We start from the raw sequence: 54,099 nt of genomic DNA on the forward strand, positions 1-54,099 counted from the left end.
CACGCCCGCGCGCCAGCCGCGACATCACCGTGCCGATCGGGAGATCAGCCACCGCCGCGATCTCGCGGTACCCCATCTCCTCGAGTTCGCGCAGGATCAGCACCTCGCGGTACTCGACCGGCAACTGCGCGAGCGCTTCATGGACCCGCTTCGTATCCTCGTCGCGGATCAGCAGCGCCTGCGGATCGGCGCCGCCCGCGCTCCAGCCGTCGAAAGTGGCATCGTCCATGGTGTCGTCGAACTCAAGCATGTCGTGCGACGGCCCGCGCCGCCGCCATTCGGTGTACCAGGTACGGCGCACGATCGCCAGCAGCCACGCTCGCGCCGAGTCGCCGCGAAATGTGTCGAAGAACCGGAACGCGCGCATGAAAGCTTCCTGAACCACGTCCTCGGCGTCGCTGGTATTGCCGCACAGCCAGCGCGCGAGGTTGTACGCGGCATCGAGATGCGGCAGCGCGAGCTGCTGGAATCGGCGGCTCCTCGCTGCATCGGTTTCGGCTCGGTCGCGCTCGGCGTCTGAATCGGTCTGGACCACCTCGGCCCTCCAGGGCATTGCGGCTCATTGCGGCTATACAGTGCGGCGCGTCGTGACGTGCCTGTCGTAACGTGCCTGTTACCGCATAACCGCCCACATGCCGAGTTTATTCCCGCTGCCGCTGTGAATCCGAAAAAAGAATCCGAAAAAAGAATCCGCGAACAAGACCGGCGCAAGCTCGGCACACAGATGTCCGCTAGTAAGCCGGACGGTTCCAGTAATCCTCGCTGGCGTAGACCTCTTTCAGATAATCGATGAAATAGCGCACCCTGGCCGGCACGTAGCGCTGCTGCGGGTAGACCGCGAGGATGTCGTAGTCGGGCAGCGCATAGTCGTCGAGCACCGTTTCAAGCTCGCCGCGCGCCAGTTGCTGCTGGATCTCCCAGGTGGAGCGCCAGCCGAGCCCTAATCCTTCGGACACCCAACGATGCAGCAGCTCGCCGTCGTTGCAGTCGAGCGAGCCGCCTACCCGCACGGTCACCAGCTTGCCGTTGCGGCGGAAGTACCAGCCGCGGTTCTGGCCGCCCTGCAGATTGAACGCGAGACAGTTGTGGCGCGGCAGGTCTTCAAGCGTTTTCGGCTTGCCGTGCCGGCGAAAGTAGTCGGGTGTGCCGCACACCACGCGCCGGTTCGACGCCAGCTTCACCGCGACGAAGTTCGGATCGACCGCGCCGCCGATGCGGATCGACAGGTCGTAGCCTTCGCGCACGAGGTCCACGACCCGGTCGGTCAGATTGAACGATAGCTGCAGCTCCGGCTTGTCGGCGAGAAAGGCCGGTGCGAGCGGCGCGACGTGCTTGCGGCCGAAGGCGGCCGGTGCCGACACGATCAGATGGCCGTTCACCGCGCGCCGTCCGGCGCTCAGTTCGTTTTCCGCCTGATCCCACTCGGTGAGCAGGCCGCGGCAGCGTTCCAGAAACGCCGCGCCGTCTTCACTGACCACCAGCCGCCGCGTCGAGCGGTATATCAGCTTCACGCCGAGGCGTTTTTCCAGCGCATCGATGCGGCGGCCGAGAATCACCGGCGACACGCCCTCTTCCAGCGCCGCCGCCGCGAGACTGCCCGCATCCGCGACGCGCACGAAGGTTTCGATCTGTTTGAAACGATCCATGGCTGTCTCCCATGCACACGCCGCCTGACGGGCCGCATGCCATTCCATACTTTTTGTTTCGAAATAAGCGACGCTGACTGATCTTATCAAACCTTTCGCTCAAGCCTAAAGTGCCCTCAACAGCCTGTGATTCGCCCATTTCCAGACATTGAGGAGACATTCATGGCCAGGATGAGAGCCGTCGACGCAGCCGTCCAGGTGCTCGAAAAAGAAGGCATCGATACCGCGTTCGGCGTACCGGGCGCAGCGATCAACCCGTTCTACTCGGCCATGCGCCGCGCGGGCAACATCAGCCACGTGCTGGCGCGTCACGTCGAAGGCGCGTCGCACATGGCCGAGGGCTATACGCGTGCACGGGCGGGCAACATCGGCGTGTGCATCGGCACGTCGGGGCCGGCCGGCACCGACATGATCACCGGTCTGTATTCCGCTCAGGCCGACTCGATCCCGATTCTCGCGATCACCGGTCAGGCGCCGCGCGCTCGTTTGTACAAGGAAGACTTCCAGGCCGTCGACATCGAATCGATCGCCAAGCCCGTCACCAAGTGGGCCGTGACCGTGCGCGAACCGGCGCAGGTGCCACGTGTGTTCCAGCAGGCGTTCCATCTGATGCGCTCGGGCCGTCCCGGTCCGGTGCTGATCGACCTGCCGATCGACGTGCAACTCGCCGAGATCGAATTCGACATCGACACGTATGAGCCGCTGCCGGTCTACAAGCCGAAGGCAACCAGGAAGCAGATCGAAGCCGCGCTGGCGATGCTCAACGATGCCCACCGGCCATTGATCGTCTCGGGCGGCGGCGTGTTGAACGCCGCCGCCGAAGACCTGCTGGTGATGTTCGCCGAAACCGTCGGCGTGCCGGTGATCCCGACGCTGATGTCGTGGGGCGCGATTGCCGACGACCATCCGCTGATGGCCGGCATGGTCGGCCTGCAGACGTCGCACCGCTATGGCAATGCGACGATGCTCGCATCGGACTTCGTGCTCGGCATCGGCAACCGCTGGGCGAACCGCCACACCGGCAGCATCGACGTCTATACGAAGGGCCGCAAGTTCGTCCACGTGGATATCGAGCCCACCCAGATCGGCCGCGTGTTCGGCCCGGATCTCGGCATCGTGTCGGATGCGAAGGCGGCGCTCGAACTGTTCGTCGAAGTGGCGCGCGAATGGCAAGCCGCCGGCAAGCTGAAGGATCGCGGTGCATGGGTCGCCGAGTGCCAGCAACGCAAGCGGACCATGCTGCGCAAGACGCACTTCGACAACGTCCCAATGAAGCCGCAACGCGTGTACGAGGAGATGAACCAGGTGTTCGGCCGCGATACGTGCTATGTGAGCACGATCGGTCTGTCGCAGATCGCCGGCGCGCAATTCCTGCACGTGTACAAGGCGCGCAACTGGATCAACTGCGGCCAGGCCGGCCCGCTCGGCTGGACCATTCCCGCGGCGCTCGGCGTGCGCGCCGCCGATCCGCAACGGCCGATCGTCGCGCTGTCGGGCGACTACGACTTCCAGTTCATGATCGAAGAACTCGCGGCGGGCGCGCAATTCAAGCTGCCGTATGTGCACGTGGTCGTGAACAACTCGTACCTCGGCCTGATCCGCCAGGCGCAGCGCGCCTTCGAGATGGACTATTGCGTGCAGCTCGGCTTCGAGAACATCAACTCGCCCGAGACCGACGGCTATGGCGTGGACCATGTCGCGGTCGCCGAGGGTTTGGGATGCAAGGCGATCCGCGTGTTCAAGCCGGAAGAACTGAAGCCCGCATTGCAGAAAGCGCAGTCGATGCTCGCCGAGTTCAACGTGCCGGTGATCGTCGAAGTGATTCTGGAGCGCGTGACCAACATCTCGATGGGCACCGAGATCGACGCGATCAACGAGTTCGAGGAACTGGCCGCGACGCGCCAGGACGCGCCGACCGCGATCAGCATGCTCGACTGATCCGCTGAGCTTGCAACACGTGTGAGCGATCGGGCCGCGCTGCAAGCGCTACAGGCGGCGCGGCCCGATCTTGGCGACAGCGCACCTCACGCCACGACGCAATTTCCCTGACCGACCAGAGAGACCCACGCACCATGCCGAAATTCGCAGCGAATCTCACGATGCTGTTCAACGAAGTCCCGTTCCTCGAACGCTTTGCGGCGGCGGCGGACGCAGGCTTTCACGCCGTCGAATTCCTGTTTCCGTATCCCTACGCGATCACGGAACTCAAGGAGCGTCTGCAGCAGAACCGCCTGAAGCTGGTGCTGCACAACCTGCCCGCGGGCAACTGGGAAGCCGGCGAGCGCGGCATCGCGTGTCTGCCGGATCGCGTCGGCGAGTTCCAGCAAGGCGTTGGCCGTGCGATCGACTATGCGAGCGCGCTGCAGGTGCCGCAACTGAATTGCCTCGTCGGCATTGCGCCGGCGGGCGTCGATGCCGACAAGGTGCGCGCGACGATCGTCGACAACCTGCGCTTTGCCGCGGCCGAATTGAAGAAGGCCGGCATCAAGTTGCTGGTCGAGCCGTGCAACGCATACGACCTTCCCGGTTTCGCGCTGAACCGTTCGAGCGAGGGCCTCGACGTGATTCGCGCGGTCGGCTCGGACAACCTGTTCCTGCAATACGACATTTATCACATGCAACGGATGGAGGGCGAACTCGCGGCGACCATCACCAGGCATCTGCCGCAGATCGCACACATCCAGCTCGCCGACAATCCCGGCCGCAACGAACCGGGCACCGGCGAAATCAACTACCCGTTCCTGTTCGCGCTGCTCGACGCGCTCGGCTACGACGGCTACGTCGGCTGCGAATACAAGCCGCGCACCACCACCACCGCCGGACTCGGCTGGGTGCAGAGCGTGGCCGGGCAGATCCGCGGCGCGGCGCACGCTGCCGCCTGAGCGCGGCATCGCGCACATCCGGCGCTGCGCGCGAATCACGCGCAAGAATCACGCGCAAGACCGCACGCAAGACCGCACGCAAGATCGAACGCAAGAGTCGCACGCAAAAATTGCACGCAAAATCGCGCACAGCGCCGCCAACCACTCTGGAGATTCAGACACATGGCAAAGATCGGCTTCATTGGCCTCGGCATCATGGGCGCGCACATGGCGCGCAACCTCGTCAAGGGCGGTCACTCGCTGTTCGTGAACGGCGCCCACCCGGTGCCCGAAGACCTCGCCAGAACCACCAGCGTGGTGGCCAGTTCGACCGCGGTCGCGCAGGCCGCCGACATCGTCATCATCATGGTGCCGGACACGCCTGACGTCGCCAACGTGCTGTTCGCGGACGACGGCGTCGCCGCCGGCCTGACGAAGGGCAAGCTGGTGATCGACATGAGTTCGATCTCGCCGCTCGACACCCAGGCCTTCGCGAAGAAGATCAACGCGCTGGGCGTCGACTACCTCGATGCGCCAGTGTCCGGCGGCGAAGTCGGCGCGCGTGAAGCGTCGTTGACGATCATGGTGGGTGGGCCGGAACAGGCCTTCGCAACGGCCAGGCCGCTGTTCGAGCTGATGGGCAAGAACATCTCGTTGATCGGCGAGAACGGCGCGGGGCAGACCTGCAAGGTGGCGAACCAGATCATCGTCGCGCTGAACATCGAGGCGGTGGCCGAAGCGTTGCTGTTCGCGTCGCGCTCGGGCGCCGATCCGGAGCGCGTGCGCCGCGCATTGATGGGCGGCTTCGCGTCGTCGCGGATTCTCGAGGTGCATGGCGAACGCATGACCAAACGCACGTTCGACCCGGGCTTCCGGATCGAACTGCATCAGAAGGACCTGAACCTCGCCCTCGACGGCGCGCGCAAGCTGGGCATCGCGTTGCCGCATACGGCCAGCGCGCAGCAACTGTTCAGCGTATGCGCGGCGAACGGCGGCAAGAAGTGGGATCACTCGGCAATGGTGCGCGCGCTGGAAATCATGGCGAACTACGAGGTCGCGCAAGCGCCGGAAAGCGAAACCAAGGCGGCTTGATGCGGTTCGTTGCGAGGAGGTGTCGCGGCGGGTGTCGCAGCGCCGCGCGACAGCGCGGGTTGCCTGTGCGAGTCCCATGCGTGCGCGGCGGCGATGCGCCATCAGTCAACGTCATGCAGCGACAGGTCAATCTGTGAGCGTGCTGCGAGCGTCATCGGCTGCACATGAGGAATGCGTCAGGCAGTCATCAAGCTTGCCGTGAGCGTCGCGTCGTCGACGTCATCGCAGGCGCAGGTGGGGCGCCCGTTGGTCGCGCGGTACGCGCGGCCAACAGGCAAATCGTGCCGCTCTGGGCTGAGAGCGGCAAGTGGGGTCCGCAGCGGCACCCGGCGACGCCGGGGAAGCCTTGGTCGGTCAGACGTCGTCGTCGGGTGTCCGGCTGTCGGATTCATCGTTGTGCCGGCTTCGCCACGCGATGGCGTGCGAACCACCCGGTGCCGCGTCAGTATGTATCGAAGACCTTCTGCAACGCGACCGGCCCGGTGCCGCCCGCGGCCAGCGCGAGCATCAACAGCACCCGCGACTTGTACGGATTCAGCGAGCCTGCGCTGATGAAACCGAGCGCATCGTCGGGGGCCGCGCCGTTGCGCATCACATGGCCCGAACCCACGCGCGACGAGCGCACCACCGCGACGCCCTGCGAAGCGGCATCGGCGAGCGCCTGCTGCATCGATGCGTGAATCGAACCGTTGCCAGTGCCCGCCACGACGATACCGCGCACGCCGCCGGCCACCAACGCATCCACGGTGCTACGCGAAACGCCCGCATAGCTCACGACGATTTCGACCAGCGGCCAGTTCGGGCCGATCACGAATTCGGTCGCGAGCGTGTGCGCACGCACCACGCCGCGCTGGAATTCGACACGGCCGTCCTGCACCCAGCCGAGCGCGCCGATCTCGGGCGACTGGAACGCATCGACCGCATAGGTGCTCGTCTTGACCACGTCGCGTGCGCTGTGAATCCGGTTGTTGAAGGCCACCAGCACGCCCTGCCCGTGCGAGCGCGAATGCGCCGCGACCGTCACCGCGTTCAGCAGGTTCAGCGGACCGTCGGCGGACAGCGCCGACGCCGGGCGCATCGCGGCGGTCAGCACGACCGGCTTGTCGGACTTGATCGTCAGATGCAGCAGGTAGGCGGTTTCTTCCAGCGTGTCGGTGCCGTGCGTGACGACCACGCCGTCGATGTCGTCGCTCGCGAGCAGCGTATTGATGCGCTGCGCGAGCGTGGTCCACAGCGCCATCGCCATGTCCTTGCTGTCGACGCTCGCAATCTGCTCGGGCGCGATCCGCGCCACCGTGGACAACGCCGGCACCGCGTCCAGCAATTGATCGACGCCGACCACGCCCGCCTGATAGCCGGACGTGTTGGTCGCGTCCGCAGCCGCACCGGCGATCGTGCCGCCGGTCGCGAGCACGGCGATGCGCGGCAGCACCGACGTGGAGCCCTGGCCCGAAGGCAGCGCGGAAGAAGAGGAAGTCTGAGTATTCATGGCGGCGATTGTAAGCGATGCGCCGCGCGGCCACACGACTCACGCGCCGGACCTCGACGGCCCGGCGCAGCCGTCAGGCCGCCTCGCGCAATTGCGCGGCGATGTCCGCCTCGCTCAACTGCGGTGCGAACATCTCGATCAGCCGGTAAGCATAGGCGCGCAGGAACGCGCCCTTGCGCAGGCCAACGCGCGTCGTGCTCGCTTCGAACAGATGCTGCGTGTCGAGCGCGACCAGCTCCGTATCGCGTTTGGGGTCGTAGGCCATCGCCGCGACCACGCCGATGCCCATGCCGAGTTCGACATAGGTCTTGATCACGTCGGCATCGATTGCGGTCAGCACCACGTCGGGCAACGCGCCCGCTTTCGCGAACGCCTGGTCGATGTGCGAGCGGCCCGTGAAGTCCTGGTCGTAGGTGACGATCGGGAATTCGGCGATCTCGTCGAGCGTCAGATTCGGCCGGCCCACCAGCGGGTGATCCTTCGGCACGACCACGACGTGATGCCAGGAGTAGCACGGGAACGTGACGATATCCGGAAAGCGGTCGAGCGCCTCGGTCGAAATGCCGATATCCGCTTCGCCGTTGATGATCATCTGCGCAATCTGCTGCGGACTGCCCTGGCGCAGTGCCAGATGGACTTTCGGAAACACCTTGGTGAATTGACGGACCACCTTCGGCAGCGCGTAACGTGCCTGCGTATGAGTGGTCGCCACCACGAGGTGGCCGCTGTCCTGATCGGCGTACTGGCGCGCGACGCGGCGCAGATTCTCCGCATCGAGCAGCATCCGCTCGATCAGCTGATGCACCGCCTTGCCTGGCTCGGTCAGGCCCGTCAGGCGCTTGCCGCGCCGAACGAAAATGTCGACGCCGAGTTCGTCCTCCAGATCCTTGATCTGCTTCGACACGCCCGACTGCGACGTGTACAGCGCGTTCGCCACATCGGTCAGGTTCATGTTCTGGCGCACGGCCTCGCGCACGAAGCGCAATTGCTGGAAATTCATCGGTATGTCTCCGGTTCAGCCAGAGTTGAGTTGTTTGAGTTCGATCGAAACGCCGAAACGCCTAAACGCTGTGTGCGGCTGCGCTACCGATGCACGGCTCGCGCGCTGCTCTCATGGGCCTCATTGCGCCGGAAAAACGCGCAACGCACGCGGCACGGCCGTCACGCCATCGCCAACCGCGAGTTGCAGATCGCGCCACGCTTCACGGTCGAGTTCGGCTTCCAGCAGATTGCCCTCACGGCCCGCGAGCTCGACACGCACCGAGCCGCCGAGTGTCACCACGCGCCGCACGTCGACGACGATGCCTTCGCGATGCCCCGACGCCTGCGGGTACAACTGCAGATCGTGCGGCCGCACGTACGCGAACGCCGGACCGCGAAAGCCGGCGCTGATCGCGACCGGCAGCGCCGCGCCGTCGACCACGAAACCGCTCGCGTCCACGTTGCCGTGCAGACGGTTCGCCGCGCCGAGAAACTCATAGACGAACGAAGTCTGCGGATGGTCATACACGTCCTGCGGGCTGCCCACCTGCTCCACGTGGCCGCGATTGAGCACGACGATGCGGTCGGCCACTTCGAGCGCTTCTTCCTGATCGTGCGTGACGAAGATCGTCGAGATATGCAGATCGTCATGCAGGCGCCGCAGCCAGCTGCGCAACTCCTTGCGCACCTTTGCATCGAGCGCGCCGAACGGTTCGTCGAGCAGCAGCACCTTCGGCTCGACCGCCAGCGCCCGCGCCAACGCGATCCGTTGCCGCTGACCACCCGACAGTTCCGACGGATAGCGTTGCGCGAGCCAGTCGAGCTGCACGAGCTTCAGAAGCTCATGCACCTTCGCGCGGATCACCGCTTCCGCAGGCCGCTCCTTGCGCGGCTTCACGCGCAGTCCGAACGCCACGTTCTCGAACACCGTCATGTGACGGAACAGCGCGTAATGCTGGAACACGAAGCCCACTTCGCGCTCACGCGCACCGACCGCCGCGACGTCCTGGCCTTGCAGCTCGACCTGGCCGCCGTCCGCGTATTCGAGTCCCGCGATCACGCGCAACAACGTGGTCTTGCCACACCCCGACGGTCCGAGCAGCGCAACCAGTTCACCCGGCGGGAAGTCGAGCGAGACGTTGTCGAGCGCGACGAAATCGCCGAAGCGCTTGTGCAGGTTACGAACGGTGATACCCATTACAGCTCTCCTTGCTTGAGCGGGTGTTGCTGCCGTTGCTGCGATGCATGCGCTGCATGCGCTGCATGCGCTGCATTGACGGACTGCGGAAATAAAGGCGAAGCGGAATGTGAAGCCGTGTTTGAAGCCGTGTGCGAAGCCGCATGCGAAGCCGCGTGTGAAGCCACATGTGAAGCCGCGGATTGCATCGGCGGGCCGGCATAGGCCGGCACCTCGCTCGCGGCCGACAGTTCCGCCGACATATGGCGCTCGGCCAGCAGCTTCAGCGCGAGCGTCACGAGCGCGAGCAGCGCCAGCACCGACGCAACGGCGAATGCCGCCGAGAAGTTGTACTCGTTGTAGAGAATCTCGACATGCAACGGCATCGTGTCGGTCTGTCCGCGAATATGGCCCGACACCACCGACACCGCGCCGAACTCGCCCATCGCCCGCGCATTGCACAGAATCACGCCATACAGCAGGCCCCACTTGACGTTGGGCAGCGTGACGCGCCGGAAGATCTGCCAGCCCGATGCGCCGAGCACGTGCGCGGCCTCTTCTTCGTCGTTGCCTTGCGCCTGCATCAGCGGAATCAGCTCGCGTGCGACGAACGGGAACGTGACGAAGATTGTCGCCAGCACAATGCCTGGCACTGCGAAGATGATTTGCACGTTGTGGTCCTGCAACCACGGGCCGAACCAGCCCTGCGCGCCGAACATCAGCACATAGATCAAGCCCGAGATCACCGGTGAGACCGAGAACGGCAGGTCGATCAGCGTGGTCAGCAGCGCCTTGCCGCGAAACTCGAACTTGGCGATACACCACGAGGCGGCGAGGCCGAACACCAGGTTCAGCGGCACGGCGATCGCGGCGGTGATCACGGTCAGCCTGATCGCCGCCAGCGCATCCGGATCGGCGAGCGACTCCAGATAGAAACCGAGGCCCTTGTTCAACGCCTGATAGAACACCGCGATCAGCGGCACCACCAGAAACAGCGCGAGAAACAGCAGCGCGATGCCGGTCAGCAGCCAGCGCACCAGGCGCGGTTCGCTCACCGGGTCGGGCCGGCGCGCGAGCTTCTGTGACGCTTGCGGTGCGACCGCCACCGCGGCCACGGCAGCGGCGTTGTCCGCGCGATTCACGTCATTCACGTCATTCACGTCATCCACAGGCCGGCGGCTCATTGCACACCTGCGCCGATTGCCGCGACACTGGCGGCGGCCGCGGGCGCCGGTCCCGCGCCGCCACGACTCGTGCGGCGCTGCAGATACCACTGCAAGCTATTGATGAACAGCAGCATCAGGAACGACACCACCAGCATCACGACCGCCAGCGCCGTCGCGCCGGCATAGTCGTATTGCTCGAGCTTGGTGATGATCAGCAGCGATGTAATTTCCGACTTCATCGGCACGTTGCCGGCGATGAAGATCACCGAGCCGTATTCGCCGAGCGCGCGTGCGAACGCCAGCGCAAAGCCCGTCAGCAGCGCGGGGAATACCGCCGGCAACACCACGCGGCGAAACGTCAGCCAGCGCGATGCGCCGAGGCACGCGGCCGCCTCTTCCTGTTCGCGCTCGAACTCTTCGAGCACCGGCTGCACCGTGCGCACGACGAATGGCAATCCGATGAAGGTCAGCGCAACCAGCACGCCCGCCGGCGTGAACGCGATCTTGATGCCGAGCGGTTCGAGAAACTGCCCGATCCAGCCGTTGCCCGAATACACCGCCGCGAGCGAAATGCCGGCCACCGACGTAGGCAGCGCGAACGGCAGATCCACCACCGCATCGACGATACGCTTGAACGGAAACGTATAGCGCACCAGCACCCATGCGACGAGGAAGCCGAACACCGCGTTGATCAGCGCGCCACCGAGCGCCGAGAAGAACGTCAGGCGATACGACGCGAGCACCCGCGGCGAGCTCACCGCGCGCACGAACTGGTCCCAGTCGAGCGTCGCGGTCTTGAGAAAGGTCGCCGCAAGCGGAATCAGCACCACGAGGCTCAGATACGCCACCGTGATGCCGAGTGTCAGGCCGAAACCGGGCAATGCGCTCGGTTTCCGGAAGGTCAACGTCGTCATGCTGGATACTCGTTCAGTTGTTGTTGCTTGTGTGTCAATCGCCGGGTTGATCACCGATTGCCAGCTGCCGGACTCCAGCTAGCCGAAAGCGCGCCCACTGGGCGCGCCCGGAAGTGGCGCGTCACCGCGCCACGTTGCCATTGCCGTTGCCGTTGCCGGCAACGGGACTTACTGTGGCTGGTAGATCGAATCGAACACGCCGCCGTCGGCAAAGTGCGTCTTCTGCGCATTGGCCCAGCCGCCGAACGAGTCGTCCACCGTGTACAGCTTCAGCTTCGGAAACTTCGCGGTCAGCTCGGCCGGTACCTTGTTCGAACGCGGACGGTAGAAGTTCTTCGCCGCGATCTCCTGGCCTTCTTCGCTATACAGGAAGTTCAGATACGCGTCGGCGAGCTTGCGCGTGCCGTGCCTGTCGGCCACCTTGTCCACCACGGCGACCGGCGGCTCGGCCAGAATGCTGACCGACGGCGCGACGATTTCGAACTTCTGCGGGCCGAACTCCTTCAGCGACAGGAACGCCTCGTTTTCCCATGCGATCAGCACATCGCCGATACCGCGCTGGACGAAGCTGGTGGTCGCGCCACGCGCGCCCGAATCCAGCACGCCTGCATTCCTGTACAGCTTGCTGACGAATTCCTTCGCCTTCTGGTCGTTGCCGCCCGGCTGATGCGCGGCATACGACCATGCCGCGAGGTAGTTCCAGCGCGCGCCGCCCGAGGTCTTCGGATTCGGCGTGACGATCGACACACCCGGCTTGACCAGATCGTCCCAGTCCTTGATGTGCTTCGGGTTACCCTTGCGCACCAGGAACACGATCGTCGACGTGTACGGCGACGCGTTGTCGGGCAAACGCTTTTGCCACCCCTTGTCCAGCAATCCCTTGTTCGCCAGCGCGTCGATGTCGTAAGCGAGCGCGAGGGTGACGACGTCCGCCTGCAAGCCGTCGAGCACCGAGCGCGCCTGTGCGCCGGAGCCGCCGTGCGACTGCTTGAAGGTGACCGTCTCGCCGGTCTGCGCCTTCCATTCTTTGCCGAACGCCTGGTTGACGTCCTGATACAGCTCGCGCGTCGGGTCGTAGGAGACGTTCAGCAGCGTCGTGTCCGCGTGCGCCTGGGTGACCCCGCCGAGCGCGCTCGCCGCGCCGAATGCCAGCGCCGCGATGAGTTGCCTGGTCCTGCCTGCCAGCCCCGTATGCCGATGGTTCATGTCAACTTTCTCCGCGTTGTGGTCCGCTGCAAAGAGCGTCCTGGTGTCGTTTTGGGTCGCGGTCACGTGCACATGAGCGGCAACTGGAGGGCAGTCTATCGAACGGCTTTCATCATTAAAAATAATGTTTATTCATTTTTTAATATGCAAAAGTGGTAATGACAGCCGGATAAGGCGTTGCGGCACGAAAACCGTTGCTTCGACGTCGTTCGGCGATGCTTGAGCGGCCCCTGTCCGGACGAACTTAAAGTAAAGCTTGAATTGCGCCGAATACTGTATAAAAATACAGGCACCTGTTCATACATACAGTGGCCATGACAAAACTCACCGCACGACAGCAGCAGGTTTTCGATCTGATCCGCCGGGCGATCGAACGCACCGGTTTTCCGCCCACCCGCGCGGAAATCGCCGCCGAACTGGGCTTCAGCTCGGCCAATTCGGCGGAAGAACACCTGCGCGCGCTCGCTCGCAAAGGGGTGATCGAACTCGCGGCCGGTGCGTCGCGCGGCATCCGTCTGCTGCCGGGTCAGGACGACGCGCCGCACCAGTTCACGCTGCCGCACGCCAGCATCATGCAGCTGTCGCTGCCGCTGATCGGCCGGGTGGCCGCCGGTAGCCCGATCCTCGCGCAGGAACATATCTCGCAGCACTACACCTGCGACCCGGCGCTGTTCTCGAGCAAGCCCGACTACCTGTTGAAAGTGCGCGGACTGTCCATGCGCGACGCGGGCATCTTCGACGGCGACCTGCTCGCGGTGCAGAAAAGAAGCGAAGCCAAAGACGGCCAGATCATCATCGCCCGGCTCGGCGACGACGTCACGGTCAAGCGCCTGAAGCGCCGGCCGAACGGCATCGAGCTGATCGCGGAGAACCCGGATTACGAGAACATCTTCGTTGAAACCGGCAGCGCGGATTTCGCGCTGGAAGGGATCGCCGTGGGGCTGATCCGGCCCGGCGAGTTCTAGCCAAGCCCGTTGGCGCCGGTTCGCCGCATCCAGGCCGCACCCAGGCCGCATCGACGCCGCATCCACGTTGCTTTCACGTTGCATCGCCCGGAGAGATTCATGGAACGCCTTGCCCGCCTGTTGCCTTTTCGCCAGTTCGGTCGTCTGCGTCATCTGCGCAAACTGGTGCCCTGCTCATTGATCGAGGCGTCCACGGCGACCACGCTATCGCTGTTCGACACACCCGCCGAAGCATCGCGCTCGCCGTCCTCGTTGCCGGCGTTTGCGCGCGTATCGCTGAATTCGGGGTTGAACACGGCCGCACCGGCACGGCGCGCGCCGGTGCGGGTTTATCATGGACCGTCGCGGTTGATCATGGTCGGCACGGTCGATGCGGTGTGCCGCATGATCGATCGTTGTATCGCCGACGAAGCCAACCTGCACGGTGCGGTATTTGAATCGTGAGCCGGTCCTGAGCGAGTCCGGAGCGAGTCCGGAGATTCAGCGCGGGAGTGCCATCCACCGTGCCACCCACCGCGCCTGGCCGTTCGAGTATTGCGCGGTCAGACCTGCGGTTCAGATATTCGCATCCGTGTGGGATCGTTTTTGCGTGACCATGGTCCACGTTAGATCGCACCTGATGGGAGTCCGATCAATGACAGCCTCGACACGCACAAAGCGCAGCACCGCCCGGCCGCTGGTCATCACGCTGGTCGTGATCATCGTGGTCGCCGCACTCGGATTTGCCTACGCCTCGCCGTATATCGCGCTGAACAATCTCAAACGCGCAGCCGATGCTCGCGACGCGCAAACCGTCAATCAGTATGTGGACTTTCCCGCGTTACGCGACAGCCTGAAGCAGCAGATCGCCGGCCTGCTGTCACGTCGGCTGGATTTGGACAGCAACAGCAAGCTGGCCACCATCGGCGCGGTGATCGGGGTGACCTTGCTCGGTCCGCTGGTGGACGCTTATGCGACACCGGACGGCGTCGCCGCACTGCTGAACGGCATGCCGCCGCATGGCGACCCAGGCGAGCGGCCGCCCGAACAGTCCGCCGCGAACAATCCGCCTGCCGCTGCCGCTGCCGCTGAAGCGCCCGCATCGCCTGCCGCGGCAGACGCCGCCAACCATGCCGACACCAACGCTGCTCCGCCACAACGGCAAAGCACGGCCGGCTATCGCGGCCTCAACGAGTTCGTCGTCACGTATCGGCGCGGCACCGGCGACGCCCATTACTCGGCGATCTTTCGGCGTGAAGGTCTGTTCACGTGGAAGCTTGCCGCGATCGACCTGAACGAATGACCGGCTGGCCGCCACGGCTAGCTACCGGACCCGCGCGGCCTTCCCACGCGACGGGTCGCCTGGAGGCAACCTGTCAAGCCGCGGCTTGCTGTTGTTCCTGCGGGGAAGAACAGGCCACCAGAATGCTGCACGAAACCCGGTCGAGCAAGGGCGTGTTGCCCGCGCCCATCCACCACCGCGACAATCCGGTGCGGCAGCGGTGGCCGACCACCACGAGGTCGACATGCAACTCATTGGCGAGGTTCGCGATCTCGTCGATCGGATGACCGAATGCGAAATGCCCTTGCGCATTGACGCCGCGCTCGGTCAGCCAGTTCACCCCTTCCTGCAGGATGTCGCGAGCCGTCTTTTCGAAACTGCCGCACGCCACATCGGTCAGCAGGCCCGCACTCTGCGCAATGCTGGAGCGCATGTCGACCACCGACAGCAAATGTGTCTCGGCCTTCAGTTCCAACGCGAGGTCGGCGCCGCAACGTAGCGCTTTGCGGCCTTCGCGCGAGCCGTCGTAGCACAGCAGGATTTTCTGGTAGCTCGCCATGGTTTTCTCCCTTCGCGCGGGACGCGCGTTCCAAGTGAATCATGGTGCGCCGCAATTCAGCTTGCAAGGGATGGAAAACGCTAAGTGAACATTCCATGCGCGCCGAACCGGTGCACGCGGGGTTCGAGCCGCGTCGCACGGGTCTTGAGAATGCATGCTGCAACGCAAAACATCGCCTCGAACGCGCGGTGGCGCCGCGAACTTTAATCGACCGATGTCCTAGAATAAGCGACCTTCCCGGCCATTCGCATCATTTCCCGGAGCCTCGACCGATTTATGCCTGAAGCAGCGATTGAATTCCACGAGGTCAAGAAAAACTACGGCGACAAGACCGTCGTCGATGGACTGTCGTTTCATGTCAACGCGGGAGAATGCTTTGGCTTGCTCGGTCCGAACGGTGCGGGCAAGACCACCACGTTGCGCATGCTGCTCGGCATCGCGACACCGGACGCCGGCACGATCCGTCTGTGCGGCGAACCGATCCCGGGCCGCGCGAGGTTGGCGCGGGCGCGCGTCGGCGTGGTACCGCAGTTCGACAATCTCGATCCCGATTTCACGGTGCGCGAAAACCTGCTGGTGTTCGGCCGCTACTTCGGCCTGAGCGCCGCGCAATGCCGCGCGGCGGTGCCGTCGCTGCTCGAATTCGCGCGACTCGAAAGCAAGGCGGATGCACGCGTCAGCGAGCTGTCGGGCGGCATGAAGCGGCGCCTCACGCTGGCACGCGCGCTCGTCAACGATCCCGACGTGTTGATCATGGACGAGCCGACCACCGGCCTCGATCCGCAGGCGCGGCATCTGATCTGGGAGCGATTGCGCTCGCTGCTTGCGCGTGGCAAGACGATTCTGCTGACCACGCACTTCATGGAAGAAGCCGAACGTCTCTGTCATCGGCTGTGCGTGATCGAAGAAGGACGCAAGATCGCCGAAGGCGCGCCGCGCGAACTGATCGCCTCGGAGATCGGCTGCGACGTGATCGAGATCTACGGACCCGATCCGTTTGCGTTGCGCGATGAGCTGGCGCCACTCGCCCAGCGCACCGAGATCAGCGGCGAGACGCTGTTCTGCTACGTGAACGACGCGCAGCCCGTGCATGCACGACTCAAGCAGCGCGCCGATTTACGCTATCTGCATCGCCCGGCGAATCTGGAGGACGTGTTTTTGCGGCTCACGGGTCGCGAGATGCAGGACTGACGACGCGCACCGACAGACACGCCGCGCGCTGCGCGCTTCAGCGATTAACACACAGCACGAGACACGCAATGGACGCACGCACTTACCAGGCCCCGGGCGACACGCCGTCGAAGCAGGCGTCGTTCGCCGCATTCCCCGCCAACGCCATCAACTGGATCGCGGTGTGGCGGCGCAACTATCTGGTGTGGAAGAAGCTCGCGCTCGCGTCGATGTTCGGCAATCTGGCCGACCCGATGATCTACCTGTTCGGCCTCGGCTTCGGACTCGGACTGATGGTCGGGCACGTCGACGGCGTGTCGTACATCGCGTTTCTGGCGGCCGGCACGGTGGCGTCGAGCGTGATGATGTCGGCGAGTTTCGAGTCGATGTATTCGGGCTTCTCGCGCATGCATGTGCAACGTACGTGGGAAGCGATCATGCATACGCCGCTGACGCTCGGCGACATCGTGCTCGGCGAGGTGATGTGGGCGGGCAGCAAGTCGATGCTCTCGGGTGCCGCGATCATGCTGGTGGCCGGCGCGCTGGGCTACGCAAATTTCCCGTCGATGCTGCTGGCGTTGCCGGTCATCGTGTTGACCGGGCTCGCGTTCGCGAGTATCGCGATGGTGGTCACGGCGCTCGCGCCGTCGTACGACTTTTTCATGTTTTACCAGACGCTGGTGCTGACGCCGATGCTGCTGCTGTCGGGCGTGTTCTTTCCCGCTTCGCAACTGCCCGCGGCCGCGCGGGCCGCGACCGGGCTGCTGCCGCTCGCGCATGCCGTCGATCTGATCCGCCCGGCGATGCTCGCGCGGCCCATGGACAATGCGGCTGTGCACCTGGCCGTGCTGGCGGCTTATGCGGTGGGCGGGTTCATCGTCTCGGCGATCCTGTTCCGCCGGAGGATGATGAAATAGGCGCGCAGCCTTGGACGCAAGCGTTCAAGAGCCGCGGATCACCACGGGCGAGCAGCTTTGCACCGGCGCCCGCGGCAAAATAGATCAGCAACGGATCGGCTTCAGTCCTCGTCGTCCGACCATGGAATATCGACGTCCGAAATGAACGCTACCGTCGCGAACGGTCCGCCATCCTGACGGCCGATCTTGCCATCGGCGCGTTGCCATTCGACCCGGAACACGGTGCCCGGATCGTCGGCGATCAGGCGCACGCGCCGCACTTCGTCCGGATCGGCTTCCTCGACGGGACCGTCGAGCGAGACCTGCAGTTCCTGCGGCCACAGTCCGTCGGCCGGATCGTAAATCTTGTCGCCGTCGGCAATCAGCGTGAACGCTTCCACGCCGATAGTTGCCGAAGCATCGACGATCATCTTGCCCAGCGCACGCAGCAATGCGGTCGCTCGCGCGGAGTTCGCCTGACGGATAGCAAGATCCCCGCGCGTGAGCGCCTGCTCGAGTTTTGGATTGGTTTTATGTTGGGCCATTCGATGTCCTGAGTCCTATCGCTCCATGGTTGACGGGCACGCTGCAAGGTTTGCGCACCGCGTTAGATTTTTCGGGCTGAATCCTACCACTGGTGTGCGTTGCAGCATCGCAAGCCACGCAACGCTCGCCTGTGCGGCCGCCTCGTCCCCCACAGTGTAGGTCGTGATTCGGGTTCCGGCAGGGAGATTTGCCTTTCCGTCAGTCACACGCGGCATCGGCTTCGAACGCTTTTGCCGCGCGATGCCGTCCCTCGTCGGGATCTCCAACGTCGCCTTGCCGCCCCTATGGCAAGCGCCTGCTGCGCTTGCGAGCTGCCTTCGCCGCGGTCGCGTCGGCCGGCTTCGCATCGACCATTTGCGCGATCAGGTAATCACGGAATGCACGCACTGAGGGTGGCAATTCGCGCCCCGCCATCGTCTGCACCTGGATGCTGCGCTGACGCATTTGCGGATGCGTCAAAGGCATCACGACAAAGCCGTCGCCAGCATAGCGATCGCGTACGGACAGCAGCCCCGTGAACATGGCCGCGCCGGACTTCTGCGCATAGCGATACATCGCGCCGCTGTTGTTACAGGTGAGATCGGGTTCGAGCAGGATGCCTTCGAGCGCGCACGTGATATCGATCAACTGGCGTATCGTCGTGCCGGGCTCGGGCAGCACCAGCGGATAGCGTCGCAATTCGGCGAGCGACACTTTCGCGCGCCTGGCCAGCGGATGATCGGCACGCAGCAGCGCTAGCACCGGCGCCCGTTCGGTGTGCTCGACCTTGACGCCCTTTTCCGGCGCGAGGCTGAACGTCAGCGCGAGGTCGGCATCGCCGTCACGCACCCGGCGGGTCGCTTCGTTTGGCGACATCACGGACAGCGTGAAATCGATGCCCGGATACTGGCTGCGAAAACTGGCCATCGCGGCGGGCAGGAAATCCGCGGCGAAACCCTCCGAACTGGCGATCTTGATCATGCTGCCGTGCAAGCTCTCGAGCCCGCCGATCTCCTTCATCACATGCTCGGCTTCGAGCAGGCTGCGCTGTGCGTAGGCCAGCAAACGCTCGCCCACTTCGGACAGCGCCATGCCACGCGGACGCCGCTCGAACAGCGTCACGCCGAGCTCGCTTTCGAGCCGCGCCACCTGCCGGCTGATCGCCGACACCGCGACGTGCAGCCGCTCGGACGCGTCGCTGAGCGAGCCGCTGCGCGCGACTTCGACGAAGTAGCGCAGCGCAATACCGTGTAGCGAAAGTGCCATGGGGATGCCTCATTCAGGTCATGCAAGCATGAGCCAGCGTGGGTGAACGGGTGCGAACGGCTGCGAACGCTCTGCAGGCTCGCGGCCTCCTTGCGTTGCACTTTGCCTTTTCGGCAACGCAAGCTTCGAAACACGATCATTGTGACAAAAAAGACGGCCTCCTAGAATCGATTCAACGCGATTCAACACTAAAGGCCAAGGTCGATCCAGAACGAACATCCGACCGCGCCCCGCCCCGCACCCCGATTGGAGACATATCATGAGCCGCACCCAGGCCGTCGAGCACGCGACCCGGCATTTCGAATCCGGCGCCTTCCTCGAAGATCTCGACCGTCGCGTCGGTTTTCGTACCGAGAGTCAGGAGAGCGATCGAGCCGCGACGCTGCTGTCGTATCTGACCGACGAAATCACGCCCGAGGCAAAGCGGCTCGGTTTCAGAACGCGCATCGTCGATAACCCGGCGGCGGGTTTCGGGCCGTTCCTGATCGCCAGCCGCCATGAGGGCGATCATCTGCCAACCGTGCTGATCTATGGCCACGGCGACGTCGTGCGCGGCTACGACAGCCAGTGGCGCGCGCCGCTCACGCCGTGGGCGGTAAGGATCGAAGGCGAGCGCTGGTTCGGCCGTGGCACCGCCGACAACAAGGGGCAGCACACCATCAACCTCGCCGCGCTGGCGAGCGTGCTGGCCGCACGCGGCGGTCAGCTCGGCTTCAACGCGAAGCTGCTGATCGAGATGGGCGAAGAAACCGGCTCGCCGGGACTCGACGCGATCTGCCGCGCGCACCGCGATGAACTGGCCGCTGACGTGCTGATCGCCTCCGACGGCCCACGTGTCGCCGCGCGCCGCCCCACCGTATTCCTTGGTTCACGCGGGGCGGTCAACTTCAAGCTGTCGTTGAACCTGCGCGACGGCGCGCATCACTCCGGCAACTGGGGCGGACTGCTGCGCAATCCGGCCACAGTGCTGGCGAATGCGTTGGCGAGCCTCGTCGATGCGCGTGGTGTGATTGCCGTCGATGGCCTGCGTCCGCCGCCGATCCGCGCTGCGGTGCGCAATGCGCTCACCGACATCACGGTGGGCGGCGGTCCCGGCGACCCGGAGGTCGACGAAGGCTGGGGCGAGCCAGGCCTGAGTGCACCCGAACGCGTGTTCGGCTGGAACAGCTTCGAAGTGCTGGCTTTCAAGGCCGGCAATCCCGAGAACCCGGTCAACGCGATTCCGCCGTCGGCGTTCGCGTATTGCCAGTTGCGCTTCGTGGTCGGCACCGATTGGCAAAACCTCGAACGGCATCTGCGCACGCATCTGGATGCGCACGGCTTCGAGCTGGTAGCCATCGACGTCGAGCGCGGCGCGCCGGCCACGCGGCTGAACCCGGATGATCCGTGGGTCACGTGGGCCGTCGCATCGCTCGAGCAGACCACCGGCAAAAAGGTAGCAGTGCTGCCGAATCTGGGCGGCACGCTGCCGAACGAAGTATTCGCCGACACGCTCGGCTTGCCGACCATCTGGGTGCCGCACTCGTACCCGGCCTGCTCGCAGCACGCGCCGAACGAGCATTTACTCGGGCCGGTCGTGCGCGAGGGACTGCAGATGATGGCGGGGCTGTTCTGGGATCTTGGCGAGAACTCACCGCATGCAACGGCGAAGGCAGTGCGCCCGGCAGACGCGGCACAAACCGCAAGCTGATCCGGCAGAACCCAACCAAACCAAAACCAAACCAGCCCGCACGAAATCCATGCCGCGCCCAAGCGATCGGACGCAGCGGCATGCCGCTATTCGCAACGTTAGGAGACCTCTGCACGATGAACACATCCGCCCTGCCCGTCAGCGCCACGCGGCCGTCCGCCGCGAAGGCCCATCGCATCATTCTCGCGGCGTCGATCGGCAACGCGCTCGAATGGTTCGACCTCATTGTCTACGGTTTCTTCGCGGTGACGATCGCCAAACTGTTCTTCCCGGCGCGCACCGAAGCCGTTTCGCTGATGCTCACGCTCGGCACCTTCGGCATCTCGTACCTGATCCGTCCGCTCGGCGGCCTCGTGCTGGGTTCGCTGGCCGATCGCGCCGGCCGCAAGGCGTCGCTGTTGCTGTCGATCGGGCTGATGATGATCGGCACCTTGACGATCGCCGTGATGCCGCCGTACGCGGCAATCGGCCTGTGGGCGCCCGCAGGCATCATGCTCTCGCGTCTCGTGCAGGGCTTTTCGGCAGGCGGCGAATTCGGCGCGTCGACGGCGTTTCTGGTCGAGCATGCGCCGCAGCGGCGCGGCTTCATGGGCAGCTGGCAGTTCGCGAGCCAGGGTCTCTCGACGCTGCTCGCGTCCGGCTTCGGCGCGTTGCTGACGAGCCAGCTCACAGCCGCGCAACTCGAATCGTGGGGCTGGCGCGTGCCGTTTCTGTTCGGCCTCGCGATCGGCCCGGTCGGCTTCTACATTCGCCGCTACATCGACGAGGGCGCCGAGTTCGACGCGCAGCCGAAAGCCCGCACGCCGCTGCGCGATCTGTTCGGCACGCAGAAGGTCCGCATGCTGCTCGCGATCGGGTCGCTGATCATTTCGACGGCGGCCAACTACATGATCCTGTACATGCCGACCTATGCGATCAAGCAGTTGCATCTGCCCGCATCGACTGGCTTCTCGGCCACGCTCGCGACCGGCGTCGTGCTAACGGTGCTCACGCCGTTCGCGGGCCACCTGTCCGACCGTTGCGGACGGATTCGCATCATGGCGACAGCCGCTGTGCTGATGCTGCTGACGGTCTATCCGGCGTTCATCTACATGAACGCGCATCCGTCGTTCACGACGATGCTGCTCGCGCTGGTCTGGATCGGCGCGTTGAAGGCGACGTATTTTGGCGCACTGCCCGCGCTGATGTCCGAGATTTTCCCGACGCAAACGCGCGCAACCGGCCTCTCCGTCAGCTACAACATCGGCGTGACGGTGTTCGGCGGCTTTGCGCCGTTTGTGATTACGTGGCTAATCGATGCAAGCGGCAACAAACTCGCGCCCGGTTTCTATCTGATGTTCTGCGCGGTGGCGAGTTTGCTGGCGCTGTATACGGTGCGCACGAAGTTGCGTATCCGTTGATGCGGGAGTGAGGCTGGCCAGGTAGAGGAAGAGGAAGAGGAAGAGGAAGAGGAAGAGGAAGCACACCCAACTATCTGGCAGTTGCCCCGGCAGCACAGCCGGGGCAACCCGCGAGCCGGTTCGAACAAGCTCTGAAGCCCTGCTGGACCGGACGACGGGCCCGCAGAACCTGCCGGACCCGATGCATCTCTAGCGCATCAAGGCGCCGGATTCGGCTGCAGTTCATGCAGCGCGTCGATCTCGGCGAGCGCCTCCGGCGATAGTTTCACTGCCGCGCTGGCGATGTTTTCCTTCAACTGATCGAGCGACGTGGCACCGATCAGATTGCTGGTCACGAACGGCCGGCTATTGACGAAGGCGAGCGCGAATTGCGCGGGCGACAGGCCATGGCGTTTGGCCAGTTCCACGTAACGGGTGGTGGCCTGCACCGCTTGCGGCTTGCTGTAGCGCTGAAAGCGCTCGAACAGCGAGATGCGGGCGCCGGCCGGACGCGCGCCGCCTTCGTACTTGCCCGTCAGCCAGCCGAACGCCAGCGGCGAATAGGCGAGCAAGCCGAGGTTGTCGCGATGTGCGTACTCGGACAGACCCACTTCGTACGTCCGGTTCAACAGGCTATACGGATTCTGGATGCTGACGATGCGCGGCAAGCCGAGCTTTTCGGCTGCGCGCAAGAACTGCGCGACACCCCACGGCGTCTCGTTCGACACGCCGATCTGGCGCACCTTGCCCGCCTTGACGAACTCGGCGAGCACCGACAGCGTTTCTTCGATCGGCACCGTGTACGTGTCGTCGATCCAGGGATACGCGGGGCGGCCGAAGGTCATCGTGTTGCGATCCGGCCAGTGCAGCTGGTACAGATCGACGTAATCCGTTTGCAGGCGCTTGAGGCTATCGTTGAGCGCCTCGGTGAGGTTCTTGCGGTCGAACTGGTTGCCTGCGCCGCGGATATGGCGCGGGTTGTGCGGCTGACGCGCCGGGCCGGCGATCTTGGTGGCAAGCACGATTTTTTCGCGGGCGCTACGATGCTGCGCGAGCCACGTGCCGATGTAGCGTTCCGTCGAGCCTTGCGTCTCGGCGCGCGGCGGCACCGGATACATTTCCGCGGTGTCGATCAGGTTGACGCCGTGATCGAGCGCGTAGTCGATCTGCGCGTGCGCCTGCTGTTCAGTATTCTGCTCGCCCCACGTCATGGTGCCGAGACCGATCAGGCTAACCTGCACGTCGGAGTCGCCGAGTCTGCGGTATTCCATTTAACTTGTCCTGTTCAATAGGTGATCGGAAAGCGCAGACGTTACCACGCCGACGCGATGCCTGCACCGACGCTAGAATGGCGGGCTGGCGGGCATCGCCCGCGCTTGCGCGCTCAACCAGTTTTGCGTCGACTTCTTTGCCATGAATCCGGAACACCTCGAACTGCTGGTCACGCGCGTGATGCCCTACGGGAAATATAAAGGCCGCCTGATTGCGGACCTGCCGGGCCACTATCTAAACTGGTTCGCGAGCCAGGGCTTTCCGCCGGGTGAGATCGGCCGCCTGCTCGCGTTGATGCACGAGATCGATCACAACGGATTGAAGTCGCTGATCGAGCCATTGCGCAAGCGTTGACACCATCACGCTGAAAGCCGGATGAAGCACTGCGAAGCCAGTTGAAAGTCGCGGTGCAGGCCATGTGCAAGCAATGTAGGCTCGTGCAGATTTAGCTAGAGTTTTTCTTGCACGTCGCGGCCGGGTGGACTTAAATCGGCATAAGCAGTCGCGCGATTTCGAATGGTCCACGCGCACCTCCGAGCTTGATCCTGCCTGCCCCTCCATGCCTGAATTCAGCCTGTCCGCCCTGCTGGAATTTATCGGTCACGACCTGTCGCCCGTGCGCGCGGTCATCGCCTTTTTTCTGTTCGGCTATCTGGTCGTCGGGCTGCCGGTGCACTTCCGTCAGGGCGCCGCGTCGCGTGATATCTGGGGCACCGCCGCGGGCGTCGCGATGGCCGCCATCTACGCAGCCTTCATGGTCGGCGTGTACCCTGCGCTGCATCATTCGGCTGCCCTGCTGCACTGACAGCGCCGGCCGGTACCAAGGCCGGCCCGAGGCCTTCGAGTAGCGGCTCGAGCAACGCCGGCCGCGGCTGCCAGCGCTGCACCGACGTGCGGTAAAGCGGCCGACGCACCTGCGCCGAGCTGGCCGTGCTCACCTGACGCGCGGTCCGATGAAACGCGAGACAGCGTTCATCCCAATCGAGCCCGCAGTGCGCGAGCAGCCGCCGCACATTGCCTTCGAAATCGTCGACCAGCGCCTCGTAATCGGTCTCCATCATCACGCCTGGTGGCAGCACGCTGCGCCAATGCGCCATCAACGCATCGTACGCACGATAGTAGCGGCCCAGTTCTCCGAGGTCGTAGCCGAACGGCACGTCGTGGAAAATCCGCGAAAAAATCGACAGGCAGGTTTGCAGCGGCGAGCGTCGGCTGTGGATGAAACGCGCGTTCGGCAGCGCCAGATGAATGAGCCCGACATTGATGAAATTGAACGGATATTTGTCGGTGAAATGGCTATGGCGCGGCACCTTGCTTGACGCCGGATCCGGCCCAGCGCTATGGATTTCAGGCAGCGCGCGACGCATGCGTTGCAGATAGTCCGCGCCGAGCGCGCTCAATTGCGCCGCGCCGACGTCCTGCAATGCATCGATACTGAGCCGCAATGGATCGGCGGCATCACGGTGCAGGCCCCTCATCAGCGCCTCGCCGAATTCCGTGCGCTCGCCGGCACCGAAAACCTGCGGATGGCTCGCGAGAATCTGCTCGATCAACGTCGACCCGGAGCGCGGCATACCGACGATAAAGATCGGCGCCGCCGACGGATCACCCAGACCGCGCGCCGCCGCCAGCACATCCGAACTCAGCAGCGACGGCAGGCACGCGAACAGCCCGAGCGCTTCGGCTTCGTTATAGCGCACGCCGGCGCGATGCAATGCGTTGCCCTTCAGGAAATGATCGAACGAGTCATCGCGGCGGCCCATCCCTGACAGCGCTTCGCCGTACGCGAAATGCAGCTCCGCCTGAACGGCTGGGCTCAGCGACGCGGCGACGCGGCGTCGCCGGCGAGCTGCTGCAGCGACGCAAAGACAGGATCGTCGGCGGCAAGACGCCGGGTCTGCACGAGGTTGCGGTAGTACAGCGGCACGCGCGGCGCACTATTGATCGCACGGCGATACGCTTCATGTGCTTCGTCGAAACGGCCGAGTGCCTGCAGGCAATTGCCCAGGTTGTTGTTCGAACCGTCGGCGCCCGGATTGCGGCGCACCGCTTCGCGGTAAGCGTCCACCGCCTGCTCTAGCCGGTCCGTCTGCTCGAGCGCCCGGCCGAGTCCGTGGTGGGAATGCGCGTTGCCCGGATCGCGCACGATCGCTTCGCGATAGCGATCGACGGCTTCGCAGAAGCGGTTCAGCGCGGCAAGCGTCGCGGCGAGGCGCTCGTAGTTGACGGCGTCGGCGGGATCGAGCGCGCGGGCGGATTCGAAACATTGCAGCGCGGCTTCGAGTTCGCCGCACGCGATACACGCGTCGCCCTCGGCGCGCCATTGCGTGGCGGTGACAGGTTGTGGACTGTGCGTCATTGATAGCGGGATGGTTGCGGGCGTCGGCGTCGGGCAGTCCTGATAATGGGCGTGAGTTCTTGTTCGTCCAGCTTGCGCATGGGCGTGAGTCTGGTGTCCTGAACAACTCGAGGACAATGCCTCGACCGTGCCACGACAATGGTCTGAGCGGAAATTAGCAGGCACGCCCTACAATTCTTTTTCTAAAATTTAACTAACCGTTACAGAAGACCGAATCGGTAAGGTGTTGGAAGATTGTTGCAATGGCGAAGCGTCGTGGCCTCCGGTTGCCGCGTATGAATCGCGGATGCGCCTCGGCCCGCAATGGCGGTATTGCGCGGACACAAATGCTGCTGAACTCCACTGCAGGCGATCTTTCCGATCTTGATGGAAGGAGAGAATCGTGGGCAGGCTCATTGGATCGATGGCTCTGCTAACGCTGGCGGCCAGTCTCAGCGGGTGCGCAGTTGCGCCTGGATATAACTACGCGTACGCGCAGCCCTACTACCCCACCTATGCCTACGCGTATGGACCGCCTTATGTGCCGGTTTATGGCACGGTGGGCATCTGGGGTGGCTGGGGTGGCTGGGGTGGTCCATGTTGCCATGGCGGGCACTGGCATGACGGCCATTGGCACGGCGGCGATGGCGGGCACGGCGGCGAGCACGGCGGTGGCTGGCACGGTGGCGGGTTTGGCGGCTCGCCTGGCGGCACCTGGTGGAGCAGTGGCGGTGGACATGGTGGACGCAACCACTGAAGTGCGTGGCGAGTGACGGGGTTGACCGCGCGTCGAGCGTCTCCCGACACTGAAAAATCACAAGGCCGGCAGCAACGTCTCTACCAGTAGCCAAGTGAGTGCGGCCCTCTTCCTCTGCGTGCTGATGCTGGGATCGCCGGCTGCAAGCCTCAGGCGAGCGAAGGCCTATCGAGTCGGAATCCTGAAGGGCGACGGAAATGCCATCAACATGGAAGCGGCGGCCGCGTTCATCGAAGCTGCAAGCGAAGCACCAACCCGATCCTGAGAGCGAGAAACGACATCGAGGGTTGGATCGACCGCTCCCAGCTATTGCGGCAACGATGAACGCAATGATTGGCGACTATCCAATGGCATGCCGTCACACGTGGGGCAGGTCGTCAATGCACTTTTCGATGTGTCCGCCAGGGATATCCGTATCGATCCCGTCGCGGCCGTCGGTGTGAGCGACCGCCTTTATTTTCGGCCCCAGAAACCGTACGCCGCCGAGCGTAAAAAGCGACCAGACAGGATCCCCGCGATGGATCGCGTTCAGCACTTCTGGGACTTCGACAATTGAAGTCGGAGACAGCCAGTCACGCGTTGCCGGGTCGACGGCAGCCCAGCGCACGTGCGTAATCCTGTCGTTCGCGGGATTGATGCGTATGGCGTCGATAGCAAACGTAGTCATATCTACCTCCATCGTGTTTGCAATGAAATCGTAGCACTTCGTCAGCGCGATTTCCGCCCGACAGGCGCCCTGCTGGTCGTCAAAATGGGAGGAGGCTATAAATGGGTACGGGAGAATGCCGGTGCTCTGGCACGGCGATGCATCTGTAGCCGATGTCCGACTGAAGTAGCGCGTCCGCGAGCATGCTGCGCGGACATACAACGCCTCAAGAGCCTGCAGCAGGGATACGAAAAAAGCAGGCGCCTACAATGGCGCCCGCGTCTTTTCGCGACATCCCGGGCAGGTTGATATGTGCAACGCAACAGAGACGATCAGACTGCAGGCGTCTTGTGCGTGTGCGGAGAACTGTCGCCTGCCATCCGTCGCTTCGGGGGAACGGAAAGAACGGAATCGATGTATGTATGCGCTCGGTTCTCTCCGTACCTGAACGCATCCTGCTCGGAAAGAAAGTCAAACTGCTCTGGAAAACTTGCAAACTCCTGCCTCGGATTACCGAGCGAAGCAACGGTCCACGACACACGGTAGCGCCGACATGTGCCGCCGAGCGAGTGCGTCTTTGCCGGCGTGACGCGCACTTCAATGTGGCAATCGCGATACGGCGCATAGGACTGACTGGACATGGCATTCCTCCTATAGAACACATCGCGTGAAGCGTTGGGCAAGCCGCATCCATTGTGCCTGGCTAAACGGCCAGAGGGAAAGCACCTACCTCGATAACGCCTGGCAAATGAAGGATAGGAACTCAGGAGCAAACGCACAACACAAACTCGATCAACCCTCTTTCAAATCATTGCTGTGCCGAAAAGCGCAACCGATGGGCCGCCGCTAACCATTTAAAGAATGCCGGATCGGCGGGAGGTGGCGGGAGGAAAAACAGTGGCGGTTCGCGGTCATGTTTCGCGTGTTCCGCAGGTGTCTCGTGTGCGAGAGACGCCGCTCTGAATGACAGCAGGCAGTCTCGCTGCGTGCGCGCACGCGCCCTTCCATCTGACACGTCTCTTGCTCGCAGGGATGGGCGTCGACCGATTTCGGGGTGGGGTCACGGAAAACAAAAAAGCCCGCTAAATGCGGGCTTTTCGTTTGGACTCATCTTCCAGGAGTGTGAACTTCAGGTCCCAAAACTTCCAACAAGTCTGCTACCACTATCGCGGGAACGCTAATTCTCTGGGGTGGCTGATGGGACTCGAACCCACGACGACAGGAATCACAATCCTGGACTCTACCAACTGAGCTACAGCCACCGCTGACATCTGCTTGACTCGCCTTCAAACTGGCCTGTCAACGAAGAAACGAGATTATACGAACAAGAATCCCATTTGCCTAGCCCTTTATTCAAGAATTTCGCTCGGCTCACGCAGATGCTGTCTTGCCTCATCGAAGATGGTCAGATCGCGCGCAGCAAGGCGTTTGCTATCGGACAGAACGCGCCGCCATCCCCGCGCCCCTGCCTCGCCACGATACAAGCCGAGCGCATGACGCGTAATCGCCCCGAGATACGTGCCGCGCGCCATTTCAGCACCGCAATATTCGATCAGCTTCGCTTCGACCTGCTCGCGCGTCAGCGGCGCTTGCGTCGACCCGTAAAAGCGGGCATCGACATCGGCCAGCACATACGGGTTGTGATAAGCCTCGCGTCCAAGCATCACGCCGTCGACGTGTCGAAGATGCGCATCGACTTCATCCAGCGTCTTGATGCCGCCGTTGATGATGATCTCCAGCGCCGGGAAGTCGCGCTTCAACTGATACGCGTACTCATACTTGAGCGGCGGAATTTCGCGATTCTCCTTCGGACTCAAGCCCTTGAGGATCGCATTGCGCGCATGCACGATGAACACGTTGCAGCCGGCGTCCGCAATCGTGCCGACGAAATCGCGCACGAAGCCATACTCCTCGACCGCATCGACGCCGATTCGATGCTTGACCGTCACGGGCACCGACACGACGTCGCGCATCGCCTTCACACAGTCGGCGACGAGTTGCGGCTCATTCATCAGGCACGCGCCGAATGCGCCGCGTTGCACGCGCTCGGACGGGCAACCGCAATTCAGATTGATTTCGTCGTAGCCCCATTGCTCGCCGAGTCTGGCCGAACGGGCGAGATCGTCGGGCTCGCTGCCGCCGAGTTGCAGCGCGACCGGCGCTTCTTCCGGAGTAAACCCAAGATGGCGCGGCACATCGCCGTGCAGTAGTGCACCGGTCGTCACCATTTCCGTGTACAGCCACGTATGGCGCGAGATCATGCGATGCAGCGAGCGACAGTGGCGATCGGTCCAGTCCATCATCGGCGCGACCGAAACACGGCGCGGGCTGGGAGTTTGAGGTGAAAACATGGGACGGCACACGGCTTGAATCAAAACGCCGATTTTACCGCAACGTGCGGCGCCACCGCCCCGCGCCATCCACCCTGCCGCAGATAGCCCTCATCAAAACCGGCTATCCATGCGTTGAAAACTGCTTCGTGAACGGGGTCGGACCGTCGCGGACCCTCGTCGTGCCTATGTCCAGCGGACTATTCCTGAATCAGGAATAGTAATTTCAGATTATCGGTACAAATTTTTGATAGTAGGCGTATACACTGCCTTCCATCGACGTTGCAGACACAGCTCACCGGCCCCTGCGACGCCATCCTGAAATGAAGTCGAACGTTATCGGAGTCATACCATGAAGACCAAGCTTATCGCCGCCCTGCTGGTTGCTGCTTCTGCCTCTATCGCCGCCCCTGCTTTTGCCAGCGGCTACGGCCCGGCACCGTTCTATCACCCGTCGGTTGGCGCACCGGCTTCGCAACAAGGCCAGAACGCGCAAACCGTTGCTGCTGAACACGCCAATACCGAATCGAACGCATACGGTGGCGTGAAGAGCGTGTCGTCGCAATCGGGCACGCGTGAGCCGGTTTCGGGCCCGCAATCGGTTTTCTTCGGCCACTAAGCACCCGCCGTCGAGCCAGCTGCCCGCAAGGGCGGCAAAACAACTGGGCGCCGCGCATCGCAGAGTCGATGCCGGCGCCCAGTTGCGTTTATGACGAGGTCCGCCGGGGTCTATAGCGGCCGTTAGTGCGGCCTTGAATGGCCTTGAGCGTCCTTCAGCGCTCCGCACCTGGGCCCGGCACGCGGCTTCAGCCAAGCTGCTCAATCAGATCGACCACGCGCCTCGCACCATCCCGCGTCCGCGGCTCGTCCTCACGCCTGCACCGACCCCGCATCGATCCATTCGCGCGCCGCGCGGAAGCCCGCCTCGGCCGCGGCATGTTCGGTGGACCACAAGCTGTCGATATGCACGAGCCGCCAGTCGGTCACCACCGCATCGCCGCGCAACACCCGAAAATGTGCTTTGACGCCGGTCAGCACCTGCTCGACGGCGACCTCGATGTCATAGTCGCGATAGCGCTCCTGGTAATCCCCCATGTCGAGGCCCTTTGGCTCCATGTGCGCCTCCGTGGTATCGATGCTGAAAAGACGACGGCCAGACCTGGCCAGCGAGCGCTGCTACCGGCTCGCGGCATCGTGCGGCGCCGGCCCGGCCCGCCGTGGCCGACGCTCGGGTGTGACGCTCAGGCGGCACTCAGGCGGCACTCAGGCGACACTTAGGCGACACTTAGGCGACGCTCAAGTGACACTCAGGCGACGCTCAAATGACGCTCAGGCGACGCCTGGCGACGCTCAAGTGGCACTCGGGCGACACTAATCGCAATCGCCGGACAGGTACTGTCGGCCGCTGCAGGTTATCTCGACCTCGCCGCGACCCGCCTCGGCAGCCAGGCCACATGCCAGCAATTCCGCCGTGACGGATTGCGCCAATTGCGGCGCCGGTTGTCCGACACCGACGTCGTTCAGACGCCGTAATGCTTCGACTGCTTCGGGACTCAATGACTTCGACATGGCCGTCTCCGTCGGGATGTTGAATTCATCGTAGCAAGTTTCAGGGGCGTATGCAGCCGCGCGCCAGGGCACAGGCATTGCGTGAGCATGGCGTGATGAGAGTGGCACATTGCGCGCGGTGCCTGCTCGGCCGATGCGCAGCTTAAAGAACAGACGTGCATCGTCGTAATCCGGCACGGCGCGCCGAAGGCGGCGCGGCAGACGTTTCTGCCCCATGCCGCGCGCCGTCGCGAAACGTGGCGGTCAGCGCGTCACGGCCGTTCGTCGCGACGGTCCGAACCCGGCATGACGCGTGCGAATTTTGCCCGGGGCTGTGGGTCTATCACGATAGGCGTGACAGCGTAGGCGCGACAGCGGCGAAACCGGCAGGAGGCATCGCAAAGGAGGACGACATGAAGCGAAGCAGATGGTCAAAGCTAATGGGAGGCATCGCGTTCGCGGTAGTGAGCGCGAGTGGCGTGGTGGCCTTCGCGCAAGCAGCACAAGCAGCACAAGCGGCACAACCCGCGCCACAAGACAGCAACGCCTCGATGATCAAACCACCCGAAGCGGCGTCCGGCTCAGGCGGCTCGAGCAACCCGGACAATATGCCGATCAAACGTCCGCGCAAGCCGACCAACGACAAGATGATGCACGAGCCGCCGGCCAGCGCCGCGAACGCCAAATAGCGCGCGCGTCAAAGGCGCGCGATCGACACCTCCGTCGACTTCACCAGCGCGACGACTTCCGAGCCGACCTTCAATTCGAGTTCGTCGACCGAGCGCGTGGTGATCACCGAGGTGACGATGCCGAACGGCGTCTGCACGTCGACTTCGGACACCACCGAGCCGCGGATGATTTCCTTGACCTTGCCTTTGAACTGGTTGCGTACGTTGATTGCGGAAATGCTCATATCGTGTGACTCCGTGGAAGCGTTTTAAAAACAATCGGTCAACCAGACTCAGACGGCCCAACGGACGTCTGTCGGCCGCGTGAGACGGCCTTCGTCGCGTATGCCGTACGCGCGCTGCGACAGCGCATCGTCGTTCGGCGCGGCCTTCAGCACGCGTTGCAATACGTGTTCTTCCAGTGCCGCAAAACCCGCCGAACCGCGCGCCCGCGGCCGCGCGAGCGCCACTGGCTGATCGAGCGCAACGCGCCCTGCCTCGATCAGCAGGATGCGGTCGCCGAGCGCCACCGCTTCATGCACGTCATGCGTGACGAGCAGCGCGGTGAATCGATGCGCGCGCCACAACCGTTCGATCAGCGTGTGCATTTCGATGCGCGTCAACGCGTCGAGCGCGCCAAGCGGTTCGTCGAGCAGCAGCAATTGCGGACGATGCACGAGCGCCCGCGCCAATGCCACGCGCTGCCGCTGGCCGCCCGAGAGTTGCGCGGGCCAGTCGTTGGCGCGCTCGAGCAAGCCGACTTCGGCGAGCAGGGCGCGCGCATCTTCGCGCGCGCTGCGGCCGAGGCCGAGCATCACGTTTTCGAGCACGCTCTTCCACGGCAGCAGCCGCGCGTCCTGAAACATGATGCGGGTGTCGAGCGGGCCGCCGTCTTCGGCGCGTTTTTCGAGCACGCCTGAGCTGGCCTTTTCCAGTCCGGCGACGAGCCGCAACAACGTCGATTTCCCGCAGCCGCTGCGCCCGACGATGGCGACGAAGCTGCCGCGCTCGATCGACAGATCGAAATCGGACAACACCTTGCGTTCGCCATACCGCTTGCCGATGCCGCGCAGTTGCACCGAATGATTGGACGCATGGCCGCACGCATCGCACGCACCGCACGCGCCGCGTGCATCGTTGCGCGCAAGCGCGTCGGCCGGGCGCGTCGCATCGAGCCGCGCCAGCGCACGTCGTTGAGCGTGCGCGGCATCGGCCGCCTCGAAGCTCACAGCTTCGCTCACGTCATGATCGACGATGCGGGGTTGCGCCAGTTCGGCTTCGAGATCGCTGCCCGCAATGCCGCCGAACGACGCCGACAATGTCGTTGCGTTCATGCTTTCGTTCCTCGTTGATAGGCCGGATGCCAGCGCAGCGAGACCCGCTCCAGGCTCTTCGCGAGCATGTCGGCGAGCTTGCCGAGCGCCGCGTACAGCAGGATGCCGACCACCACCACATCCGTTTGCAGAAATTCACGCGCGTTCATCGTCATGTAGCCAATGCCCGATTGTGCGGAAATGGTTTCGGCGACGATCAGTGTGACCCACATCAGCCCGAACGCGAAACGCACGCCGACGAGAATCGACGGCAACGCACCGGGCAGAATCACGTGTCGATAGAGTGCGAAACCCTTCATGCCGTAACTGCGCGCCATTTCGATCAGGGTTGCGTCGACCGAACGGATGCCGTGGAACGTGTTCACGTAGATCGGGAAGAACACGCCCAACGCGACGAGAAATACCTTCGCCTGCTCCTCGATGCCGAACCACAGGATCACGAGCGGGATCATCGCCAGCGCAGGGATGTTACGGATCATCTGTACGGTCGAATCGAGCGCGATTTCGGCGGGCTTGAAGAGGCCCGTCGCCAGCCCGAGAACGAGACCGATGCCGCCGCCGAATGCAAACCCCGACACCGCGCGCCACGTGCTGACCTTCACGTCCGCCCACATTTCGCCGGACTGGGTCAGCGACCACGCGGCCTTCACGACCGCGAGCGGTTCGGGCAGCACGCGCGTCGACAGTGCGCCGCTGCGCGCGGCGAATTCCCACGCCAGCAGAATCGCGAGCGGCACGAGCCAGGGCGCCAGATGCGCGCCGACGCGACGCAACACGCCGGTGCCCGGGTTCTCATCCGCGTCGGCATTCACGTCATCCTCGAGGCCTGCACTTACGGTGGCTTGAGTCATGATGACTTTCCTCATTGCCTGTCGATATACGTTGACGCGCACCCTCAGCTCGCGCTCGCGACCTTCGGCAGATAGTTATTGCCGACGATCTCGCCGAACGGCCCCGACAGCGGCCCATTCGAAACCTTGTTGCGCCGGCGATGCAGCAGCGGAAATACCAGCTCCGCGAAACGGTACGACTCTTCGAGATGCGGATAGCCGGACAGGATGAACGTGTCGATACCGAGCTCGGCGTACTCCTTCATGCGCGCGGCCACCTGCTCGGGATTGCCGACCAGCGCCGTGCCCGCGCCGCCTCGCACGAGTCCCACGCCCGCCCACAGATTCGGATAGACCTCGAGCTCGGCACGGCCGCCGCGCTTGCCGCCATGCAGCGCGGCCATGCGCCGTTGTCCTTCGGAGTCCATCTTCGAGAACGACGCCTGCGCTCGCGCGATGGTGTCGTCGCCGAGCTTGCTGATCAGTTTGTCGGCCGCGGCCCATGCCGCTTCCTCGGTCTCGCGCACGATCACGTGCAGACGAATCCCGAACCTGATGTGCCGGCCATGCGCGGCGGCGCGCGCACGAATGTCGGCGATCTTCTGCGCGACTGCCGCCAGCGGTTCGCCCCACGTCAGATAGGTGTCGATATGCTCGCCCGCGATGTCGTGCGCGGCCGGCGACGAACCACCGAACCACAGCGGCGGATGCGGGTGCTGCACCGGCGGATACAACGCCTTGCCGCCCTTCGACGTGAGATGCTTGCCGTTGAATTCGATTGCGTCGTTGGTGTGCGATGCGGTGAGCAGCTTGCGCCAGATGTGCAGGAACTCGTCGGTGATCTGATAGCGCGTGTCGTGATCGACGAACACACCATCGCCTTCCAGCTCGGCCGCATCGCCGCCCGTCACGACGTTGATGAGCAAACGCCCGTTCGACAGACGGTCGAAGGTCGCCGCCATCCGCGCGGCCAGACCCGGCGACGAAATGCCCGGACGGATCGCCACCAGAAACTTCAACCGCGTGGTCGCGGCGATCAGGCTCGACGCGACCACCCACGCGTCTTCGCACGAACGGCCCGTCGGCAGCAGCACGCCTTCATAGCCGAGCGTATCGGCGGCGACGGCGATTTGCCGGCAGTAGTCGTAGTCGGCGGCGCGTGCGCCTTGCGATGTACCGAGATAGCGGCTGTCGCCGTGAGTCGGAATGAACCAGAACACATTCATTGGCTGCTCCTGCCTGTTCGAAACGTGATTGATTGGTGATGGCGCTTCACGGGTCCGCGGCGGCCGCACACACGCCAGCCGCGCGCATCCAGCCGGCACACGGCCGGACGATGCAACGCAAAAGGGGCTGGGAAAATAAGCGCTGTCGGCGCGGGCTACAGCCGGCAACGAGGACGCCGGCGCGCGTGCGCCATGCGGCGGACAAACATCGGCATCAGGCAGGACATTGCGACGGCTTCCCTCGACCAAACGTGCGCATGACGCGCTCGATTAAACGGGCGACGGCGACTCGCGCCGTCTGTATGAAGAAAGAGTCTATGGATCGGGCCGTGGCTTTTGAACGATTTTTTTTAGCTTAGGTTTTCCACTTTCGTGATTAGCCCGACGTTAAAGCAAACGGGTGTTGCGCTGGTGTCGTGCTGGTGATGCGCTGGTGTCGCGCTGGTGTTGCACGGGTATTGCGCGGGTATTGCGCGGGTATTGCGCGGGTATTGCGCGGGTGATGCATGAGTGTTGCACATCAGGCACGCGGGAAACGGGGTGCCCCTAGATATAATGGCGCACGTTTCCAACAACCCGGTACAGGCTAAGCGAATCACGCCGCCTGTGCCCTGGCGGTGCAATGCATGCAAAAACTCATCCTGCCGTTCGTCGCCGGTTTTCTGGCATCGCTGTTCTTTCACGAGTCCACGCTGGCGCTGCTTCATGCAGCGGGCCTGATCGACCCAACTGGTTTTTCGACTGCGCCGTTTTTGCCGTTCGGGCTGCCTCAGTTCATCGCCAATGCGATCTGGAGCGCGTTCTGGGCCGTACTGATGGCGTGGCTGCTGCGCGTCGCGCCGCAGCGGCACGCGCCGTGGGTGCCGGCGTTCGTGTTCGGCGGCATCGTGTTGACGGCGGCGAGCGTGTTCGTGGTCGATCCGCTGCGCGGCATCTGGCCGAGTGGCAACATGCTGCCGCGCCTCGCGGTGGGTTTCGCGGCGAACGCGATGTGGGGCTGGGGCGCGCTGGTGTTCATGCGCGCGTTCATGGCCAGCGAAGCCGAAGAATGAGCGAGCGGTTTTGAACTTTGAGGCTTTGAGGCTTTGAGGCTTTGAGGCTTTGAGGCTTTGAGGCTTTGAGGCTTTGAGGCTTTGAGGCTTTGGGGCTTTGAGCCCTTGATGCTTCGAGGCCTTGAGGCTTAGCCGCAGCGTAGCTGCAAGCCTGTGCCGGCATCACCGCCGGCATGTGCCCTATCATTTCATTCCGGCGGCCTACCCGCGCAGATCGCGCAACGGATGTTGGTCCGCCGGCCACGGGCTATCGAACATTTTCTCCACCTCGGCGGCGCTCACGTCTTCAATGCGCGCGAAGCGCCAGCGCGGCGCATTGTCCTTGTCGATGATGCGTGCGCGTATGCCTTCGAGCGTGTCGCCCGCGAGAAAGCTCGAGCGCGTCAGATCCAGGTCGACGCGCAACACGTCCGACATCGAACCCTCGGCACGCGTCACCACTTCCAGCGACACCGCCATCGATAACGGCGATCGCTCACGCAACACCGCGATCGTCTGTTCGGCCCACTCCGCCGCGTCGCCCGCGCGCTCGCGCTCCTGTTCGAGCGAAGCGAGAATCCGCGTGAGGTCCGACAACGCGAAATGCCGGTCGATCAACGCACGCGCGCTCGCGAGCGGCGAGGCCGCGGGCTGCGGCGCCACCTGATGCGCGAGCGCCTCGTGCTGGATGCACGCGACGACGTCCGTGCCCCGCTCGAACGGTTCGCCGCGCAACGCATCGACCAGCGCGGGCAATGCCGCGTCGTCGATGTACGCGTCGGCGAGACCCGCGTAGAGCGCATCGGCTGCACCGATCGTCTCACCCGTCACCGCCAGATAGCGGCCGATCGCACCCGGCGTGCGAGCCAGAAACCAGCTCGCGCCGACGTCGGGAAAAAAGCCAATGCGGGTTTCGGGCATCGCCATCTTCGTCGACTGGGTCACGACGCGCAGGCCGCCCGTGCGATGCGCGCCCTGCGAAATGCCCATGCCGCCGCCCATCACGATGCCGTTCATCAACGCGATGTACGGCTTCGGATAGGTGAAGATCGCGTGATTGAGGCGGTATTCCTCGGTGAAAAACACGTCGCGCGCATCATGCTCGCCGCGTTGCGCCGACTCGTACAGAAACCGGATATCGCCGCCCGCACAGAATGCGCGCGGATGCCGACTGCGCACGACGACGGCGAGCACGTCGGGATCGTCGCGCCATTGATCGAGCGCCGCGTGCGTCGCGCGAATCATGCCGGTGGACAGCGCGTTGAGCGCCTTCGGCCTTTCCAGTTCGATGAACCCGATACGGTTGGCTACGTAAGTCGCGACTTCGTCGCTGACGGCAAGCGGTGCGGACATGGACATGAGAACAAGGCGCGACGGCGTGAAGTGACGTGGAACTGAACGTTATCACGTGCTCACGGGTTTGCGCTTCGCAGCCGGACCGCTGGTCTTTTTCGTGGGCGCTTTGACCGACTTGCTGCGCGATGGCGAAGCCGGCGGTTCGCTGCCCTGTTCGCTGGCCGGTGCAATGGATGGCGCAGTGGATAGCGCAGGCCGTTCGTCAGCGGATCTACCGTGGCCAGCGCCGACCGTGCTCGCGGCGCCGCGTAGCTGCGCGGCACGCCGCGCGGCTTGTGGTGCGGCCTGCGACGCACCTAGCCAGGCGTCGAGCGCGAGAGACACCACCGTATCGAGCGGCGCGGTCGGAAACACAGGACACGTCAGCTTGAGCGCAACGATGCCGTGCATAGTCGCCCAGAACGCCTCGGCCCACACGGCCACGTCCATCGACGCTGATAGACGCCCCGTCGCTTTGAGCTCGTCGAGAGCGGTGATCATGATCTGCAGGGCGGCAGCGCCCGGGTCGTCTGCGGATGTGATTGCTGCGTTGCTTTCGGCGCTCTTTTCGGCGCTCTTTTCGGCGCTTTTTTCGGCGCTTTTTTCCGCGTCATCCGCTGCAGCGACCGCCGCGTTACCCGCCGCCAAAACGGCCGCCGCGCCGCCAAGCGCGGCGCCCGTGTAACTCGGGTCTTCCATGAAGATCAGCCGGTACGTTTCAGGATGCGCGACACCGAACGCCACATACGCACGCCCGATCGCCTTGAGCCGCTCGGCCGGATCGACGATCTCCGTGAGCGGCACAAACGTCTCCAGCAGTTGCGCGTAGCCCTCCGCGCACAACGCCTGTGCTATCTCGTCGCGGCTCGCAAAATGAAGGTACAGCGTGGCCGGTGAATATTCGATGGCGTCGGCGATCTTGCGCATGGACAGCGCGGCGAAGCCTTCACGCATCACGATGCTCCGCGCGGCATCGAGGATGCGTTCGCGCAGCGCCTGTTTCTGGCGGTTTTTTCGTTCGGCGATTCCCATGACGAACATTCTCGGCTTGACAAACTGAAAAGTCAAATTAAACTGAACACTGTTCACTGAACGGCGTTCATTAAATTTCTCAGTGTCATTCAGTTCATCCGGGCGCGATACGGCGCCACCTCGAGGAGTCGTCATGCAAGCGATAGGAAAAGTGGGCTTATTCGGCGCCGCGGGCGCGGCCGGTCAAAGTATCGCGGCAGCGCTGAGCGCGGCGGGCCGGGACTACCGGGTGGTCGGCCGCTCGCGCCAGCCGCTCGCGGCGGCTTTCGGCCACGATCCGCATGCGGAAATCGTCACGTGGAATCCCGACGATCCCGCTTCGATCCGCGCGGCGGCCGCCGGTCTGCAGACCGTGATCTATCTGGTTGGCGTGCCGTACGACCAGTTCGCCGCGCACCCGCCGCTGATGGAGAAAACGCTTGAAGGCGTCAAGGCGGCCGGCGTCGAACGACTGATCCTGATCGGCACGGTGTATCCCTATGGCCGCGCGCAAGGCAATCCGATCACCGAGGATCACCCGCGCGAGCCGCACACGTTCAAAGGCCGGATGCGGCTTGCGCAGGAGAATCTCGTGCTGGCGGCGCATGGCCACGATGGTCTGTCGACACTGGTGTTGCGTCTGCCCGACTTCTACGGTCCGGGCGTCGAACGCAGCCTGCTGCACGGCGTATTCGAGGGCGCCGCCAACGCGAAGCGCGCGCAGATGATCGGCCCTGTGGATGTGCCGCACGAATTCATCTATCTGCCGGATGTCGGCCCGGTCGTCGAGGCGCTCACGCGCACGCCCGCAGCCTATGGACGCTGGTGGCACCTCGCCGGTGCCGGCACGCTGACGCAGCGCGAAGTGGCGCGGCAGGCGTACGCACTCGCGGGCCGTGCGCCGAAGCTGATGGTGGCCGGCAAGACCATGCTGCGCGTGCTCGGCCTGTTCAGTCCGCTGATGCGCGAGCTGGTGGAGATGAACTATCTGATGACCGAGCCCGTGGTGCTCGACGACACCGCACTCACGAAGCTGCTCGGTCCGATCGCTAAAACGCCGTACGAGGAAGGGATCCGGCGGTGTTTCGAAGCAGCGCGCAACACGGCGTCGGCCAGTGGCACGACACGGCGAAGCGCTGCGGAAACGGTCTGAACGACGATGGCGGCGCGCGGACGATTCTCGCAAGCGATGCCCGCCAATCGCGGCTTGGCTTTCTTTATATCGGGCTTTATCGTTGGTGGGAACGTGTATGCGCAGGCACGTGTACGCGCCGCGCGCCTAGCACGCCAGCTTGCCGGGCGGAAAGTGCCCGCTCTTGAGCAGCACAGGCGTGCCGTTGCTGATCTGCAAATGCTCGCGCGCCACGGCCTCGATGTGGGACCGTCCGGCGTCGAAGGCGCGCAACCAGCCGTCGAGGTCTTCGGTATAGGCGCCAAAGTGATCTTCGAGCGCTTCGACCGAAATCGCGCACGGCACCGGCTCACCGTCCACCAGCGCGTGAAAGACAACGGTCAGATTCGAGTCGCGGTAAGCAGGCGCGTCGGCGGGAAACCGAATTTCCATGGTCGCCTCATCAAAAGGTTCCTGCATGGGAGCGGCGCTATCCGAAGCCGGCCGGCCGCTTTCAACCCCGCTATGGTACTCGCGCGGTCGGACCGCGGTCCAGCGTGCCGCCTGGCTGTTGCGGGCGGCGCCTTCAGCACGGCTGGCGAAGCGTTGGCCGGCATCGTTGGCCGGCATGCCCGAAGGCGTCTTCGAGCGCGCGTTGGGCGGGCGGTGAGTCAATCTCGCGTGCCGCCATCAATGCCCGCCCAGCAGACGATCGACATAATCGCGCGCAGCCCGTTCGACGAAGACCAGCGCCTCCTCTTCGCTGCTGAAGCGTTGCTCGCCGCCAAGGTCGAGCAGCGTTTCGATACGATGCGGATCGTCCGGGCCGAGTTCGGCCAGACTCACTGAACCGACGTAGATACCACCCGCGCCCGGTGCGTCGGGCGCGGGCACGAGGCGCGCGGCGGCGCTGATGTAGTAGCCGCGATAAGGGCCGCTGACCCGTTCAGTCATGGTCTTTCTCCTCGTTGCAATAAATCGACGAACCACGAACGAACGTTGCGCGAGACCGTGCCCCGGCTGCGTGCAGCCGCATGTCCACACGGATAGCGTCGCACGCCTGCGTTCATGGCAAACGACAAATCAGTAAGGCGCGTCGCGAGCCGATAAGTTCTGTCCGGCGCGCAACGACCTGCATCGGATCGCGCCTGGATCGCACTTGTTGCGCGTGTGCGGGTCGAACCGGATCACCGGCGCAATCCGTGCAGCCGCGACACGCCCTTTCAAGTCCAGCGAGCGCAATATGGGAAAATATTTTCTGCAGGCCCACGAACTGCCTGAACCAGAGGCCGCAAACGAATGGTTTGCGTACGCCGAAAGCCACGGCATCGACATCGCGAAAGCGATCAGCATCTGGGAAGACGCAGCCACCGAAGGCGGTATGGAAAGCCGTCGGCTGGTCAGCGCAGCAGGCATCACGATCGAAACCCGCTAGTCTTCGACGCCCGCCTCCCGTGTCGGCGGCAAGCTCACTCTTTATCTGAATGAAAGGAACCATCACGATGCATTTCATCACGCAAACGCGCCGCGCCGGCCGCTCCCACCGCTTCCGACCCGGCGTCGCGCTTGCGCTGCTTCGCGGCATCGCTCTATCGGCCGCGCTGCCCGTTGCCGCACTGCTAGGCGCGGGCCTTGCCGGTTGCGCATCGTCGAACACCACCTCGTTGATCAACCTGCCGAACGGCCAGACTGGCTTCGCGGTGAATTGCAGCGGCGCCGACGCCGCTTCCAGTTGGGCCTCCTGCTACGTGCAGGCCGGCAAAGCATGCGGCGCGACAGGCTACGATATCGTATCGAAGGACAACGACGAAGGCGGCACCGCGGGTGGCAGCGTCACGAACGTCGTATCGGCCAACGTGAAGAACCGCTCGATGATCGTGCGCTGCAAGTGAGCGTGCGGTGCAAATGAGCGCAGCGCCCGGCGCGCCAGCGCCAATGACAACGGCGACGACGATTCAATGCGCCTGCATCTTTGAAAACATGTTCAGCACGGTGACGCCGGCAATGATCAGCCCGAGCCCGATGATCGCCGGCACATCGGGTATCTGCCGATAAAGCACCACCGCGACCAGCGTGATCAGCACGATGCCCGCGCCCGACCACACCGCATAGACGATACCGACCGGAATGCTTTTGAGCGTCAGCGACAGGCAATAGAACGCTATGCCGTAGCCGAGCACCACGATCACCGAAGGCAGCAAGCGCGAAAAGCCCTCGGACGCGCGCATCGCGGACGTCGCGATCACTTCGGCGACGATGGCGATGCCAAGCAATGCAAAAGGCGGCACCCGCATCGCGTCAGGCCTTCGGAAGCGCGAGCTTGCTGTAGTCGTGGCCAAGATGCGCGCACAGCGCTTGCACCACCAGCTCATGATCGGCGCGCTGCGGCAGCCCCGACACCGTGATCGAACCGATGACACCGGCGCCCGCCACCGTCAACGGAAACGCGCCACCATGCGCTGCGTATTCGGTGGCCGGCAAGCCGTGCTTGTCGGCGAGCGTGCTGCCGGCCTGCTGCATCTTCAGACCGATCGCATACGAGCTGCGGCGGAAGTGCGCGACCGTGTTGCCCTTGCGGCGTGCCCAATCGACGTTGTCCGGCGTCGCGCCGTCGAGCAGACTGAAGAACAGCGGCTGGCCGAAGGTGCGCACGTCGATGGCGGCCGCGATGCCGCGCGCCTTCGCGACTTCGTGCAGATAGGCGCCGAGCTGCCATGCGCGGTCGGCATCGAAGCGGGGGAACACCAGCGCTTGTTCCTGAGCAGCAATCACCTGCAGATCGTGAGCGATATCCATGAGGTTCGGTGCGAGGTAAGAGGAGTTGAAGCGCTCGCCGCTGTGCATGCATGGCGAGCCGCAAAGAGAACGTGAATTCTAGCGCAGCGATTGATGAGAGACTTCCGGCATGCGACGTGGTCGATGCATGCGGCGACCTGAATCACGGTGAGCATGCGGCTGCAATGCTGCTGACGGCCTGGCGTTGTCGGGCATTGCGTGGTGTTGCCTGGTGTGGCCTGGTATGGCTTGGCATTGCCGCGGTCGAATGAAGCCGGTTTTTAAATAGCTATTGCATCAGCATATGCTTTGTTCTATAATCTTTTCTTCGACGGACGCGGGGTGGAGCAGTCTGGCAGCTCGTCGGGCTCATAACCCGAAGGTCGTAGGTTCAAATCCTACCCCCGCAACCAACTACATCAAAGGCTTACAGCGTATTCGCGTGTAAGCCTTTTTTGTTTTTGCGCGCACGCAACCGTGGTGTAACTCACGCAATTCAGCGGAGCTTCGTTCGAGCGTTGCAATGCGCTTCACTTCGCTCTGTCTGCGAGTCCGCTCGAGGTGCTGGCCATGAAGCACCGGCTACTCCCATCTATCAAAGCCTTCCACAGCTCATCAAATGCGGCGACCAGACTTTCTGGATCGCCAAATTCTCGGGTATCAGCAGAAATCTGCAACCAATTGTCGGCGCCATGAACAGCGCGTGAAGATTCGTCCTTACGCGCGGTTCAAAGCCCGTTCCCGGCGACCACCCCGCCCGGTCCACCACCCCTGCCCAGTGATAAACTCCCATCACCCTTTCTCGTCCCCCTGCTATGAAATTCTGTTCTGTCTGCGGCCAAGGAGTCAGCCTGAGCATTCCCCCGGGCGACAACCGCGAGCGCTTCGTATGTGGCAGTTGCGGCACGGTGCACTATCAGAATCCGCGCAACGTGGTCGGCACCGTCCCCGTGTGGGACGACAAGGTGCTGCTGTGCCGTCGCGCGATCGAGCCGCGCTACGGCTACTGGACGCTGCCCGCAGGCTTCATGGAAATGGGTGAGACGACCGCTGAGGCGGCTTCGCGCGAAACGCTCGAAGAAGCCGGCGCCCGCGTCGAGGTGCAAAGCCTGTTCTCGCTGCTGAACGTGCCGCACGTGCATCAGGTGCATCTGTTCTACATGGCGCGGCTGCTCGATCTCGACATCGCCGCCGGCGAGGAAAGTCTCGAAGTGAAGCTGTTCGAAGAGCACGAAATTCCCTGGAACGACATCGCCTTTCCCACCGTCGGCCAGACGCTGCGCTTCTTTTTCGCCGACCGCGCCGCCGGCAGCTTCGGTCTGCACACGGGCGACATCTTCCGCTCGCTGCGCGAAGGTTGAGCGGCGCGCATGGTTCCCTGGCTCGGAGCTGACGATCCGTTCCCGCCCGTCGAGCGAGCACTCGGCGCGGCCAGCGGCGCACCCGGCCTGCTCGCGGCAAGCGGCGACCTGCTGCCGTCACGGCTGATCGACGCTTATCGGCGCGGCATCTTTCCGTGGTATTCGGACGGCCAGCCGGTGTTGTGGTGGAGCCCCGACCCGCGCATGATCCTGCGCCCCACCGAATTCAAACTGTCGCCGTCGCTGCGCAAAACGCTCAAGCGCGTGCTACGCGACGACACGTGGGAAATTCGCGTCGACTGCGATTTCGCCGCCGTCATGCGCGCGTGCGCGCAAGCGCCACGCAGCGGGCAGCGCGGCACGTGGATCACCGGGGACGTCATCGATGCGTATTCGTCGCTGCACCGGATGGGCGATGCGCACAGCGTCGAAACCTGGTTCCAAGGCGAGCGCGTGGGCGGTTTGTATGGCGTGTCGTTCGGCAAGATGTTCTTCGGCGAATCGATGTTCGCGCAGGTCACCGATGCGTCGAAAATGGCGCTGGCCGCGCTGGTCGGGCACTTGCGCCGGCACGAAATAGAAATGATAGACTGCCAGCAGAACACGTCGCATCTGGCGTCGCTAGGCGGTCGCGAGATAGCGCGCAAAGCGTTCATCGCGCATGTTCGCGCGTCAGTTGAAGCACCGCCTATCCCATGGCGCTTCGACAAGACCGTGTTGCTCGAGCTCGTCGCGCGCGCGGCGTAGGAAGAATCAGGCCGAATCCGGACTCACCGCCCACCGAGCCGCGGGTCACGGGCCGCAAGGCGCGCCGGATTTGCATTACCAGAGACGCTTCGAGAGCTGCCAACGTGACTCATCCCAACGAGCTGCCTCTATCGCCGCTTTCAGCGCTGCAATTTTATGCAACAGCGCCGTATCCCTGCAGTTATCTGGATGGCCGCATCGCGCGTTCGCAGGTCGCCACGCCCAGCCACCTGATCAATTCGGACGTCTATACGAACCTCGTCAAGGCAGGTTTCCGGCGCTCGGGCGTGTTCACGTACCGCCCGTATTGCGACGGCTGCCGCGCCTGCGTGCCGGTGCGCGTGCCGGTCGAGCGATTCGAGCCGAACCGCACGCAGCGGCGCGTCTGGAAAAAACACGGCGAGCTGGTTGCGACCGTTGCGCCGCTCCACTACGACGAAGAACACTACGCGCTCTACATGCGCTACCAGTCGGCGCGCCATGCGGGCGGCGGCATGGATCGCGACAGCCGCGACCAGTACGAGCAGTTCCTGTTGCAGAGCCGGATCAATTCGCGGCTGGTCGAATTCCGCGAGCGCTTGCCGGACCAGCCTGACGCGGCTGGCATCCTGCGCATGATCAGCATGATCGACATCCTCGGCGACGGACTGTCGTCCGTGTACACGTTCTTCGAGCCCGGCCTGCCGCACTGCAGTTTCGGCACCTACAACATCTACTGGCAGATCGAGCAGGCGCGCAGCCTGGATCTGCCCTACGTATATCTCGGCTACTGGATCCGCGAGAGTCCGAAGATGGCGTACAAGGCCAACTTCCGGCCGCTGGAAGGGCTGATCGACGGCGCGTGGCGCGTGCTCGATCCGGCGAGCTTCGATCTGCCGTCCGTCGAGCCGGCGCTGCGCGGCAATCGCGGGCCGCTCAGGCCGTGACGGCGGCGGCCGGCGCGGATTGCGCGCCGCATCCGCCGCCAGTCTGCGCCAATCCGCGCGCCATCGGCTTGCACATCGGCTTGCACATCGGCTTGCACATCGGCTTGCACATCGGCTTGCACATCGGCTTGCACATCGGTTTCCACATCGGTTTCCAATCAGTCTCAGCCGCGCGCCAAAGCCGGTAAAATAGCGGGTTCCCATTTTCCGGCCGTCCGGCTTCATCCCGTGTTCAGTTCCCTCTATCCGCTTGTTCGCGCCCAACTCTTTCGCATGGACGCGGAAGACGCTCACCACCTGACCTTGCGTATGCTCGGCGCCGCCGGCCGCACCGGCCTCGCCGGCGCACTCGCCTCGCACGTGCCGGACGCGCCGCGCACCGTAATGGGGCTCACGTTCCGCAACCCGGTCGGGCTCGCCGCGGGCCTCGACAAGGACGGCGCCTGCATCGACGGACTGGCCGCGCTCGGCTTCGGCTTCATCGAGGTGGGCACCGTCACGCCGCGCGCACAACCGGGCAACCCGCGGCCGCGCATGTTCCGTCTGCCGCAGGCGAACGCGATCATCAACCGGATGGGCTTCAACAACGCGGGCGTCGACCAGTTCGTGAAGAACGTGCAGGCCGCGCGCTATCGCGGCATTCTCGGGCTGAATATCGGCAAGAACGCCGACACCCCGATCGAGCGCGCCGCCGAAGACTACCTGTACTGCCTCGAACGCGTGTACCCGTTCGCGAGCTACGTGACGGTCAACATTTCGTCGCCGAACACCAAGAATCTGCGCCAGCTGCAAGGCGCGGGCGAACTCGACGCGCTGCTCGCGGCGCTCAAGGACAAGCAACTGCGCCTCGCCGACATGCACGGCAAGCTGGTGCCGCTCGCGCTGAAAATCGCGCCGGACCTCGACGACGAACAGATCAAATCGATCGCCGATACGCTGTTGCGCCACAAGTTCGAAGGCGTGATCGCCACCAACACGACGCTCTCGCGCACCGCCGTCACCGGCATCGAGCACGGCGACGAAGCCGGCGGCCTGTCGGGGCGGCCAGTGTTCGACGCATCGAACGAAGTGATCCGCAAGCTGCGCGGCGAACTCGGCGAGACGGTGCCGATCATCGGCGTGGGCGGGATTTTCTCGGGCGAGGACGCCCGCGCAAAACTGGCGGCCGGCGCATCGCTGGTGCAGCTCTATACTGGATTCATCTACCGCGGGCCGGCGCTGGTAGCCGAATGCGTGCAGGCGCTGCGTTAAGCTGCAAAGCCGCGGTCGTTTCAAGGCGGCGGCCGCGCCACTAGCGGATGCGAATTCAGGCCGCCGCATTATATAAACATGAACAAACGATATTTCGGTTTCGATAGACTGCTTTGTTAAGCTTTCGCCCGTTGAACCGCCACCGAACAAAAAGGAACACGATGAAATTCGGACTGTTGAAAAAGCTTCTCGTCGCCGGTCTGATCGGCGCATCGTTCACGGCGGTCGCCGCGCATGCCGAAGACCTGCTCGATCAGGTGAAGCAACGCGGCACGCTGCGCATCGGCCTGGAAGGCACCTTCCCGCCGTTCGATTCGAAAGCGCCCTCGGGCGAACTGGTCGGCTATGACGTCGACATCGCCAAAGCCGTGGCCGCGAAACTCGGTGTCAAGCCGGAATTCGTCACGACCGAATGGAGCGGCATCATCGCCGGTCTGCAGGCGGGCAAGTTCGACGTGATCGTCAACCAGGTGGGCATCACCGACGCGCGCAAACAGGCGCTCGACTTCTCGCCGGCCTACACGTACTCGGCCGCGCAACTGATCCAGCGTAAGGACGACACGCGCCAGTTCAATTCGCTCGAAGACCTGAAGGGCAAGAAGCTCGGCGTCGGTCTCGGCACGAACTACATGGACATGGCCAAGGCAGTGCCAGGCATCGACGTGAAGACGTATCCGGGCGCGCCCGAATACCTGCGCGATCTGGCCGCCGGCCGGCTGGACGCGGCGCTCAACGACCGCCTGATGCTCGCGTACCTGCTGAAGAACTCGCAGTTGCCGCTGCGCACCGGCGCCAACGTCGGCCCGGGCAACCCGTCGGGCATTCCGTTCAGGAAGGGCAATCCGAAATTCGCCAAGGCGATCGACGACGCGATGACCCAGCTCGAAGCGGACGGCACGTTCTCGAAGATCTCCGACAAGTGGTTCGGCATCGACGTCAGCAAGCCGATCAAGTAATACACGCGGGATGACACGAAGGGCGGCATCGTCGACGATGCCGCCCTTCGCGCTTTTGCAGCGCCAGTATTGCCTCATCGCCTTACGCGTTTTACCGCTCTATCGCTTCACCGCGCCCCTTACCTCTGCGCTTCATCGCATCGGCACCGTCTGGCCGCGCTGTGGTTGCGTTGTAGTTGCGCTGTGGTTGCGTTGTAGTTGCGTTGTAGTTGCGCGGCAGCTTGCACCCACACCACGTCACACATTAGCGCAAACCCAGTCGCGCCACCATGCGCAGCAAGCCCGCGCATCCGGTCCGCCCCTATGCGCCTTAACGCCCGCCAAAGTTTATGATGTGCGCTTTGTGCGCCAACCGGACCACCGCCCATGTCCATCACCTCGCTGCTCGTCCAATCGCTTCCTGTGCTCGTGCAGGGCGCCCTCCTGACGGTCAAATTCGCGATTCTGTCGATGATCTTCGGCCTGATTGCGGGCGCCATGCTCGCGCTAATGGGCATCAGCCACAGTCGGCCGTTGAACTGGCTCGCGCGCATCTACGTGAGCGTGATGCGCGGCACGCCGCTGCTGGTGCAGATTTTCGTGATTTACTACGGTTTGCCGAGCTTCGGCATCTCGCTCGAACCGACGCCGGCCGGCGTGATCGCGTTGTCGGCGAACGTGGCCGCCTATCTGTCGGAGAGCATGCGCGGCGCGATCCTCGGCATTCACAAGGGCCAATGGCTGGCCGCGTATAGCCTCGGACTGTCGCGCCGCCAGACGCTGCGCTACGTGATCGCGCCGCAGGCGTTGCGCATCGCCGTGCCGAGTCTGTCGAACAGCCTGATCAGCCTGATCAAGGATACGTCGCTGGTGTCGGTCATCACCGTGACCGAGCTGTTGCGCAGCGCGCAGGAAATCATCGCGTCGACCTATCAGCCGCTGCCGCTGTATCTCGCCGCGGCCGCGGTGTACTGGGTGCTGTGCCAGGTGCTCGAATGGGCGCAGCGCTGGTACGAGCGGCGCCTCTCACTACCGTCGCGTCACTGAGCACTGACAACCGAGCACTGAGCACCGAGCACCGAGCACTGAGCACCGAGCAGCCAGCCACCGCGCCTACCGGCTGGCGAGCGGCGCCGCCGCATCCAGCGGCGCGCCAAAGCGCTCGAAGCGCGGCTTGTAGTAATGGTCGGGGTCGAGCGAGAACGCGACACGACGGGTGCGGCCCATCAGCTCCGCGCGTGGGAAGAAACCGAAGTAACGCGAATCGGCGCTGTTGTCGCGATTGTCGCCGAGCATCAGATACTCGCCGGGCGGCACGATGACCGGGCCGAACGAGTCGCGCGGGCTGGGGGCATCCGGTGCGAGCCGTACCGTATGCGCGATGCCGGCGAAGCGCTCCGTCAGATAGTCGCCGCGCGAAGCGGCGTCACCCGGCAGCGGTGCCAGTTTGAGCGGCCGGTAGTCGGCGCGCACGCCGTTGACGTACAGCACGTTGTCGCGCATCGCGACGCTGTCGCCGGGCAAGCCGATCAGACGCTTGACGATCAGCTCGTGCGCGGCCGACGAATCGATCGTCACGATATCGCCGCGCTGCGGATCGTGCAGATGCGCGATGGCGATATGCGTGAGCGGCACGCGCAGATCGTAGGCCATCTTGTCGACGAAGATGCGATCGCCTTCGCGGATCGTCGGCAACATCGAGCCGCTCGGCACGACATTCCAGTCAGCCACGGCGCTGCGAAACAGCACCATCAGGAACAGAAACGCGACGAGGCTCTTATTGTCGCGCCACAGTTTTGCAAGCATGCGCATCGCAAACAGCTCCATCTGAAGAGATTCAAGGGCGGTGGTCCGGCAAAGCGTTTTCATAGCCGGACACCGCGCAAATCGTACCACCCGGATACGACGCGCTGCGTTTCACCGTCACTCCCCCGCGAACTTCAGCCCCAACGCGGCACGCGCCGCATCGGCCATCGCGATCATCTGCCGTGACGTGTCATGCGGCATCAGCGGACTCTCCAGCGCTCCCGCGCGAATCAGCTCGCAAAAGTGCGCGGTCTCGTAGTTCAGACCGCCCCCTTCGAACGGCTCGTCGAGTTCGACCACGCGCCCATCGGCATAACGGATCGTCGCACGCGACGGATTCCACCACGGTTCGTGAATCGTCACGTGGCCGCCCTTTGCCATCAGCAGCGCATCGCCCTTGCCGTGCAGATCGAGCCCGCAGAACAGCTGCGCGATGCCGCGCTCGTGCTGGCTGTTCAAGCTCGCGAACGTATCGACGCCAGTCGGCCCGAGCCGCCCGAGCGTGTGCACCTCGCGTGGCGCGCCGAGCCAGTCCACCGCGAGGAACATTTCATAGATGCCGATATCGAGCAGCGCGCCGCCCGCATGCTCGAACGACAGCGATGGATGATCGTCCGGCACGCCCGGCACCGAACAGCCGGCACGCACGAGCCCCACGTCGCCGATCGGTTCGGCCGCGAGTTGCGCGCGCAATTTTCTGTAGAGCGGATAGAACGGCGGCTTCATCGCTTCCATGAAGAGCCGTTGCGCGGCACGCGCGGCATCGAGCACGCGCTCGAGCTGCGGCCGGTTGATGGTGGCGGGTTTCTCGCACAACACGTGCAAGCCGGCTTGCAACGCGGCGATCGCGTAGTCCGCGTGACTGTCCTGGACCGTGGCGATATAGAGTGCGTCGATCCCGCTCGCGAGCAGCGCGTCGAAGCTCGCGCACACCTCGCCGCCGAATGCGTCGGCGAAGGCCTGCGCCGATTCCATGCGGCGCGACCACAGCGCAGTAAGTCGCGCTTGCGGCACATGCGCGAGACCCTGCGCAAAGCGACGGGCAATCCGGCCCGTCCCGACGATTCCCCAGCGGATCGTCGCGCCCGATGGCGCTTGCTGTGTTGCGATTGTCATCGTTTCTTCGAGTCCGTGCAGTTCAGAACAGGCGCTATTGTCGCGCATGCCGAACGTGGACGCGCGGACATGGACTTACGCCATCCGCTGCGCACTGCCTCTCGAGAAATTTGACCCGCAGGCTCGACCCGCCGGCGGCCGCCGCACGGTTGCGCTCAGACGCGCGTCGACGGCTGCGTCGAAAACGCGCCGGCCATTTCTTCGGCCGCGTGATCGATCATCGCCAGCGACGCGATTTCCGCTTCCTTCGGATCGCGCCGTTCGATCGCTTCGACCACGCGCTGATGCGAACTCACCGCGGTCTCCCACGAGATTTGCGTGTCGTTGACGATCGGGTTGACCGTCGACAGCGCGCCGCGAATGATCGCCGCCATCTGCCTGAAAAACTGGTTGCCGCTCGCCACGAGGATGCGGGTTTGGAACAGTTCGTCGGCCGCCTGATAGCCGGACTCGGCTGGGCGGATCACGCGAAACGCTTCGAACGCCTCGCGAATCGCGGCGATGTCGGCGGCGCTGCCACGCGCGGCCGCCTGCGCCGACGCACGCGGCTCGATCAGGATGCGGAATTCGATCACGTCGCGCACGAACAGCGGATCGGGCTTCGAGCGAAAACGCCAGTTCACGACGTCCTCGTCGATCATGCGCCAATCGCTCATCGGCCGGATGCGCGTGCCGATCTTCGGCCGCACGTCCAGCATGTCGCGTGCGAGCAGCATCGACAGCGCCTCGCGCATGACGGTGCGGCTGACGTCGAACTCTTTCGACAGCACGTCCTGCGGCGGCAGGATGGCGCCGTACTTCTCTTCGACGATGCCGGTGACCAGTCCGTCCATCACTTTGCTCACCAGCGATCGTTCCTTGTTTGCCTGTTCCATTTGCCCTCTCTCCCCGATGCGGTGTTGTCCCCGCGTAGCGCCTGTTAATCGAACGGCTCCTGCCTATCGTTTTCTGTGTGCAAACCGCTATTGCACGATACGTTGCTAGCATCAAAACAGTTACGCCAGTTGGGATACTTCCTGACAGGGTTATCCCTCTGAAGAATTGTTTCTTCTGTGTAACGTGACGTGTTTTGACGGACGATAAGCTTGCGTGGCAAGCGTGCCTGCATTACGGCATATGCATTGTGCGAATACGCACGTACCGGCACGAATTTTCGTAGTCAGATGCATTGTTTGATACACAGCACCGGCCGGTGGCGAACTGACGGCGACGGTCGCGCCGAAGAAAATCACTGGGCGAGTTCACTGACCGAGAACACCCGCACTTTGCCGACAGGCAATGTAGGGCCGCCGGATGGATGCCGGTCCACTACACGCCACTACCAAGCCCTTGTCGCGTGCCAGTGATGCGCACGGCACACAGCGTTGCCAGCCCGTGCGACGCAGCGATCAACGCATCCTCATCCTGTGGTCTGCATGCGGGCCGCCGACGCGTGCGCCTCGCCCGCCAATGCACGCGGCCGCTGCGGCGTCGCGCGCAGTTGGAGCTCTGCGCTGGACACTCTGATCGGCAAGCGCGTCATTACAACAATTCGAATGTGTCGACGAGCGACTCGCCATCCCGCACGCGACGCCGTGAACCGAAGCGCGGCTGACTGCTACGCACCTGGCGCGTGAGGCCGATGAACGGCACACCGTGTTCGAGGTACGGCCCTTCCGTCTTGCGAAAATCGAACTGCTCATAGAAGCCGCGCAAACTGAGCGGCGCGCTCACGCGCGCAGCGTGTCCCGGCCAGTGTTGGGCAATTGCCTCTAACACGCGTTCGAGCAACAGCTCGGCGGTGCCGTCGCCGCGCCGCAGCGGGCTCGTCAACACCTTGTCGATGGTGATCTCCGGATCTTCCGCATCGCCGGCGTGCAGACGCGCATAAGCGAGGATCGGCATCGGCCTCGCCATGTCTTCCACCGCGAACACGTGCAGCGCGTTTTCATCGCGACCATCGGCATCGAGGCAGACATGCGACTGTTCGACGACGAATACCGCGCTGCGCGCCCGCAAAAGCAGATACAACTCGCGTGTCGAAAGCTGATCGAATTCCAGCGTTTTCCAGTTCATCACATTCCCCAGCGGTCAATAAGTCCAGCAGGGCCGACATCGCGCGCCGCCCTCGATGGCCTCGCCCGACATGCCGTGCCGCCCTGTTGTCATCGCGTACAAGGTACGTCCGCGAAACTTGCATTTCCGTGCGCCATCGCACTGACGCTGGGCGTTGACGACCCTGTAATACAACGCACCGGCGCAGCGCATCGCAGCGCACCGCCGCGCACCGCGGCGAATGTCGTGAGTGCATGACGAAATCACACGCATCGCATCGCACGCGGCAATCACTTCAACCGGCCAGGTCGATCAGCGCGACGACCATCCCGGTTCGTTTCGCGTCAGCGCCATCCAATAGAACGTTCAACCAGGCAAGGGGCACCAACACGTGAAGACTGCATTGCGCCGCATCCTCTGCGGATTCGCCCGTCTGGAAGTCCCGGCCGACAACCTCGCGGACCACGCCGACCTGTATGCCGCGGGCTTGTCGTCGCTTGCGAGCGTGCATCTGATGCTGAGGATCGAAGACGAATTCGGCATTGAAATTCCGGACCGCCTGTTGACCCGGCGCCTGTTCTCCAGCATCGATTCGATGGCCGCCGTGATCACCGAGTTACAGCAGGCGAAGGCGCCAGCATGAGCGCGCCGCAATTGAGCGAGCACCAATCGAGCGCAGCGGTGCAAGGCGGCGGAGATGGCGCATGAATCCGTCGCTGCCGCCGCTGCCACCGGGCGCGTCCACCGCATTGCCGCTGCCCCGACCTGTCGAGCTGTCCGCTCGGGGCGGCGTCGCCGCGCCAGCACCGGGCTCGCGCCTGCACGACCATGTGCCGCACGCGCTGCATCAGGGCGAGCGCGTGTGGCGGGAGACCAACTGCTACATCGATCTGTGGATCGAGCTGTTGCACGGCTTCGGGCTCGAACCGCGTGCGGCGTTCGGCTTTACCGTCACGCAGGACTTCGAGGGCGACCAGTTCACGTTCTTCAAATTTCCGCTCGAAGACCTCGATCGGCTATACGGCACTCAGGTTCAGGAACTGGCCATCTACGATTCGCTCGAAGCGCGGGTGCTCGCGCAGACTTCGCGTGGCCATACGGTGCTCGTCGAAGTGGACGGCTATTACCTGCCGAACACACACGCTACGTCGTACCGCCTTGATCATCCGAAGACCACGGTGGGCATCGACTTCATCGATCCCGCAGCGCGCCGTCTCGGCTATTTTCACCACACCGGCTATCACCGGCTCGACGGCGAGGACTACGACGGCGTGTTCCGCAAGCTCCCGCAATTCGCGCAGCAACCCGCTCTGCTGTTTCCGCACGTGGAATTCGCCAAACAGGCACGCCCCGCGCTCGAAGGCACCGCGCTCGCGGATCAATCGGCGGAATTGCTGTGCGCGCATTTGCAACGCCGGCCGCTCACCAATCCGATTGCGCAATGGCGTGGCGCGTTTCCCGCGCATCT

Annotated in this window: 60 protein-coding genes and 2 tRNA genes (1 of these 62 only partly in view); 28 read left to right on the top strand and 34 right to left on the bottom strand. The window is 63.9% G+C overall.

Annotation, left to right across the window (positions count from 1 at the left end):
* Both BN2475_RS06985 and BN2475_RS06990 read right to left on the bottom strand, forming a co-directional pair.
* Positions 1-535, bottom strand: a 535-nt coding sequence (locus tag BN2475_RS06985) for an RNA polymerase sigma factor (protein WP_174641890.1), incomplete at its 3' end; no start/stop codon positions are given.
* Between the two features lie 196 nt (positions 536-731).
* Complete coding sequence (locus BN2475_RS06990) at positions 732-1,646, bottom strand: LysR family transcriptional regulator (protein WP_094778893.1); 915 nt, start codon at positions 1,644-1,646, stop codon at positions 732-734.
* Positions 1,647-1,808: 162 nt separating this feature from the next.
* Here BN2475_RS06990 and gcl point away from each other — a divergent pair, with 162 nt between their 5' ends.
* The 3 genes from gcl to BN2475_RS07005 all read left to right on the top strand — a co-directional run bounded on the left by gcl (position 1,809) and on the right by BN2475_RS07005 (position 5,599).
* Positions 1,809-3,584, top strand: a complete 1,776-nt coding sequence (gene gcl, locus BN2475_RS06995; RefSeq protein WP_094778834.1) for a glyoxylate carboligase — start codon at positions 1,809-1,811, stop codon at positions 3,582-3,584.
* 134 nt (positions 3,585-3,718) lie between these two features.
* Positions 3,719-4,528, top strand: coding sequence for a hydroxypyruvate isomerase (gene hyi / locus BN2475_RS07000; protein ID WP_094778835.1), 810 nt, complete (start codon positions 3,719-3,721; stop codon positions 4,526-4,528).
* Between the two features lie 24 nt (positions 4,529-4,552).
* Positions 4,553-5,599, top strand: a complete 1,047-nt coding sequence (locus BN2475_RS07005) for a 2-hydroxy-3-oxopropionate reductase (protein WP_143325738.1) — start codon at positions 4,553-4,555, stop codon at positions 5,597-5,599.
* A gap of 442 nt (positions 5,600-6,041) precedes the next feature.
* Here the strand turns inward: BN2475_RS07005 and BN2475_RS07010 are convergent, their stop codons facing one another.
* The 6 genes from BN2475_RS07010 to BN2475_RS07035 form a co-directional block, all read right to left on the bottom strand.
* Complete coding sequence (locus BN2475_RS07010; RefSeq protein ID WP_094778837.1) at positions 6,042-7,088, bottom strand: asparaginase; 1,047 nt, start codon at positions 7,086-7,088, stop codon at positions 6,042-6,044.
* Positions 7,089-7,161: 73 nt separating this feature from the next.
* Complete coding sequence (locus BN2475_RS07015) at positions 7,162-8,088, bottom strand: CysB family HTH-type transcriptional regulator (protein ID WP_094778838.1); 927 nt, start codon at positions 8,086-8,088, stop codon at positions 7,162-7,164.
* Between the two features lie 120 nt (positions 8,089-8,208).
* On the bottom strand, positions 8,209-9,267 hold the full coding sequence (locus BN2475_RS07020) for a sulfate/molybdate ABC transporter ATP-binding protein (RefSeq protein WP_094778839.1): 1,059 nt from the start codon (positions 9,265-9,267) through the stop codon (positions 8,209-8,211).
* On the bottom strand, positions 9,267-10,430 hold the full coding sequence (gene cysW, locus BN2475_RS07025; protein WP_245841166.1) for a sulfate ABC transporter permease subunit CysW: 1,164 nt from the start codon (positions 10,428-10,430) through the stop codon (positions 9,267-9,269). Before cysW ends, BN2475_RS07020 begins: the two co-directional genes overlap by 1 nt.
* Entirely contained in the window at positions 10,427-11,326 is a 900-nt protein-coding gene (cysT, locus tag BN2475_RS07030; protein WP_094778840.1) for a sulfate ABC transporter permease subunit CysT, read from the bottom strand. Before cysT ends, cysW begins: the two co-directional genes overlap by 4 nt.
* A gap of 168 nt (positions 11,327-11,494) precedes the next feature.
* A complete protein-coding gene (locus BN2475_RS07035; RefSeq protein ID WP_094778895.1) occupies positions 11,495-12,532 on the bottom strand; it encodes a sulfate ABC transporter substrate-binding protein in 1,038 nt (345 codons plus the stop codon).
* 314 nt (positions 12,533-12,846) lie between these two features.
* Here BN2475_RS07035 and lexA point away from each other — a divergent pair, with 314 nt between their 5' ends.
* The 3 genes from lexA (at position 12,847) to BN2475_RS07050 (ending at position 14,779) form a co-directional block, all read left to right on the top strand.
* Complete coding sequence (gene lexA / locus BN2475_RS07040) at positions 12,847-13,497, top strand: transcriptional repressor LexA (RefSeq protein ID WP_094778841.1); 651 nt, start codon at positions 12,847-12,849, stop codon at positions 13,495-13,497.
* Positions 13,498-13,596: 99 nt separating this feature from the next.
* The gene (locus tag BN2475_RS07045) at positions 13,597-13,941 is read left to right on the top strand and encodes a hypothetical protein (protein ID WP_094778842.1); all 345 of its coding nucleotides are present in this window, start codon (positions 13,597-13,599) and stop codon (positions 13,939-13,941) included.
* A gap of 190 nt (positions 13,942-14,131) precedes the next feature.
* Positions 14,132-14,779 carry a DUF2939 domain-containing protein gene (locus BN2475_RS07050; protein WP_094778843.1) on the top strand — a complete coding sequence of 216 codons (648 nt, stop codon included), beginning with the start codon at positions 14,132-14,134 and terminating at the stop codon, positions 14,777-14,779.
* A 73-nt stretch (positions 14,780-14,852) separates the two neighbouring features.
* Here BN2475_RS07050 and BN2475_RS07055 read toward each other — a convergent pair whose 3' ends face one another.
* The gene (locus tag BN2475_RS07055; protein ID WP_094778844.1) at positions 14,853-15,317 is read right to left on the bottom strand and encodes a universal stress protein; all 465 of its coding nucleotides are present in this window, start codon (positions 15,315-15,317) and stop codon (positions 14,853-14,855) included.
* A 276-nt stretch (positions 15,318-15,593) separates the two neighbouring features.
* On the opposite strand from BN2475_RS07055, the gene nodI reads away from it, so the two are divergent.
* Positions 15,594-16,508, top strand: a complete 915-nt coding sequence (gene nodI, locus BN2475_RS07060) for a nodulation factor ABC transporter ATP-binding protein NodI (RefSeq protein ID WP_094778845.1) — start codon at positions 15,594-15,596, stop codon at positions 16,506-16,508.
* Between the two features lie 68 nt (positions 16,509-16,576).
* A complete protein-coding gene (locus tag BN2475_RS07065; RefSeq protein ID WP_094778846.1) occupies positions 16,577-17,404 on the top strand; it encodes an ABC transporter permease in 828 nt (275 codons plus the stop codon).
* A 101-nt stretch (positions 17,405-17,505) separates the two neighbouring features.
* Here the strand turns inward: BN2475_RS07065 and BN2475_RS07070 are convergent, their stop codons facing one another.
* Positions 17,506-17,928, bottom strand: a complete 423-nt coding sequence (locus BN2475_RS07070) for a hypothetical protein (RefSeq protein WP_094778847.1) — start codon at positions 17,926-17,928, stop codon at positions 17,506-17,508.
* A 283-nt stretch (positions 17,929-18,211) separates the two neighbouring features.
* Positions 18,212-19,174: a LysR family transcriptional regulator gene (locus tag BN2475_RS07075; protein ID WP_094778848.1), complete on the bottom strand. Its 963-nt coding sequence runs from the start codon at positions 19,172-19,174 to the stop codon at positions 18,212-18,214.
* Positions 19,175-19,433: 259 nt separating this feature from the next.
* Between BN2475_RS07075 and BN2475_RS07080 the strand changes: the two genes are divergently transcribed.
* Both BN2475_RS07080 and BN2475_RS07085 read left to right on the top strand, forming a co-directional pair.
* Complete coding sequence (locus BN2475_RS07080; RefSeq protein WP_094778849.1) at positions 19,434-20,864, top strand: M20 family metallopeptidase; 1,431 nt, start codon at positions 19,434-19,436, stop codon at positions 20,862-20,864.
* 116 nt (positions 20,865-20,980) lie between these two features.
* The gene (locus BN2475_RS07085) at positions 20,981-22,264 is read left to right on the top strand and encodes an MFS transporter (protein ID WP_094778850.1); all 1,284 of its coding nucleotides are present in this window, start codon (positions 20,981-20,983) and stop codon (positions 22,262-22,264) included.
* A gap of 197 nt (positions 22,265-22,461) precedes the next feature.
* On the opposite strand, the gene BN2475_RS07090 is transcribed toward BN2475_RS07085, so the two are convergent.
* Positions 22,462-23,514 carry an NADP(H)-dependent aldo-keto reductase gene (locus tag BN2475_RS07090; protein WP_094778851.1) on the bottom strand — a complete coding sequence of 351 codons (1,053 nt, stop codon included), beginning with the start codon at positions 23,512-23,514 and terminating at the stop codon, positions 22,462-22,464.
* A 142-nt stretch (positions 23,515-23,656) separates the two neighbouring features.
* Here BN2475_RS07090 and BN2475_RS07095 point away from each other — a divergent pair, with 142 nt between their 5' ends.
* Both BN2475_RS07095 and BN2475_RS07100 read left to right on the top strand, forming a co-directional pair.
* Complete coding sequence (locus BN2475_RS07095; RefSeq protein ID WP_094778852.1) at positions 23,657-23,869, top strand: DUF3820 family protein; 213 nt, start codon at positions 23,657-23,659, stop codon at positions 23,867-23,869.
* A 205-nt stretch (positions 23,870-24,074) separates the two neighbouring features.
* Positions 24,075-24,320: a hypothetical protein gene (locus BN2475_RS07100; RefSeq protein ID WP_094778853.1), complete on the top strand. Its 246-nt coding sequence runs from the start codon at positions 24,075-24,077 to the stop codon at positions 24,318-24,320.
* On the opposite strand, the gene BN2475_RS35310 is transcribed toward BN2475_RS07100, so the two are convergent.
* Both BN2475_RS35310 and BN2475_RS35315 read right to left on the bottom strand, forming a co-directional pair.
* On the bottom strand, positions 24,268-25,278 hold the full coding sequence (locus tag BN2475_RS35310) for a sulfotransferase family protein (RefSeq protein WP_245841167.1): 1,011 nt from the start codon (positions 25,276-25,278) through the stop codon (positions 24,268-24,270). The genes BN2475_RS07100 and BN2475_RS35310 overlap by 53 nt on opposite strands.
* A 53-nt stretch (positions 25,279-25,331) precedes the next feature.
* Entirely contained in the window at positions 25,332-25,874 is a 543-nt protein-coding gene (locus BN2475_RS35315; RefSeq protein ID WP_245841168.1) for a tetratricopeptide repeat protein, read from the bottom strand.
* A gap of 382 nt (positions 25,875-26,256) precedes the next feature.
* Here BN2475_RS35315 and BN2475_RS07110 point away from each other — a divergent pair, with 382 nt between their 5' ends.
* Positions 26,257-26,610: a hypothetical protein gene (locus BN2475_RS07110; RefSeq protein ID WP_094778854.1), complete on the top strand. Its 354-nt coding sequence runs from the start codon at positions 26,257-26,259 to the stop codon at positions 26,608-26,610.
* A gap of 358 nt (positions 26,611-26,968) precedes the next feature.
* Here the strand turns inward: BN2475_RS07110 and BN2475_RS07115 are convergent, their stop codons facing one another.
* The 3 genes from BN2475_RS07115 to dusA form a co-directional block, all read right to left on the bottom strand.
* A complete protein-coding gene (locus tag BN2475_RS07115; RefSeq protein ID WP_094778896.1) occupies positions 26,969-27,277 on the bottom strand; it encodes a hypothetical protein in 309 nt (102 codons plus the stop codon).
* Positions 27,278-28,442: 1,165 nt separating this feature from the next.
* Positions 28,443-28,518 (bottom strand) — tRNA-His (locus BN2475_RS07125).
* Between the two features lie 87 nt (positions 28,519-28,605).
* Entirely contained in the window at positions 28,606-29,607 is a 1,002-nt protein-coding gene (dusA, locus tag BN2475_RS07130) for a tRNA dihydrouridine(20/20a) synthase DusA (protein WP_094778856.1), read from the bottom strand.
* A gap of 331 nt (positions 29,608-29,938) precedes the next feature.
* Here dusA and BN2475_RS07135 point away from each other — a divergent pair, with 331 nt between their 5' ends.
* Positions 29,939-30,205, top strand: a complete 267-nt coding sequence (locus BN2475_RS07135; RefSeq protein WP_094778857.1) for a hypothetical protein — start codon at positions 29,939-29,941, stop codon at positions 30,203-30,205.
* A gap of 251 nt (positions 30,206-30,456) precedes the next feature.
* On the opposite strand, the gene BN2475_RS07140 is transcribed toward BN2475_RS07135, so the two are convergent.
* Positions 30,457-30,702, bottom strand: a complete 246-nt coding sequence (locus tag BN2475_RS07140) for a DUF6566 family protein (RefSeq protein ID WP_094778858.1) — start codon at positions 30,700-30,702, stop codon at positions 30,457-30,459.
* Positions 30,703-30,957: 255 nt separating this feature from the next.
* On the bottom strand, positions 30,958-31,155 hold the full coding sequence (locus BN2475_RS07145) for a hypothetical protein (protein ID WP_094778897.1): 198 nt from the start codon (positions 31,153-31,155) through the stop codon (positions 30,958-30,960).
* Positions 31,156-31,547: 392 nt separating this feature from the next.
* Between BN2475_RS07145 and BN2475_RS07150 the strand changes: the two genes are divergently transcribed.
* Positions 31,548-31,823 carry a hypothetical protein gene (locus tag BN2475_RS07150; protein WP_094778859.1) on the top strand — a complete coding sequence of 92 codons (276 nt, stop codon included), beginning with the start codon at positions 31,548-31,550 and terminating at the stop codon, positions 31,821-31,823.
* An 8-nt stretch (positions 31,824-31,831) separates the two neighbouring features.
* Here the strand turns inward: BN2475_RS07150 and BN2475_RS07155 are convergent, their stop codons facing one another.
* The 4 genes from BN2475_RS07155 to ssuD are packed head-to-tail and all read right to left on the bottom strand — an operon-like array spanning position 31,832 to position 35,192.
* Entirely contained in the window at positions 31,832-32,047 is a 216-nt protein-coding gene (locus BN2475_RS07155; protein WP_094778860.1) for a TOBE domain-containing protein, read from the bottom strand.
* 48 nt (positions 32,048-32,095) lie between these two features.
* Positions 32,096-33,136 carry an ATP-binding cassette domain-containing protein gene (locus BN2475_RS07160; RefSeq protein ID WP_094778861.1) on the bottom strand — a complete coding sequence of 347 codons (1,041 nt, stop codon included), beginning with the start codon at positions 33,134-33,136 and terminating at the stop codon, positions 32,096-32,098.
* Positions 33,133-33,987 (bottom strand): aliphatic sulfonate ABC transporter permease SsuC, encoded by an 855-nt coding sequence (gene ssuC / locus BN2475_RS07165; RefSeq protein WP_094778862.1) that lies wholly within the window; start codon positions 33,985-33,987, stop codon positions 33,133-33,135. Before ssuC ends, BN2475_RS07160 begins: the two co-directional genes overlap by 4 nt.
* Before the next feature lie 44 nt (positions 33,988-34,031).
* Complete coding sequence (gene ssuD, locus BN2475_RS07170; protein WP_094778863.1) at positions 34,032-35,192, bottom strand: FMNH2-dependent alkanesulfonate monooxygenase; 1,161 nt, start codon at positions 35,190-35,192, stop codon at positions 34,032-34,034.
* A 626-nt stretch (positions 35,193-35,818) separates the two neighbouring features.
* Here ssuD and BN2475_RS07175 point away from each other — a divergent pair.
* Positions 35,819-36,244 carry a hypothetical protein gene (locus tag BN2475_RS07175; RefSeq protein WP_094778864.1) on the top strand — a complete coding sequence of 142 codons (426 nt, stop codon included), beginning with the start codon at positions 35,819-35,821 and terminating at the stop codon, positions 36,242-36,244.
* Positions 36,245-36,445: 201 nt separating this feature from the next.
* Here the strand turns inward: BN2475_RS07175 and BN2475_RS07180 are convergent, their stop codons facing one another.
* Both BN2475_RS07180 and BN2475_RS07185 read right to left on the bottom strand, forming a co-directional pair.
* Positions 36,446-37,582, bottom strand: a complete 1,137-nt coding sequence (locus BN2475_RS07180; RefSeq protein WP_094778865.1) for an enoyl-CoA hydratase/isomerase family protein — start codon at positions 37,580-37,582, stop codon at positions 36,446-36,448.
* Positions 37,583-37,627: 45 nt separating this feature from the next.
* Complete coding sequence (locus BN2475_RS07185; RefSeq protein WP_245841169.1) at positions 37,628-38,590, bottom strand: TetR/AcrR family transcriptional regulator; 963 nt, start codon at positions 38,588-38,590, stop codon at positions 37,628-37,630.
* Between the two features lie 133 nt (positions 38,591-38,723).
* On the opposite strand from BN2475_RS07185, the gene BN2475_RS07190 reads away from it, so the two are divergent.
* A complete protein-coding gene (locus BN2475_RS07190) occupies positions 38,724-39,722 on the top strand; it encodes an NAD-dependent epimerase/dehydratase family protein (protein ID WP_094778866.1) in 999 nt (332 codons plus the stop codon).
* A 126-nt stretch (positions 39,723-39,848) separates the two neighbouring features.
* Here BN2475_RS07190 and BN2475_RS07195 read toward each other — a convergent pair whose 3' ends face one another.
* The gene (locus BN2475_RS07195; RefSeq protein WP_094778898.1) at positions 39,849-40,133 is read right to left on the bottom strand and encodes a DUF1488 family protein; all 285 of its coding nucleotides are present in this window, start codon (positions 40,131-40,133) and stop codon (positions 39,849-39,851) included.
* Between the two features lie 237 nt (positions 40,134-40,370).
* Positions 40,371-40,634: a hypothetical protein gene (locus tag BN2475_RS07200; RefSeq protein WP_094778867.1), complete on the bottom strand. Its 264-nt coding sequence runs from the start codon at positions 40,632-40,634 to the stop codon at positions 40,371-40,373.
* Between the two features lie 289 nt (positions 40,635-40,923).
* Between BN2475_RS07200 and BN2475_RS07205 the strand changes: the two genes are divergently transcribed.
* Both BN2475_RS07205 and BN2475_RS07210 read left to right on the top strand, forming a co-directional pair.
* Positions 40,924-41,115 carry a hypothetical protein gene (locus BN2475_RS07205; protein ID WP_094778868.1) on the top strand — a complete coding sequence of 64 codons (192 nt, stop codon included), beginning with the start codon at positions 40,924-40,926 and terminating at the stop codon, positions 41,113-41,115.
* 67 nt (positions 41,116-41,182) lie between these two features.
* The gene (locus BN2475_RS07210; protein ID WP_094778899.1) at positions 41,183-41,572 is read left to right on the top strand and encodes a hypothetical protein; all 390 of its coding nucleotides are present in this window, start codon (positions 41,183-41,185) and stop codon (positions 41,570-41,572) included.
* Between the two features lie 63 nt (positions 41,573-41,635).
* Here the strand turns inward: BN2475_RS07210 and BN2475_RS07215 are convergent, their stop codons facing one another.
* The gene (locus BN2475_RS07215; RefSeq protein WP_425435480.1) at positions 41,636-41,968 is read right to left on the bottom strand and encodes a DMT family transporter; all 333 of its coding nucleotides are present in this window, start codon (positions 41,966-41,968) and stop codon (positions 41,636-41,638) included.
* A gap of 10 nt (positions 41,969-41,978) precedes the next feature.
* Positions 41,979-42,476, bottom strand: coding sequence for a heme-degrading domain-containing protein (locus BN2475_RS07220; RefSeq protein WP_094778900.1), 498 nt, complete (start codon positions 42,474-42,476; stop codon positions 41,979-41,981).
* Between the two features lie 315 nt (positions 42,477-42,791).
* Between BN2475_RS07220 and BN2475_RS07230 the strand changes: the two genes are divergently transcribed.
* The 4 genes from BN2475_RS07230 to BN2475_RS07245 all read left to right on the top strand — a co-directional run bounded on the left by BN2475_RS07230 (position 42,792) and on the right by BN2475_RS07245 (position 45,489).
* Positions 42,792-42,868, top strand: a tRNA-Met gene (locus tag BN2475_RS07230).
* A 402-nt stretch (positions 42,869-43,270) separates the two neighbouring features.
* Positions 43,271-43,816 (top strand): NUDIX hydrolase, encoded by a 546-nt coding sequence (locus tag BN2475_RS07235; protein ID WP_094778871.1) that lies wholly within the window; start codon positions 43,271-43,273, stop codon positions 43,814-43,816.
* Between the two features lie 9 nt (positions 43,817-43,825).
* On the top strand, positions 43,826-44,563 hold the full coding sequence (gene aat / locus BN2475_RS07240; RefSeq protein WP_094778872.1) for a leucyl/phenylalanyl-tRNA--protein transferase: 738 nt from the start codon (positions 43,826-43,828) through the stop codon (positions 44,561-44,563).
* Between the two features lie 104 nt (positions 44,564-44,667).
* Positions 44,668-45,489, top strand: coding sequence for an arginyltransferase (locus tag BN2475_RS07245; RefSeq protein WP_094778873.1), 822 nt, complete (start codon positions 44,668-44,670; stop codon positions 45,487-45,489).
* On the opposite strand, the gene BN2475_RS34195 is transcribed toward BN2475_RS07245, so the two are convergent.
* Positions 45,479-45,637: a hypothetical protein gene (locus tag BN2475_RS34195; RefSeq protein WP_159444530.1), complete on the bottom strand. Its 159-nt coding sequence runs from the start codon at positions 45,635-45,637 to the stop codon at positions 45,479-45,481. The genes BN2475_RS07245 and BN2475_RS34195 overlap by 11 nt on opposite strands.
* 80 nt (positions 45,638-45,717) lie before the next feature.
* Here BN2475_RS34195 and BN2475_RS07255 point away from each other — a divergent pair, with 80 nt between their 5' ends.
* The 3 genes from BN2475_RS07255 (at position 45,718) to BN2475_RS07265 (ending at position 48,722) form a co-directional block, all read left to right on the top strand.
* A complete protein-coding gene (locus BN2475_RS07255; protein WP_094778875.1) occupies positions 45,718-46,740 on the top strand; it encodes a quinone-dependent dihydroorotate dehydrogenase in 1,023 nt (340 codons plus the stop codon).
* A 161-nt stretch (positions 46,741-46,901) separates the two neighbouring features.
* Complete coding sequence (locus BN2475_RS07260) at positions 46,902-47,696, top strand: cystine ABC transporter substrate-binding protein (RefSeq protein ID WP_094778876.1); 795 nt, start codon at positions 46,902-46,904, stop codon at positions 47,694-47,696.
* Between the two features lie 366 nt (positions 47,697-48,062).
* Positions 48,063-48,722, top strand: a complete 660-nt coding sequence (locus tag BN2475_RS07265; protein ID WP_094778877.1) for an amino acid ABC transporter permease — start codon at positions 48,063-48,065, stop codon at positions 48,720-48,722.
* Positions 48,723-48,788: 66 nt separating this feature from the next.
* Here the strand turns inward: BN2475_RS07265 and lepB are convergent, their stop codons facing one another.
* The 4 genes from lepB to BN2475_RS07285 form a co-directional block, all read right to left on the bottom strand.
* Positions 48,789-49,487, bottom strand: coding sequence for a signal peptidase I (lepB, locus tag BN2475_RS07270; RefSeq protein WP_094778901.1), 699 nt, complete (start codon positions 49,485-49,487; stop codon positions 48,789-48,791).
* 111 nt (positions 49,488-49,598) lie between these two features.
* Positions 49,599-50,597, bottom strand: coding sequence for a Gfo/Idh/MocA family protein (locus tag BN2475_RS07275; protein WP_094778902.1), 999 nt, complete (start codon positions 50,595-50,597; stop codon positions 49,599-49,601).
* 155 nt (positions 50,598-50,752) lie between these two features.
* On the bottom strand, positions 50,753-51,472 hold the full coding sequence (locus tag BN2475_RS07280) for a FadR/GntR family transcriptional regulator (protein WP_094778878.1): 720 nt from the start codon (positions 51,470-51,472) through the stop codon (positions 50,753-50,755).
* Between the two features lie 646 nt (positions 51,473-52,118).
* A complete protein-coding gene (locus BN2475_RS07285; RefSeq protein ID WP_094778879.1) occupies positions 52,119-52,652 on the bottom strand; it encodes a GNAT family N-acetyltransferase in 534 nt (177 codons plus the stop codon).
* Positions 52,653-53,022: 370 nt separating this feature from the next.
* On the opposite strand from BN2475_RS07285, the gene BN2475_RS07290 reads away from it, so the two are divergent.
* Together BN2475_RS07290 and BN2475_RS07295 are read left to right on the top strand one after the other, a co-directional pair.
* Positions 53,023-53,274 (top strand): acyl carrier protein, encoded by a 252-nt coding sequence (locus BN2475_RS07290; RefSeq protein ID WP_094778880.1) that lies wholly within the window; start codon positions 53,023-53,025, stop codon positions 53,272-53,274.
* Positions 53,275-53,335: 61 nt separating this feature from the next.
* Positions 53,336-54,099, top strand: the 5' portion of a protein-coding gene (locus BN2475_RS07295) for a DUF1839 family protein (protein WP_094778881.1). 304 nt of this gene lie beyond the right edge of the window; only the first 764 of its 1,068 coding nucleotides appear in the window; it begins with the start codon at positions 53,336-53,338; its stop codon lies beyond the right edge, outside the window.

Source organism: Paraburkholderia ribeironis, assembly GCF_900019265.1.
Classification (GTDB): domain Bacteria; phylum Pseudomonadota; class Gammaproteobacteria; order Burkholderiales; family Burkholderiaceae; genus Paraburkholderia; species Paraburkholderia ribeironis.

What these genes read in the sequence shown, in the direction of transcription:
- BN2475_RS06990 (WP_094778893.1), bottom strand. Translation starts at nt 1,646, where the DNA reads ATGGATCGTTTCAAACAGATCGAAACCTTCGTGCGCGTCGCGGATGCG.
- BN2475_RS07155 (WP_094778860.1), bottom strand. Translation starts at nt 32,047, where the DNA reads ATGAGCATTTCCGCAATCAACGTACGCAACCAGTTCAAAGGCAAGGTC.
- cysT (WP_094778840.1), bottom strand. Translation starts at nt 11,326, where the DNA reads ATGACGACGTTGACCTTCCGGAAACCGAGCGCATTGCCCGGTTTCGGC.
- BN2475_RS35310 (WP_245841167.1), bottom strand. Translation starts at nt 25,278, where the DNA reads ATGGGCCGCCGCGATGACTCGTTCGATCATTTCCTGAAGGGCAACGCA.
- BN2475_RS07065 (WP_094778846.1), top strand. Translation starts at nt 16,577, where the DNA reads ATGGACGCACGCACTTACCAGGCCCCGGGCGACACGCCGTCGAAGCAG.
- BN2475_RS07100 (WP_094778853.1), top strand. Translation starts at nt 24,075, where the DNA reads ATGCCTGAATTCAGCCTGTCCGCCCTGCTGGAATTTATCGGTCACGAC.
- BN2475_RS07235 (WP_094778871.1), top strand. Translation starts at nt 43,271, where the DNA reads ATGAAATTCTGTTCTGTCTGCGGCCAAGGAGTCAGCCTGAGCATTCCC.
- nodI (WP_094778845.1), top strand. Translation starts at nt 15,594, where the DNA reads ATGCCTGAAGCAGCGATTGAATTCCACGAGGTCAAGAAAAACTACGGC.
- gcl (WP_094778834.1), top strand. Translation starts at nt 1,809, where the DNA reads ATGGCCAGGATGAGAGCCGTCGACGCAGCCGTCCAGGTGCTCGAAAAA.
- BN2475_RS07280 (WP_094778878.1), bottom strand. Translation starts at nt 51,472, where the DNA reads ATGGAACAGGCAAACAAGGAACGATCGCTGGTGAGCAAAGTGATGGAC.
- BN2475_RS07210 (WP_094778899.1), top strand. Translation starts at nt 41,183, where the DNA reads ATGCATTTCATCACGCAAACGCGCCGCGCCGGCCGCTCCCACCGCTTC.
- hyi (WP_094778835.1), top strand. Translation starts at nt 3,719, where the DNA reads ATGCCGAAATTCGCAGCGAATCTCACGATGCTGTTCAACGAAGTCCCG.
- BN2475_RS07050 (WP_094778843.1), top strand. Translation starts at nt 14,132, where the DNA reads ATGACAGCCTCGACACGCACAAAGCGCAGCACCGCCCGGCCGCTGGTC.
- BN2475_RS07020 (WP_094778839.1), bottom strand. Translation starts at nt 9,267, where the DNA reads ATGGGTATCACCGTTCGTAACCTGCACAAGCGCTTCGGCGATTTCGTC.
- BN2475_RS35315 (WP_245841168.1), bottom strand. Translation starts at nt 25,874, where the DNA reads ATGACGCACAGTCCACAACCTGTCACCGCCACGCAATGGCGCGCCGAG.
- BN2475_RS07115 (WP_094778896.1), bottom strand. Translation starts at nt 27,277, where the DNA reads ATGACTACGTTTGCTATCGACGCCATACGCATCAATCCCGCGAACGAC.
- BN2475_RS07150 (WP_094778859.1), top strand. Translation starts at nt 31,548, where the DNA reads ATGAAGCGAAGCAGATGGTCAAAGCTAATGGGAGGCATCGCGTTCGCG.
- BN2475_RS07085 (WP_094778850.1), top strand. Translation starts at nt 20,981, where the DNA reads ATGAACACATCCGCCCTGCCCGTCAGCGCCACGCGGCCGTCCGCCGCG.
- BN2475_RS34195 (WP_159444530.1), bottom strand. Translation starts at nt 45,637, where the DNA reads ATGTGGAAACCGATGTGCAAGCCGATGTGCAAGCCGATGTGCAAGCCG.
- ssuD (WP_094778863.1), bottom strand. Translation starts at nt 35,192, where the DNA reads ATGAATGTGTTCTGGTTCATTCCGACTCACGGCGACAGCCGCTATCTC.
- ssuC (WP_094778862.1), bottom strand. Translation starts at nt 33,987, where the DNA reads ATGACTCAAGCCACCGTAAGTGCAGGCCTCGAGGATGACGTGAATGCC.
- BN2475_RS07075 (WP_094778848.1), bottom strand. Translation starts at nt 19,174, where the DNA reads ATGGCACTTTCGCTACACGGTATTGCGCTGCGCTACTTCGTCGAAGTC.
- BN2475_RS07285 (WP_094778879.1), bottom strand. Translation starts at nt 52,652, where the DNA reads ATGAACTGGAAAACGCTGGAATTCGATCAGCTTTCGACACGCGAGTTG.
- BN2475_RS07015 (WP_094778838.1), bottom strand. Translation starts at nt 8,088, where the DNA reads ATGAATTTCCAGCAATTGCGCTTCGTGCGCGAGGCCGTGCGCCAGAAC.
- lepB (WP_094778901.1), bottom strand. Translation starts at nt 49,487, where the DNA reads ATGCGCATGCTTGCAAAACTGTGGCGCGACAATAAGAGCCTCGTCGCG.
- BN2475_RS07205 (WP_094778868.1), top strand. Translation starts at nt 40,924, where the DNA reads ATGGGAAAATATTTTCTGCAGGCCCACGAACTGCCTGAACCAGAGGCC.
- BN2475_RS07045 (WP_094778842.1), top strand. Translation starts at nt 13,597, where the DNA reads ATGGAACGCCTTGCCCGCCTGTTGCCTTTTCGCCAGTTCGGTCGTCTG.
- BN2475_RS07175 (WP_094778864.1), top strand. Translation starts at nt 35,819, where the DNA reads ATGCAAAAACTCATCCTGCCGTTCGTCGCCGGTTTTCTGGCATCGCTG.
- BN2475_RS07160 (WP_094778861.1), bottom strand. Translation starts at nt 33,136, where the DNA reads ATGAACGCAACGACATTGTCGGCGTCGTTCGGCGGCATTGCGGGCAGC.
- BN2475_RS07260 (WP_094778876.1), top strand. Translation starts at nt 46,902, where the DNA reads ATGAAATTCGGACTGTTGAAAAAGCTTCTCGTCGCCGGTCTGATCGGC.
- dusA (WP_094778856.1), bottom strand. Translation starts at nt 29,607, where the DNA reads ATGTTTTCACCTCAAACTCCCAGCCCGCGCCGTGTTTCGGTCGCGCCG.
- BN2475_RS07035 (WP_094778895.1), bottom strand. Translation starts at nt 12,532, where the DNA reads ATGAACCATCGGCATACGGGGCTGGCAGGCAGGACCAGGCAACTCATC.
- BN2475_RS07220 (WP_094778900.1), bottom strand. Translation starts at nt 42,476, where the DNA reads ATGGATATCGCTCACGATCTGCAGGTGATTGCTGCTCAGGAACAAGCG.
- BN2475_RS07200 (WP_094778867.1), bottom strand. Translation starts at nt 40,634, where the DNA reads ATGACTGAACGGGTCAGCGGCCCTTATCGCGGCTACTACATCAGCGCC.
- aat (WP_094778872.1), top strand. Translation starts at nt 43,826, where the DNA reads ATGGTTCCCTGGCTCGGAGCTGACGATCCGTTCCCGCCCGTCGAGCGA.
- BN2475_RS07135 (WP_094778857.1), top strand. Translation starts at nt 29,939, where the DNA reads ATGAAGACCAAGCTTATCGCCGCCCTGCTGGTTGCTGCTTCTGCCTCT.
- BN2475_RS07145 (WP_094778897.1), bottom strand. Translation starts at nt 31,155, where the DNA reads ATGTCGAAGTCATTGAGTCCCGAAGCAGTCGAAGCATTACGGCGTCTG.
- BN2475_RS07180 (WP_094778865.1), bottom strand. Translation starts at nt 37,582, where the DNA reads ATGTCCATGTCCGCACCGCTTGCCGTCAGCGACGAAGTCGCGACTTAC.
- BN2475_RS07090 (WP_094778851.1), bottom strand. Translation starts at nt 23,514, where the DNA reads ATGGAATACCGCAGACTCGGCGACTCCGACGTGCAGGTTAGCCTGATC.
- BN2475_RS07275 (WP_094778902.1), bottom strand. Translation starts at nt 50,597, where the DNA reads ATGACAATCGCAACACAGCAAGCGCCATCGGGCGCGACGATCCGCTGG.
- BN2475_RS07195 (WP_094778898.1), bottom strand. Translation starts at nt 40,133, where the DNA reads ATGGAAATTCGGTTTCCCGCCGACGCGCCTGCTTACCGCGACTCGAAT.
- cysW (WP_245841166.1), bottom strand. Translation starts at nt 10,430, where the DNA reads ATGAGCCGCCGGCCTGTGGATGACGTGAATGACGTGAATGACGTGAAT.
- BN2475_RS07185 (WP_245841169.1), bottom strand. Translation starts at nt 38,590, where the DNA reads ATGGGAATCGCCGAACGAAAAAACCGCCAGAAACAGGCGCTGCGCGAA.
- BN2475_RS07265 (WP_094778877.1), top strand. Translation starts at nt 48,063, where the DNA reads ATGTCCATCACCTCGCTGCTCGTCCAATCGCTTCCTGTGCTCGTGCAG.
- BN2475_RS07080 (WP_094778849.1), top strand. Translation starts at nt 19,434, where the DNA reads ATGAGCCGCACCCAGGCCGTCGAGCACGCGACCCGGCATTTCGAATCC.
- BN2475_RS07010 (WP_094778837.1), bottom strand. Translation starts at nt 7,088, where the DNA reads ATGAATACTCAGACTTCCTCTTCTTCCGCGCTGCCTTCGGGCCAGGGC.
- BN2475_RS07055 (WP_094778844.1), bottom strand. Translation starts at nt 15,317, where the DNA reads ATGGCGAGCTACCAGAAAATCCTGCTGTGCTACGACGGCTCGCGCGAA.
- lexA (WP_094778841.1), top strand. Translation starts at nt 12,847, where the DNA reads ATGACAAAACTCACCGCACGACAGCAGCAGGTTTTCGATCTGATCCGC.
- BN2475_RS07095 (WP_094778852.1), top strand. Translation starts at nt 23,657, where the DNA reads ATGAATCCGGAACACCTCGAACTGCTGGTCACGCGCGTGATGCCCTAC.
- BN2475_RS07070 (WP_094778847.1), bottom strand. Translation starts at nt 17,928, where the DNA reads ATGGCCCAACATAAAACCAATCCAAAACTCGAGCAGGCGCTCACGCGC.
- BN2475_RS07140 (WP_094778858.1), bottom strand. Translation starts at nt 30,702, where the DNA reads ATGGAGCCAAAGGGCCTCGACATGGGGGATTACCAGGAGCGCTATCGC.
- BN2475_RS07190 (WP_094778866.1), top strand. Translation starts at nt 38,724, where the DNA reads ATGCAAGCGATAGGAAAAGTGGGCTTATTCGGCGCCGCGGGCGCGGCC.